The sequence below is a fragment of the Ramlibacter sp. AN1133 genome, from assembly GCF_037890035.1.
GTDB lineage: Bacteria > Pseudomonadota > Gammaproteobacteria > Burkholderiales > Burkholderiaceae_C > Ramlibacter.
Map to the genome: position 1 here is coordinate 53,112 of NZ_JBBKTQ010000005.1, position 54,363 is coordinate 107,474.

Sequence of the window (54,363 nt, forward strand, 5' to 3'; positions counted from 1 at the left end):
AGGATGTTGTGCGGATCCAGCGCCCGCTTGATCGTGCGCATCATGTCCACCGCCCCCGGCCCCGCCTCGGCTTCCAGGAACTGCATCTTGTGCAGGCCGATCCCGTGCTCGCCGGTGCAGGTGCCGCCCATGGCCAGCGCGCGGGCGATCAGGCGCTCGTTGAGACCCTCGGCGCGATCGCGCTCCTCCTCGTCGGCCGGGTCGACCAGGTAGCCGAAGTGGAAGTTGCCGTCGCCCACGTGGCCGACGAGGAAGTAGGGGATGCCGCTCGCATCGGCCTCGGCAATCGATTCGAGCAGGCAATCGGCCAGCCGCGAGATCGGCACGCAGGTGTCGGTGGTGATGGAGCGGCAGCCGGGACGCGACTGGATGGCGGCGAAATAGGCGTTGTGCCGCGCCGTCCACAGCCGCGTGCGCTCCTCCGGCGTGGTCGCCCATTCGAAGGCCTTGCCGCCGTGGCCGGCGGCGATCTCCTGCACCGTCTCGGCCTGTTCCTTCACGCCGGCGGGCGAGCCGTGGAATTCCATCAGCAGCATGGGCTCCTCGCGCAGCGCCAACTTGCTGTGGATGTTGACCACCCGCACGCTGTTGGCGTCGATCAGCTCCACCCGCGCGATGGGCACGCCCAGCTGGATCGTCTCGATCGTGGTCTGCACCGCGTCGGCGATGGTGGGGAAGGAGCACACGGCCGCCGAGATCGCCTCGGGCAGCGGGTACACGCGCAGCGTGACCTCCGTGATCAGCCCCAGCGTGCCTTCGCTGCCCACGAACAGGCGCGTGAGGTCGTAGCCGGCGGAGGACTTCTTCGCCCGCGTGCCGGTGCGGATCACCTCGCCGCTGGCCGTCACCACTTCCAGGGCCAGGACGTTCTCGCGCATCGTCCCGTAGCGCACCGCGTTCGTGCCGGAGGCGCGCGTGGCGCTCATGCCGCCGATGGACGCGTCCGCGCCGGGATCGATGGGGAAGAACAGGCCGGTGTCCTTGATCGCCTCGTTCAGCTGCTTGCGCGTGACGCCCGGCTGGACGGTCACCGTGAGATCGTCCGCGTCGACGGCGAGCACGCGGTTCATCCGGTTCACGTCGATGCTGAGGCCGCCGCGCACGGCCAGCAGGTGGCCCTCGATCGAGGAGCCCGCGCCGTAGGGGATCAGCGGCGTCAGGTACTGGCTGCACAGGCGCACCGCCTCGGCGACCTCCTGCGTGCTCTCGGCGAACAGCACGGCCCCGGGCGGGGGCACGGCAAAGGGCGATTCGTCGCGGCCATGCTGCTCGCGCACGGCCAGCGCCGTCGACAGCCGCGCGCCGAAGCGCTCCTTGAGCGCCTGCAGCAGCGCGGGCGGGATTTCCTGCTGGTGGACGTCGGGCAGCAGCCGGGCATGCGAGGTGGGCGCGTTCATGCCGCAAGACTAGCAGCGCGGCGCGCCAGCGACTACATTGATTCTCCCCCTCATGAGCGAGGCATCCCCATGCTGCACGAACAGGTCCAGGTCGGCCCCGGCGGGCTGCCGGGCGAACTGGTGGCGCCCGAAGGGGCGACGGGGCTGGTGCTGTTCGCGCACGGCAGCGGCAGCAGCCGGCTGAGCCCGCGCAACATCTTCGTGGCCCGGGCGCTGCAGGCGCGCGGCCTGGCCACGCTGCTGTTCGACCTGCTCACGCCGCATGAGGCACGCAATCGTGTCAACGTGTTCGAGATCGCGCTGCTGGGCGAGCGGCTGGAGCAGGCGATCGCCTGGGTGCGCGGGCGTCCCGGCGTGGGCGGGCTGCCGCTGGGCCTGTTCGGCGCCAGCACCGGCGCGGCCGGCGCCCTGCTCGCCGCGGCCGAGCGGCCCCGCGACGTGGCGGCCGTGGTGTCGCGCGGCGGCCGGCCCGACCTGGCGCTGGCGGCCCTGCCGCGCGTGCGCGCGCCCACGCTGCTGGTGGTGGGCGGCGGCGACACCGAGGTGCTGGGCTTCAACCGCGTCGCATTCGCGCACCTGGCCTGCGAAAAGCGGCTGGAGGTCGTGCCCGGCGCGACGCACCTGTTCGAGGAACCGGGCACGCTGGAGGAAGTGGCCGCACTGGCGGGAGATTGGTTCCTGTCACATCTGCGTCGCGGGGAATAGCCCGGCCGTCGGGGATACTCGTGCTCATGAACAGTTGCCGCGAGTTCCCCCCATGTCCCGTTGCCTGCAGGTGATCGCCGACGACCTCTCGGGTGCCGCCGAGTGTGCGGCGGCGCTCGCGCAGGCGTCGGTCAGCCCCGCGCCCCTGGTGGTGAAGGGGCCCTTGCCGATCGGCGGCAACTGGGTCGTGGACAGCGACAGCCGCGCGCAGGACGCCGCCGTCGCCGTCGCGCGGGTGGCCGCCATCGTGCGCGACGCGAGCACGCACCGCGCCAGCGGCGACCTGCTGTTCAAGAAGATCGATTCCACCCTGCGCGGCCACGTGGCCGAGGAACTGCGGGCGGTGCTGGAGGTGCCGGACGCCGTGCACGCCGCGATCGTCTGCCCGGCGCTGCCCACGCAGGGGCGCACGTTGAAGGAGGGCGTGCTGCACGTGCACGGCCAGCCCCGCCTGGGCGCGGGCGGCCTGCCGGTGAACCTGATGAACCTGCTCGCGCCGGTGGACGACGGCGCCCTGCTGCTGCGCCCGCCGCACGGGCAGACCGCCGCCAGCCTCGCCCGCGAACTGCTGTCGGTGCTGGAACGCGGCACCCGCGTGATCGCCGTGGACGCCTCGGATGCCGAGGACCTGCGGCGGCTCGCCCTCGCGATCGTGATCGTGTCGCGTACCGTGCGCCTGCTGGCCGTGGGGGCGGCCGGCCTGTGCAAGGCGCTCGCCACCGAGCTGCTGCAGGCCGGCGGGCCCGAGCACCCGATGCTGGCGCCCAGCCGCGACCATCCGCCCATCGTGGCGGTGGTCGGCAGCTTCTCGCCGGTGACCACGCAGCAGGTGGACGAACTGGCCGGCCAGCCGGACGTGCACGTGGCGCGCCTCGATCCCTCCACCTGGCTGGAGAGCCCCGTGGTCGTGGAGCAGACCGTCGCCACGGCGCAGGCCTGCGCCGAACGCGGCGATCCGGTGGTGCTGGCGGTCACGGGCAACGCGCCGGCCGCTTCCTCGCGCGCGCTGGTGCAGCGCATGGCCGAAGCGGCCGAGCCGCTGTTGCGCCGCGCATCCACCCTCGTGCTGACCGGCGGCGACACCGCGCGCTCGGTGCTGGACCGCCTCGGCGTCGAGCGCCTGCAGGTGCTGGGCGAGCTCGAGCCGGGCATCTGCCTCAGCCGCGACGGCGCGCGCTTCGTCGTGACGAAGGCGGGCGGTTTCGGCGACAGCCAGTCGCTGGTGCGCGTGCTGCGCCACCTGCGCAACGTGAGCGGCGGCAAGCCGTCCCCCGAAGGCAAGGAATGACACGGCCCCTCATCGGCATCACCATGGGCGACCCGTGCGGCGTCGGCCCCGAGATCATCGTCAAGGCCCTGGCGCGCGGCGACGTGCAGGAACGCATCGCGGCGCTCGTGCTGGGCGACCCCCACCGGCTGCAGCAGGCGGCGCGCCTGACCGCCAGCCCGGTGCAGGTGCGCGAAGTGCAGCGCTGCGCCGACGTGCGCACGGCGCCGGGCGTCGTGCACTGCCTGCGGGTGGGCGAGCCCACCAGCGCCCTGCCCTTCGGGCGCCTCGATCCCGCGGGCGGTGCCGCGGCGTATGCGTACATCGAGCGGGCCGTGCAGCTGGCGATGGCGGGCGAGCTCGCCGCGATCTGCACGGCGCCCCTGAACAAGGAGGCGCTGCACGCGGCCGGCCACCACTACCCCGGCCACACCGAGATGCTGGCAAGGCTCACCGGCACGCCCGAGGTGTCGATGCTGCTGATCGCGCCCAGCCTGCGCGTCATCCACGTCACCACGCACATCGGCCTGCTCGACGCCGTGGAGCGCATCGAGCCCGGACTGGTCGAGCGGACCATCGCGCGCGGCTACACGCTGCTGCAGCGCGCCGGCATCGCGGCGCCGCGCGTGTGCGTGTGCGGGATCAATCCGCATGCCGGCGAGAACGGCCTGTTCGGCCGCGGCGAGGAAGCCTCCAAGATCGAACCGGCCGTGGCGGCCTGCCGCGCGCGCGGCTGGGACGTGCAGGGGCCGCTGCCCGCCGACACGCTGTTCTACCGCGCCACGCGCGGCGACTTCGACCTGGTCGTCGCGATGTACCACGACCAGGGCCACGGCCCGGTGAAGGTGCTGGGGCTGGACGCCGGGGTGAACGTCACCGTGGGCCTGCCCTTCGTGCGCACCTCGGTCGACCACGGCACCGCCTTCGACATCGCCGGCCAGGGCGTGGCGGACGAGCGCAGCCTGGTCGAGGCGCTGCGGCAGGCGGTGGAACTCGCGCCGACCATCGGCTAGCCAGAGGGCGGTAGGCTGGCGGTGACGCGCGAAAGCGCAGGAACCCCAGCGCTTCGCGCACCGCTGGGGTTCGCGCGCTTCGCGGCTCACCGCCAGCCTACGGAAGCTCGATCCCGAGCGTCAGCAGCAGGCTGGACAGCGTCTTGCCGTGCGCATCGAGGTTCAGCGCGCCGTTGACGCCGCCATCGAGCACGTCGTCCAGCACGAAGTTCATCGCGTGCAGCCTGGGCAGCAGGTAGCGCTTCACCGCCGTGGGCCGGCGCGCGGCGAAGAGCTGCGCGACGCGTTCTTCCGTCACCTGCGCCACCAGCACGTCCCAGTGCGCGGCGTCGAAGGCGATCACGCTGATGTTGGAGCGGTTGCCCTTGTCGCCGGTGCGCCCGTGGGCCAGCGTGTGCAGGGGCACGGTACGCGTCATTGGAAATCCTCCCCCGGGCGTCGCACGGCGTGCTCCGCCTCCCCCCGGCGCAAGCGGAGGGGGCGAGCGCCTTCGGGCGGCCGTGCGGCGCTCATGGCGCCCACCTCCAGCCGGTGCGCAGCCACTCGCGCGGCACGTAGCACGAGTCGCTGTGCAGGCGCGGCGTGATCGCGCTGCGCACGCCGCCGCCCGCCGCGGGCCCGCAGGTGTACAGGGCGGTGAGTTCGCGCGTGACCTGCTCGGCCTCCGCCCGCACCGCGGTGGCGGCGGCGACCCGCAGGCGCACGTCTTCGCAAGCCGCCGGCCCGCGGCCCTCCCACCAGCGGCCCGCGTCGTCGGCGAACACGCTCGCCACGCCGATGAGGTCGCAGCGCAGCTTCAGGTGCTGCAGGCCCGGCACGCGCAGGCGCTCGCGCACGATCTCGCCCGCCAGCCGCGCGCGCGCCGCCGCATTCGCCCCGGCATAGGAGATCTCGCCTTCGGCCAGCCAGCCGCCCTCGTAGCAGACGGTGGCCTTCAGCGTAGTCGGCCGCGGGTGGCCGCGCACCCCGCGCACCTCGATGCGGTCCGTTCCGTCCTCGTGCAGTTCGGCCTGCGAGATGTCTGCCACCACGTCGGGGGTGAGGTAGGCGGCGGGGTCGTGCACTTCGTAGAGGATCTGCTCGGTCACCGTGCGCCGGTCGACGCAGCCGCCCGTGCCCTGCGCCTTCGTCACGACGAAGCGGCCGTCGGCGTGCATCTCCACGATGGGGAAGCCCACGTGCGCCACGTCGGGCACGTCCTTGAAGCCCGGGTCGGCGAAGTAGCCGCCCGTGACCTGGGCGCCGCATTCCAGCAGGTGGCCGGCCATCGTGCCGCAGGCGAGGCGGTCCCAGTCGTCCTCGCGCCAGCCGAAGTGGGCGAGCATGGGCCCGAGCGCGAGCGCCGGATCGGCCACGCGTCCGGTCACCACCACCTGCGCGCCGGCACGCAGCGCGCCGGCGATTTCCTGCGCCCCCAGGTAGGCGTTGGCGCTCACCAGGGTCTGGCCGGCCACGGCCGGCGGCAGCACCTCGCGCAGCCGCTCGGGCGAAAGGCCGCCCAGCAGGTCGTCGCCTTCGACGATCGCGATGCGCAGGCTCCCGAGGCCCAGTTCGCCGCCCAGCCGCTGGAGGCAGGCGGCGGCGCCGGCGGGATTCGCCGCGCCGAAGTTGCCGACGATGGGGATGCCGGCGGCCAAGCAGTCCGCGAGGACCGGCCGCACGAAGCGTTCCAGCGACGGCTCGAAGCCGGCGTCGGGCTGCTGGCGCCGCTGCAGCTGGGCCAGCGCGAGGGTGCGCTCGGCCAGCGTCTCGTACATCAGCACCGCCGGCCCGCCCGCGGCGGCCAGCGTGCGCACCACGGGGACGGCGGCGTCCCAGCGGTCGCCGGAAAAGCCGGCGCCGCAGCCGATGCGCAGCAGCGGGGGCGCTTGGGAGGCCTTCATGGGCGCGGAGTGTATGCGGCCTGCCGACCGGGCGCGCATCCTGGCCAGTCCGCCCGGCTGAGCTTGCGAGGGCTAAGGAACTGGCCAGTACCCCCTAGGTGAAGGGCGTCTGGCGCTGCTGGACCGTCGCGTGCAGACTTCGGTCTTGCAGTAAAGGAAGAAACCAGATGTATTGGCGCGGAAAGAGGCCACTTCCGGCGGAAGAAGCGTTCGATGGGAGTCACGCGTACCGGCTGAAAACATGGCCGCAGATTCCGGATCGGTTCCGGACGGCCCGGGTGCTGGGCGCCTGCAGCCGGATGACCGTGGGCCCCGTCACCGCGAACTGGTTCCTGACCCACACCGGGCTGGACTCCGCCGATGCCTCGCAACTGATCGCCACCCTGGACAAGCAGGGCTCGCTGGAGCGGATCGACCTCGGCCGGCGCCTCACCGGCCAGCCGGCGCTGACCCGCGTGCCCGCTTCCCGCGTGGCGAAGCTGCGCGAGCGCATCACCCAGCGGTTCGCCTGGAAGCAGGCGGCCGTGGCCGCCATCGTCTGCCTCGGTGTTTCCGCGGCGCTGGACAACAGGTTCCCCATCGGCTGGGGCACCATCGCCCTGCCGGACCTGCCCGCCATTTCGGGCTGAATCGGCTCACGCAAGCCGCAGCGCCTGCAATTCCCGGATCCGCGTCTCGGTCGCGTGGCCGATGTCGCCGGTCGTGACCAGGTGGTGCACCGCCTCGATGTCGCGCGCCAGGCTGCGGTCCGCCATCATCGCCGGCGAAATGCTGCGCACCAGGCGCAGCACGCTTTCCAGCGCCGGCGCGCTCGCCAGCGGCCGCAGGAACTCGATGCCCTGCGCCGCCGCGAGCAGCTCGATGGCGACGATGCGCGCGGTGTTGGCCAGCATGGGCTGCAGCCGGCGGGCGGCGAAGGTGGCCATGCTCACGTGATCCTCCTGGTTCGCCGAGGTGGGCAGGCTGTCCACGCTGGCCGGATGCGCCAGCGACTTGTTCTCCGAGGCGAGCGCCGCGGCCGTCACGTGCACGATCATGAAACCGGAGTTCAGGCCCGGCTCCGGCGTGAGGAAGGGCGGCAGGCGCGACACCACCGTGTCCACCAGCATCGCCACGCGCCGCTCGGCGATCGCGCCGATCTCCGCGATGGCGACGGCCAGCGCGTCGCAGGCCAGCGCCACCGGCTCGGCGTGGAAGTTGCCACCGGACAGCATCACCCCACCGTCGGCGAACACGAGCGGGTTGTCGGTCACCGCATTGGCCTCGCGCAGCAGCACCTGCGCCGCGCCGCGCATCTGGTCGAGGCAGGCGCCCATCACCTGCGGCTGGCAGCGCAGGCAGTACGGGTCCTGCACGCGGTCGTCCTGCTCCAGGTGCGAGCGGCGGATCTCGCTGCCGACCAGCAGCGCGCGGTAGGCCGCGGCGCAGGCGATCTGCCCCGGCTGGCCGCGCAGGGCGTGGATGCGCGGATCGAAGGGTGCGTCGCTGCCGCGCGCGGCATCCAGCGTGAGCGCGCCCGTGATCACCGCCGCCTCGAACAGGCGGTCGGCCGCCAGCAGCGCGTCGAGCGCCAGCGCGGTGGAAACCTGCGTGCCGTTGATCAGCGCGAGGCCTTCCTTGGGGCCGAGTTGCAGCGGCGCGAGTCCGGCGCGCGCCAGCGCCTGCGCGCCGGGCATGCGCTCGCCGCCGAAGAAGGCCTCGCCCTCGCCGATCAGGGGCAGGCCCAGGTGCGCCAGGGGCGCCAGGTCCCCCGAGGCGCCGACCGATCCCTGCGCCGGAATCACCGGCACGACGCCGCGGTAGTGCATCGCGAGCAGGCCGTCCACCACCTCCTCGCGCACGCCGGAGTAGCCGCGCGCCAGGCTCGCCGCCTTCAGCAGCAGGACCAGGCGGACGACGCGCGCGGACAGCGGCTCGCCGACACCGACGGCATGCGATCGCAGCAGCCGCAATTGCAGCAGCGCGAGGTCGTCGCGCGCGATGCGCGTGCTGGCGAGCTTGCCGAAGCCGGTGTTGACGCCGTAGACCGGCGCCTCGCCCGCGGCCGCGCGGCGCACCAGCTCGGCGCCGGCGCGGATCGCGCTTCGGCAGGACGGATCCAGCACCACGCGAGGCACTTCCGGCGCCTCCCACAGCCTGCGGATCTGCGCGAGCGCCAGCTCGCCGGGCAGCAGCACTTCGCTCGGCGTCATCCGAGCATCGGCAGCTTCAGGCCGTGTTCGCGCGCGCAGGCCTGCGCGCTCTCGTAGCCGGCATCGGCATGGCGCATCACGCCGGTGGCGGGGTCGTTCCACAGCACGCGGCGGATCTTCTGCGCGGCTTCGTCGGTGCCGTCGCACACCATCACCACGCCGGCGTGCTGCGAGTAGCCCATGCCGACGCCGCCGCCATGGTGGAAGCTGACCCAGGTCGCGCCGCTGGCCGTATTGAGCAGCGCGTTGAGCAGCGGCCAGTCGCTCACCGCGTCGCTGCCGTCGGCCATCGCCTCGGTCTCGCGGTTGGGCGAGGCCACCGAGCCGCTATCGAGGTGGTCGCGGCCGATCACGATGGGCGCCTTCAGCTCGCCGCTCCTGACCATCTCGTTGAAGGCCAGGCCCGCCAGGTGCCGCTCGCCCAGGCCGATCCAGCAGATGCGCGCGGGCAGGCCCTGGAAGCGGATGCGCTCAGCGGCCATGTCCAGCCAGCGGTGCAGCGACGCATTGCGCGGGAACAGCTCCTTCATCTTCGCGTCGGTGCGGCGGATGTCCTGCGGATCGCCGGAAAGAGCGACCCAGCGGAACGGCCCCACGCCGCGGCAGAACAGCGGCCGGATGTAGGCCGGCACGAAGCCGGGATAGGCGAAGGCGTCGGCGACGCCGAAATCCTGCGCCACCTGCCGCAGGTTGTTGCCGTAGTCCACGGTGGGGACGCCCATCGCATGGAAGGCGAGCATCGCGCGCACGTGCTGCGCGCAGGACTCGCCCGCCGCCTGCTTCAGCCTGTCGTGCTGCGAAGGATCCTTCTGCGCGGCCTGCCACTGCTCCACGCTCCAGCCGACCGGCAGGTAACCGTTGATGATGTCGTGCGCCGAGGTCTGGTCGGTCACGATGTCCGGCCGCGGGCCGCCGGCCTGCGCGCGCCGCGCCAGCTCCGGCACGAGCTCGCCGGCGTTGCCGCACAGGCCGATCGAGACCGCTTCCTTGCGCGCCGTGTGGTGCGCGATCAGCGCCAGCGCCTCGTCGAGGTCTTTCGCCTGCCGGTCCAGGTACTGCGTGCGCAGGCGGAACTCGATGCGGGACGGCTGGCACTCGATCGTGAGCGAACAGGCCCCGGCAAAGGACGCGGCGAGCGGCTGCGCGCCGCCCATGCCGCCCAGGCCCGCCGTCAGGATCCAGCGGCCGGCGAGGTCGCCGCCGTAGTGCTGCCGGCCCGCCTCCGCGAAGGTCTCGTAGGTGCCTTGCACGATGCCCTGGCTGCCGATGTAGATCCAGCTGCCGGCCGTCATCTGGCCGTACATCATCAGGCCCTTGCGATCGAGGTCATTGAAGTGCTCCCACGTAGCCCACTTCGGCACCAGGTTGGAGTTGGCGATCAGCACGCGCGGCGCGCCCTCGTGGGTGCGGAAGACGCCGACGGGCTTGCCGGACTGGATGAGCAAGGTCTCGTCGGGCCGCAGCTTGCGCAGCGTGTCCAGGATCGCCTCGAAGGCCGGCCAGTTGCGCGCCGCCTTGCCGATGCCGCCGTACACCACGAGCTCGTCGGGCTTCTCGGCCACCGCGGGATCGAGGTTGTTCTGGAGCATGCGGAAGGCCGCTTCGATCTGCCAGTTGGCGCAACTCAGCTGCGTACCCTGCGGTGCGCGCACGGGGCGCGGCCCGGCGGCGAGGAAGGAGGCTTGCGAGAGATCGGACATGGTCGGGCTCCCTGCGGCGCGACGAAGCGCCCCGTGCGCGAGGATACGATGGGATGCATGCGCATGGAGACCCGACCATGAGCCTACAGCTCTGGACCAACGCCCGCGTCGCCACCCAGGCGGCGGGCGCCGGCGCGCCCTACGGCCTGATCGAGGACGGGGCCGTGGCGGTGGAGGACGGCCGCATCGCCTGGGTGGGAGCGCGCCGGGACCTTCCGCTGGCGCTGGACGATGCGGCGGTCGAGCACGATGCGCAGGGGGGCCTCCTCACGCCCGGGCTCATCGATTGCCACACGCACCTTGTCTACGCCGGCGACCGCGCGGCCGAATTCGAGGCGCGCCTGAACGGCGCGAGCTACGAGGAGATCGCGCGCGCCGGCGGCGGCATCGTGGCCACGGTGCGCGCCACGCGGGCCGCCGATGAAGAGAGCCTGTTCGCGCAGTCGCGCCGCCGCCTGCGCTCGCTGCTGGCCGAAGGCGTCACCACCGTGGAAATCAAGTCGGGCTACGGCCTGTCGCAGGAGCAGGAAGCCAAGTGCCTGCGGGTGGCGCGCCGCCTCGGCGCCAGCGAGGGCGTGACGGTGCGCACCACCTTCCTCGGCGCACACGCCCTGCCGCCGGAATTCAGCGGCCGCCCCGACGACTACATCGACGAGGTCTGCCGCATGCTGCCGGCGCTGCACGCGCAGGGCCTCGTCGATGCGGTGGACGCCTTTTGCGAGCGCATCGGCTTTTCCCCCGCCCAGACGCGGCGCGTGTTCGAAGCGGCCCGCGCGCTCGGCCTGCCCGTGAAGCTGCACGCCGAACAACTGAGCGACAGCGAAGGCGCCGCGCTGGCCGCGTCCTTCGGTGCGCTGAGCTGCGACCACCTGGAGTGGCTCAGCGAGGCCGGCGCCCGCGCGATGGCGCGCTCGGGCAGCGTCGCCGTGCTGCTGCCCGGCGCCTTCTACTTCCTGCGCGAAACCCGCGTGCCGCCCATCGCGCTGCTGCGGCAGCACGGCGTGCCCCTGGCCGTGGCCACCGACTGCAACCCGGGCACCTCGCCCTGCACCTCGCTGCTGCTGATGCTGAACATGGCCTGCACGCTGTTTCGCCTCACGCCCGAGGAAGCATGGGCCGGCGTCACCCGCCACGCCGCGCGCGCGCTGGGCCTGCACGACCGCGGCGCGCTGGCCCCGGGCCTGCGCGCCGACTTCGTGCTGTGGGATGCGCAGCATCCCGCCGAACTTTGCCAGGCGCTGGGCTCGAACCCCCGGCGCACCACCGTGATCGAAGGACGCATTGCATGACTTTCCGCCTGCACCAGGGCAGCGCACCGCTGCTGGTGAGCATCCCCCACATGGGGACCGACATTCCGGCCGGCCTGCGCGGCTCCTACGTGGAGCGCGCCCTGGCCGTCGAGGACACCGACTGGCATCTCGATCGCCTCTATGCCTTTGCCAGGGAGCTGGGCGCCAGCGTGCTGCAGCCGCTGCACTCGCGCTACGTGATCGACCTGAACCGGCCGCCGGATGACCAGCCGATGTACCCGGGCGCCTCCAACACCGAGCTGTGCCCGACGCGCTTCTTCTCCGGCGAGCCGCTGTACCGCGAAGGGGGCGCACCCACCGAAGCGCAGCGGCGCGAACGGCTGCGGCAGTACTGGCAGCCGTACCACGACGCGTTGCAGGCCACGCTGGAGCGGCTGCGGCGCCAGCACGGCTTCGTGCTGCTGTGGGATGCGCACAGCATCCGCTCGGAGATCCCGTGGCTGTTCGAAGGCCGCCTGCCGGACCTCAACATCGGCACCGCGGGCGGCCAGAGTGCGGCGCCTTCGATCGCCGCCGCCGTGGTGCAGGCCGCCGCGGGCTATTCGCGCTACACGCACGTGCTCGATGGCCGCTTCAAGGGCGGCTACATCACGCGCCGCTACGGGCGCCCGGCGGAGCACGTCCACGCCGTGCAGCTGGAGATGTGCCAGTGCACGTACATGCGCGAGGCGCCTCCCTACGACTGGAGCGAGGAACGCGCGACGCAGGTGCAGCCGGTGGTGCGCGCGATGGTGAAAGCGGCGCTCGCGGCCTGCCGCAAGCTCTATGGCTGAAGCGCGCCGCTTCTTCGCGCCGCGGGCATGGGTGGCCGGCGCCTGGGCGCGCGACGTGCTGCTGGCGAGCGACGGAGGGGGCTCCTGGTCCGAGGTGCGCACCGGCTGCGAGGCACCGACCGACGCCGAAGTGCTGCCCGGTGCCGTGCTGCCGGGGCTGGTGAACGGCCACAGCCATGCGTTCCAGCGCGCGATCGCCGGCCTGGCCGAACGCGGCACCGCGGGCCACGACGACTTCTGGAGCTGGCGCGAGCGCATGTACGCGGTGGCGCTGCGCATCACGCCGCCGCAGCTCGAAGCCATCGCCGCCTTCCTGTATGCGGAGCTGCTGCAGGCCGGCTACACCCACGTCTGCGAGTTCCACTACCTGCACAACGACGCGGACGGCAGACCCTATGCCGATCCGCTGGAGATGTCGCTGGCGCTGGTGCGCGCCGCGCAGCGCGCCGGCATCGGGCTGACGCTGCTGCCCGCGCTGTACATGCGCTCGGGCTTCGCGGCGAGTGGGCTCAGCGAGCACCAGCGGCGCTTCGCCTCCACGCCGGAGTCCGTCCTGGGCATCGCGCAGGCGCTGCGGCGCCAGGCCAGCCCGCTGCTCGCAGCCGGCATCGCGCTGCATTCGCTGCGTGCCGTCGACGACGGCGCCCTGCGCGAAACGGCGGCGGCCGCGCGCCAGGCCGGCATGCCGGTGCACATGCACGTCGCCGAACAGCAGGCGGAGGTCGACGACTGCCTTGCCCGGCACTGGCAGCGGCCGATCGAATGGCTGCTCGCCAACGCGCCGGTGGATTCGCACTGGAACCTGGTGCACGCGACCCGCAGCACCGAGGCGGAACTGGAGGGCGTGCGCGACGCCGGCGCCGGCATCGTGCTGTGCCCCACGACCGAGGCCAACCTCGGCGACGGCGTGTTCGACCTGGGCGGCTGGCTCGCGCTGCAGGGCCGCTGCTGCATCGGCTCCGACAGCCACGTCACGCGCGACTGGTGCGAGGAGCTGCGGCTGCTCGAATACACGCAGCGCGTCGTGCTGCGACGGCGCAACGTGGCAGGGCATGCGGCAGGGCAGGAGAGTTCCGCAGGCGTGCTGTTCGGCGCCGCGCTGGCCGGCGGCAGCGGCGCGGCAGGCCTGCGCCTGGGCGGCTTCGCGGTCGGCGAACGCGCCGATTTCTGCCTGCCGGATCCGCAAGCCCTTGCGCTGGCCGGCGTGCCACCGGAGCACCTGCTCGACGCGCTCGTCTTCTCCTCGCCGCGCACGCCCATGGCGCGCGTGTGCGTCGCCGGCCGCGACGTGCCGCTGGCGCCGCCGCGCGAAGGCTTCCTCGCCGCCATGCGGTCGCTGTGGTGAACCCCGCCCAGCGCGCCGTGCTCCTGGACGACACCCTGCGTGCGCGCATCCACGCGGCGCTGGCCGGCTTCGTGCGCCTGCAGGCCAGCGCCGGGCCGCAGCGCCCGGCCGCCGTGGCGCTCACGCTCGTCGAGGAAGGCGGCGGCGCCCGGCTCGCCCACGTGCCGGCACCGGACGGCTGGAGCCGCCACGCGGCCATCCTGCTGACGCGACGCGCGGCGGACCTGCGCGCGCACGCGGGGCAGTGGGCGCTGCCGGGTGGGCGCATCGACACCGGCGAGACGCCCGAGGAAGCCGCGCTGCGCGAACTGCACGAGGAAGTCGGCCTGCAGCTCGCGCCGGATGCGATCCTGGGCCGGCTGGACGATTACGTGACGCGCTCCGGCTTCGCGATCGCGCCGGTGGTGGTGTGGGGCGGCGAGGCGCGCGCGCTGGTGCCCAACGCCGGCGAGGTGGCGAGCATCCACCGCATCCCGCTGGCCGAATTCCTGCGCACCGACGCGCCGCTGCTGGATCCCTGCGCCGACAGCGTGCATCCGGTGCTGCGCATGCCGGTGGGCACCGGCTGGATCGCCGCGCCCACGGCAGCCTTCCTCTACCAGTTCCGCGAGGTGTGCCTGCTGGGGCGGCCCACGCGCGTCGCGCACTTCGAGCAGCCGGAATTCGCGCGGCGCTGAAGGCGCCTCAGGCGACCGCCGCGTCGATGAGAAACGGCCCGCCGCTCGCGAAGGCCTCGCGCAGCACGCGGTCCAGCGCATCGCCCTGCGTCACCCGCTGTCCCGGCACGCCCATGCCGCGCGCCAGCGCCACGAAGTCCAGCGGCGGATCGGCGAACTCCATGCCGATGAAGGAATCGCTGCCGCGCGAGGAGACCATGCGCTCCTTCAGGATGCGGTAGGAGCGGTTGTTGACGATCACGTAGGTGATGGGCAGCCGGTGGTGCGCCGCGGTCCACAGCGCCTGGATCGCGTACATCGCGCTGCCGTCGCCGATCAGCGCCACCACCGGCGTGCCCGGGCGCGCCAGCGCGGCGCCCACCGCGCCGCCCATGCCGAAGCCGAGGCCGCCACTCGCCAGCCCGAGGAAATCGCGCGCCCCCTCCATCGGCAGCAGCGAGGCCAGCAGGGGGGCGGTGGTCGGCGCTTCCTCGACGCACACCGCTCCCGCCGGCAGCGCATCCACCAGCCGGCGCAGCAGCGTGAGCGGCTGCATCGCGTCGGCGGGATCGGCGGCCGGAGCGGCGGCCAGCAGCGCTTCGCGCCGCGACGACCAGTTGGCCCCGGCGATGCGCGCCAGCCGCTCGCGGGCCGACTGGCGCAGGGGCTCGTCCTGCGCCGCACGCAGCCGCGGCAGCAAGGCCGCGAGCGTCTCCGCCACGCCCGCGCGCACCGCCAGCTCCGTGGCGTAGTTCTTCCCCAGTTCCGCATCGCGCTCCGAGATGTGCACCACGCGCAGCCCGGGCGGCAGCGGGTCCACCGGGCTGTACACGGACATGCGCAGCAGGTCGGCACCCAGCACGACGAGGAGGTCGTGCCCCGCGAGGTGCTCGCGCACCTTGCGCTGGTTGCGCGAGAGGTCGCCCATTGCGCAGGGGTGGCGCACCGGGAACCGCGTGTTGTAGGGGATCGGCTCCTGCCACACCGGCGCGCCGAGCAGCTGCGCCAGCTCGCCGGCGCTCTCCATGCCGCCCTGCTCCGCCAGTTCGCGCCCGGCGATGATCACGGGCGAGGCGCTGGCCAGCAGCATCCGCAAGAGCGCTTCCTGCACGCGCGGTGCGGGCAAGCCGTGCGCTTCGACGCGGGTGGGCGCACCGAGGTCCAGGTCGGCCTCGGCATCGAGGATGCTCCCCGGCAGGCTGAGGAACACCGGCCCGCACGGCGGCGTGGTGGCGATCTTGGCGGCGCGGCGCACGATGCGCGGCAGGTCCTCCAGGCGCTGCGGCTCGGCGGCCCACTTCACCAGCGGCTGCGCGACGGGCACCAGGGGCTCGTAGAGCATCGGCTCCTGCAGCCCGTGGCCGATCTCGTACTGGCCCGCGGTGACGATCAGCGGCGAGCCGGCGAAGCGCGCGTTGTACAGCGCTCCCATCGCGTGCCCCAGCCCCGGCATGCAGTGCAGGTTGCAGGCGGCCAGCCGCCCGGATGCGCGGGCGAAGCCGTCCGCCATCGCCACCACCACCGATTCCTGCAGCCCCAGCACGTACTGCAGGCCGGGCGCGGCGGGCAGCGCCTCCATCAGCGCGAGTTCGGTGGTCCCGGGGTTGCCGAACAGGTGGGTGACACCCTCGTCCTGCAGCAGCGCGAGCAAGGCATTGCGGCCGTTCATGGGGCCCGACAGTGACACAGGCGGCGCCCTTCTGGCAAGCCGCTGCCTCGCCGCCCTAGCGCACCAGCACCGTCTTCTGGTACAGGCCGCCGAACCAGGTGCTCTTGTCCACCGACGCCGGCTGCACGCCGGCGGGCAGGAATTCCAGCACGTCGTGGTCCCACAGGTCCATGGCGAAGGGTTCCAGGTGCCTGAACACCTGCCGCATCAGGGGCCGCAGCGGATGCGCCCCGCCCGGGCGGTGGTAGTCCACGATCACGACCTTGCCACCCGGCTTCACCACGCGCATGGCCTCGGCCAGCGTGCCGCGGCGCACGTGTTCGGGCTGTTCGTGCAGCAGGAAGAAGAGCAGCACCTGGTCGTAGCTCGCATCGGGCGCCGCCAGCGCGGACGAATCGCCGTGCAGCAGCGCCACGCGCTCGTCGCGCGGCATCTTGGCGGCCAGGTTGCGCAGCTGGATCGTCAGCACGTCGACGACGTCCAGGCGCGCATCGGGCGCGAGGCGCTCGCGCAGCCGCGGCGTGAGGTCGCCGTAGACGCAGGCGAGCTGCAGGGTGTGGCCCTGCACGGGCTCGCCCAGTTCGGCCAGCGCCGCGTCGCACAGGCGCTTGTAGTTGCCGAACAGGATCAGGTTGACCAGCCACTCGCGTTCGAAGAAGTGGACGGCCTTGGGGTGCACATAGGCCCACCAGTAGGTCTGGTCGAGGTAGCCGGGCACGCGCGGCACGGCCACGGGGCCGGGGAGGACCGGCGCGGCGGCCTCGACGCTGGAAGGAGGGACCATGGACAAGCTCCCGCTGGGTGGACTGGGACCCCACTCTAGGGAGGGGGTCGGACGCGCCATTTGCGCGAGATCAAGCGTGCGGGACCGTTGCGTCGCGGCCTCCACAGGGGAAAACCCGGCCCCGGAAAGTGCCCGCTGCGCGAGCGCCGGTACACTTGCCGCGGTGGAAACCGGGGAGATTCTGGCGCGTGCGCACTACTGGGCCTATCGGCTCGGGGCCTTCTTCATCCTCAACGTCCTCGACGATCCGGCCTGGCTGGCCCTGATCTTCTGCTGAGCCCCCGGCTGGCGGCCGACCCGCGTGTCGTCGCCCGACTACAAGGATCCGCAGCCTCGGCCTGCTGATCAGGCTGCCCGCGCGGGCCACCATGCCCCCATGTTTCAAGCGAGGAAGAAGCACCTGATCGTGATCGCCCTGGTGCTGGGCGTGGGTGCGGGGGGCGGCGTGGTGTACAGCGCCGAGACCGCCATGAACAAGGACGCCTTCAAGGCGGCGAAGCAGCGCATCGCGGTGCAGGCCAAGGCGCAGCGCAAGGCCTGCGACCGCTTCAAGGGCAACGCGAAGGACGTGTGCGACGTGCAGGCCAAGGGCTGGGAGAAGATCGCCAAGGCCCAGCTCGCCCTGCGCTACAAGCCGGGGCCGGAGTCGGAGAAGATGGCCAAGTTCGCCCGTGCCGACGTCGATTACGAGGTCGCCAAGCAGCGCTGCGAAGCCTTGAAGGACCGCGCCCACGACACCTGCATCGCGAAGGCGAAGCACGATCGCGAAGCCGCGGTCCGGCTGGCCAAGGTGGAGAAGGTGGAGGAGCTCAACGCGCTCAGGCGCGAGGATCGCGCGCAGCGCGAAGCGCAGCAGAAGGCCGCGCCGCCCGCCCGCAAGTCCTGAGCCCGGGGCTCCTCCATTGGAGGGAGCGGCGCAGGAAACTTGCGCGCCGTCAACAACCCCTGCGCGCCAGCGCTCCACGATGCTGTCGAGAACACGTTCAGGAGCAGCAGGTGAGGGACACGGGCGCGCGCATCGCGGCGGCCGGCGCGCTGGCATTGCTGGCGGGCGGCTGCGCCATCGATCCGCGCTGGGCCATCGCCCCCGAGCCGCCGCGGGCGAGCCGCGCGGTGCGCGAACGCGACATCAACGGCACCTGGCAGAACCACACGCTGCGCGAGCTGATCGACGAGTGGGGCCCGCCGCGCCTGCTGCTGGACATCCCGGGCGGCGGCAACCCGCCGGGCTTCGTGCTGGTGTATCCGCGCGACGCGGCAACCGGCTGCATCGACGCCTTCGCGGTGACATACGGGCCCGTCACGCGCGTGCGCACCTACCAGTGCCGCTGAAGCGGCGGCACCTACCCGTGCCACTGAAGCGGCGATAGGATGGCGGGCCAACCACGGAGCCTGCCATGAGCGACCAGACGATCCTCGCGCACATCTCGGCCCTGATCGACGAAGAGCACAAGCTGCGCTCTGCCGGCGCCCCGCAGGACGGCGCCCCGCGCCTGAAGCAGCTGGAAGTCGAGCTCGACCAGTGCTGGGACCTGCTGCGGCAGCGGCGCGCCAAGCGCGAGTTCGGCGAAGACCCCGAGACGGCCACCCCGCGCGACCCCGGCACGGTGGAGGGTTACATCGGCTGAACCGCATGCACCATTCCCCCGACCAGCTCGACATCCTCTGGGCTGCGCTCCAGAGCCCGGACGCCGCGCAGCGCAGCAAGGTGCTGCAGCGCTATTCGAATCCCGCCATGGCCGGGGCGCTCCCGCAGATCGTCTGCGACGACGAGCACGCGCAGGTGCTCAGCATCCCGACGCCGGACCATCCCGGGCGGCACGTGTACGTGCGGCGGCCGGGCGGGGCCTGGTCGGAGCAGCATTAGGCGGCGCGTGGCGCGATTCCTGGTCGATGCGCCCGCGGGTGCGCGGACGGCACTGGTGCTCGCCCACGGCGCGGGCGCCGGCATGCGGCACGCGTTCATGGCGGCGCTGGCCCAGGCGCTGGCGCGCCAGGGCGTGGCCGTGCTGCGCTTCGACTTCCCCTTCATGGAGCAGGGCTCCAGGCGCCCGGATCCGCCCGCGGTCGCGCAAGCCAGCGTGCGCGCGGCGGTGGACGAAGCCGCGCGGCGCTGGCCGGGGCTGCCGCTGTTCGCCGGCGGCAAGTCCTTCGGCGGCCGCATGACGTCGCAGGCGCAGGCGGGCGAGCCCCTGGCCAGCGTGCGCGGACTCGTGTTCTTCGGCTTTCCGCTGCATCCGGCGGGCAAGCCCTCCGTGGCGCGGGCGGAGCATCTCGCGCAGGTGCACCTGCCGATGCTGTTCCTGCAGGGAACGCGCGATGCGCTGGCCGACCTGGAGTTGATCCGCACCACGACGACGGCGCTCGGCGAGCGCGCGACGCTCCACGTCGTGGAGGGCGCGGATCACGGCTTCGAGGTCCTCAAGCGCTCCGGCCGCACGAACGAGGAGGTGATCGAGGAACTCGCGACCACCGCCAAGGAATGGATGCATCGTAGGCTGGCGGTGGAGCGAAGCGAAACCCCAGCGATGCGCGAGCCCCGTTGAACGCTGGGGTTCGCAAAGCTCACCACCAGCCTACCAACCCCCCACGCGCCGGAACCTAGACATGCAGCGCATGCCCCAGCGCCCGCAACGCCGTCTCCTGCACCGCCTCGCCCAGCGTCGGATGCGCATGGATGATGCCGGCCACGTCTTCCAGCCGCGCGCCCATCTCCAGCGAATGGCAGAACGCGGCGCTCAGTTCCGATACGCCGTGCCCCACCGCCTGCCAGCCCAGGATCTGGTGGTTGTCCTTGCGCGCGACCACGCGCACGAAGCCCTCGGCGGCATCCATGCTGAGCGCGCGGCCGTTCGCCATGAAGGGAAAGTGCGCCACCAGGGGCTCCTGCCCCGAGGCCGCCGCTTCGGCCGGGGACAGGCCCGCCACCACCAGCTCGGGGTCGGTGAAGCACACCGCGGGGATCGCCACCGGCTCGAAGCGCCGCTTCGCGCCCGCGATGATCTCCGCCACCATCTCGCCCTGGGCCATGCCGCGGTGCGCCAGCATCGGCTCGCCGGTCAGGTCGCCGACCGCCCACACGTTGCGCATCGAGGTGCGGCACTGCGCATCGACCTTGACGGCGCGGCCGTTCATGTCCAGCGCCAGCGACTCCAGGTTGAAGCCCGCCGTGCGCGGACGCCGCCCCGCCGCCACGAGCACGTGGTCCGCCGGCAGCACGTACTCGTCGGCCTTGCTGCTGCGGATGCGCAGTCCGTTGCTCTGCTCCGTGAGGCCCTCGGCCGTGCAGTTCAGGTGCAGCGTCACGCCCAGGCGCTGCAGGCTGGCGAGCACGGGCCTGCTCAATTCCTCGTCGTACGCCGGCAGGATGCGCGCGGTGGCCTCGACCACCGCCACCTCCGCACCGAGCTTGCGCAAGGCCATGCCCAGCTCCAGCCCGATGTAGCCGGCGCCCACCACGACGAGATGTCTGGGCACCTTGGCGAGCGCCAGCGCCTCGGTCGACCCGATCACCGGGCCGCCGTAGCGCAGGTTGGGCAGTTCGACCGGCTCGGACCCCGTGGCCAGCACCAGGTGCTCGCACTGGATGCGCACCGGCTCGTCCGCCACCGCGATGTCGACCGTCTTGCCGTCGACGATCGTCGCGCGGCCCTTGAACACCTGCACGCCCGCCCGGCGCAGCAGTGCGGCGACACCGGTCGTGAGCTTGCCGACGATGCCCTCCTTCCAGCGCTGCGTCTGCACGAGGTCGATGCTGGCCGAGGACACGCGGATGCCCAGCGGCGACTCGCCCGCGTACGACTGCGCGTGGGCGTAGGCATCGGCCGCGTGGATCAGCGCCTTCGAGGGGATGCAGCCGATGTTGAGGCAGGTGCCGCCGAGGCGGTCCGCCTCCACCAGCATGGTGGGCACGCCGAGCTGGCCGGCGCGGATCGCGGCGACGTAGCCGGCGGGCCCGCCGCCGATCACGAGCAGCGTGGTGGTCTTGTTCTTCATCGTCCTACTCCACGAACAGCAGTGCCGGCGACTCCAGCAGGGCCCGCACGGCCTGGATGAAGCGCGCCGCGTCCATGCCGTCGATCACGCGGTGGTCGAACGACGACGACAGGTTCATCAGCTGGCGCGCAACGACCGCGCCGTTGCGGAACACGGGGCGCTCCACGATGCGGTTCACGCCCACGATCGCGACTTCGGGGTGGTTGATCACCGGCGTGGTGACGATGCCGCCCAGCGGCCCGAGGCTGGTGATCGTGATGGTGGATCCGGCCAGTTCCTCGCGCGTGGCCTTGCCCGCGCGCGTGGCGTCGGCCAGGCGCGCGATCTCGCGCGAGAGGCCCCACACGTCCTGCGCCTCGGCATGGCGCAGCACCGGCACGGCCAGGCCCGCATCGGTCTGCGTGGCGATGCCCAGGTGCACGGGGTTCGAGCGAGCGATCACGCCCGCGTCGTCGTCGAAGCGCGCGTTGACCTGCGGGAAGTCGTCGAGCGCCAGCACCACGGCCCGCGCGATGAAGGGCAGCACCGTGAGCTTGCCGCGCGCGGCGCCGAACTTCGCATTGAGCTGCGCGCGCAGCGCCTCCAGGTCGGTGACGTCGACCTCCTCCACGTAGCTGAAGTGCGGGATGCGGCGCTTGGCCTCCTGCATCTTCTGCGCGATGCGGCGGCGCAGGCCGATCACCGGGATGGCCTCCTCGCCCTGGCGCTGGCGCAGCGCGGTGGCGCGGGCGGCGGGGCCCTGCCCGCGGGCGGCGAGATAGACCTCGAGGTCCTCGTGCGTGATGCGGCCGGCGGGGCCGCTGCCGTGGACGAACTGGAGTTCGATGCCGAGCTCCCAGGCGCGGCGGCGGACGGCGGGGGAGGCGATGGGTTTTTCGCCGGGCGGGCGCATGGGCGCGGGCGTGGCACTCGGAGGCCGCACCGGGCTTTCCTCCCTCCCCTTCCGGGGGAGGGCCGGGGTGGGGGCACTGGATTCGCGCGCGGCCACATCCTCGTTGGAATGCGTAACGTCGTCCTTCCTGTCGGGCGGAACAGGCGCCGCGCCGGCGCCAGCGCCCACCCCTGCCCTCCCCCGGAGGGGGAGGGAGCCGGACGCGGCAGCATCCTTCGAGCCTTCCTTGACGTTGCCCGCGCCCTCCACCTCGAGCCGGATCAACTCCGAGCCCACGGCCATGAGCTGGCCCGGTTCTCCTCCGAGCGACTCCACCTTGCCGGCCACCGGCGAGGGAATCTCCACGGTGGCCTTGTCGGTCATCACGTCGGCGAGGATCTGGTCCTCCTTCACCGTGTCGCCGGGCTGCACGCGCCAGGCGACCAGTTCCACTTCGGCGATGCCTTCGCCGATGTCGGGCATCTTGATGGCATAGAGTCCCATGGCTCAGCCCCCAACCGCGCGCTGGAACGCGGCGCCGACGCGCCCCGGCCCCGGGAAGTACGCCCACTCGGTGGCGTGCGGATACGGCGTGTCCCAGCCGGCCACGCGCTCGATCGGCGCTTCGAGGTGGTAGAAGCAGTGCTCCTGCACCGTGGCGGTGAGTTCGGCGCCGAAGCCGCTGGTCTTGGTCGCCTCGTGCACCACCACGCAGCGGCCGGTCTTCTTCACCGACTCCAGCACCGTGTCCAGGTCCAGGGGCCACAGCGAACGCAGGTCGATGATCTCGGCGTCGATGCCGGTCTCTTCCGCCGCCGCCTGCGACACCCACACCATCGTGCCGTAGGTGATCACGGTCAGTTGCTTGCCGGGGCGGACCACCGCGGCCGACTCCAGCGGCACCTTGTAGTAGCCCTCGGGCACGTTGCCCATCGGATGCTTGGACCACGGCGTGACGGGCCGGTCGTGGTGGCCGTCGAAGGGGCCGTTGTACAGGCGCTTGGGCTCCAGGAACATCACCGGGTCGTCGCTCTCGATGCAGGCGATCAGCAGGCCCTTGGCGTCGTACGGGTTGCTCGGGATCACGGTGCGCAGGCCGCACACGTGCGTGAACAGCGCCTCCGGGCTCTGGCTGTGGGTCTGTCCGCCGTAGATGCCGCCGCCGCAGGGCATGCGCACGGTGAGCGGGCAGGTGAAGTCGCCCGCCGACCGGTGCCGCAGCCGCGCGGCTTCCGACACGATCTGGTCGTAGGCCGGATAGAAGTAGTCGGCGAACTGGATCTCGGCCACCGGCCGCAGGCCGTAGGCGCCCATGCCCACCGCCACGCCGACGATGCCGCCTTCGTTGATCGGCGTGTCGAAGCAGCGCGCCTTGCCGTATTTCTGCTGCAGGCCTTCGGTCACGCGGAACACGCCGCCGAAATAGCCGACGTCCTCGCCGAACACGACGACGTTGTCGTCGCGCTCCATCATCACGTCCAGCGCGCTACGCAGCGCCTGGATCATGGTCATGGGCTTGCCTTCGCCCGCCGCGCCCGCGACCCGGGTTTCCTTCGTCTTGGTCAGCATCGTCAAACCCCCAGCTCCTGGCGTTGGCGGCGCAGGTGCGCCGGCATCTCTGCGTAGACGTCGTCGAACATCGTCGACGCGCTCGGGATGTGGCCATCGAGCAGCGTGCCGTGGCTTTCGGCCTCCTTCTGCGCGGCGGCCACTTCGGCTTCGAGTTCGAGCTGCACCTGCTGGTGCTCCTGCTCGGACCACGCGCCCAGCGTGATCAGGTGCTGCTTGAGGCGCTGCACCGGATCGCCCAGGGGGAAGCGCTCCCAGTCGTCGGCGGGGCGGTACTTCGACGGATCGTCCGAAGTGGAATGCGGGCCGGCGCGGTAGGTCACCCACTCGATCAGCGTCGGGCCGAGGTTGGAACGCGCCCGCTCCGCGGCCCAGCGCGAGGCCGCCAGCACGGCGAGGAAGTCGTTGCCGTCCACGCGCAGCGAGGCGATGCCGCCGCCGACGCCGCGCGCGGCGAAGCTGGTCGACTCGCCGCCCGCCACCGCCTGGAAGGTGGAGATCGCCCACTGGTTGTTGACCACGTTGAGGATCACCGGTGCGCGGTACACGTGGGCGAAGATCAGCGCGTTGTGGAAGTCGGATTCGGCGGTGGCGCCGTCGCCGATCCAGCCCGAGGCGATGCGCGTGTCGCCCTTGATCGCGGAGGCCATCGCCCAGCCCACCGCCTGGATGAACTGCGTGCCGAGGTTGCCGGAGATCGAGAAGAACCCGGCCCGCTTGTACGAGTACATCACCGGCAGCTGCCGGCCCTTGAGCGGGTCGCCCTCGTTGGACAGCAGCTGGCACATCAGCTCCGTCATCGGGACGTCGTCGCGCGAGAGCAGCAGGCCCTGCTGGCGGTAGGTCGGGAAGCACATGTCCCCGGGCTCCAGCGCCTGCGCGTGGGCGACGGCGATCGCCTCCTCGCCCAGGCACTGCATGTAGAAGGAGATCTTCTTCTGCCGCTGGGCGATCAGCATGCGGGCGTCGAAGATGCGCGTCTTCATCATGGCGCGCAGGCCGCGGCGCAGTTGCGCGGGGCTGACCTCGGGGGCCCAGGGGCCGACCGCATGCCCTTGCGCGTCGAGCACGCGGATCAACGCGTACGCGAGGTCCTGGGTGTCGAAATGCGAGGTGTCGACCGGGGGCCTGCGGACGGCGCCGGCCTCGGAGATATGCAGGTAGGAAAAGTCGGTAGGACTGCCGGGGCGCCCGGAAGGCTCCGGCACGTGCAAGCGCAATGGCTCGTGCTGGCTCATCGTTGTCGTCTCCGCGCGATCGTGTCGCGCCTCATTGTGGTGGGCGGAACGCGATGGCGGGTGACCGTCGCGCGCCACGGGGCCGCGTGGGTAACGCGGCGGCTCCAACTATAGCCAAGGTCGGGCTCGCCGTGCACGTTTGTCCGAATGGACGAGCCCGGCGCGCCAGACAAAGCTGCGCCCTTTGCGACAGCCGGAGATGAAAGCATGCGCTTCCTTGCATTCGCGGCCGCATCCGCCAGCATCCTGCTGGCCGCCTGCAGCTCGGCACCGCGCGTGCCGGAGGGCCTGGTCGGCGCCGAGCACCGGGTGCGCGTGGTGTCCACCGCGCCGGCCCTGTCCGGCCAGGAGGCGCAGCTGTACCTGCGCGAGCTCGCGCCCGCGGTGGCGGCCCCCCGCGGCACCCGGCCGGTGGTCCTGTTCGTGCACGGCGCCGGCACGCCGGCGGAGGTGTCCTTCGACTCGCGCCGCAGCGACTACAGCTGGCTCGCGCACGTGGCGCAGGCGGGCTTCGACGTGTTCGCGGTCGACATGACGGGCTACGGCCGCTCGACCCGTCCGCCCGCGATGAACGACCCGTGCAACGTCGCGAAGGCGCAGCAGGCGCGCTTCGTGCCGATGCTGATCCCGGCCACCTGCGATCCCTCGCATCCGACGCCGATCACCACCATGGCGTCGGACTGGCGCGACATCGACGCCGTGGTCGACTTCCTGCGCGCCCTGCGCGGCGTCGAACGCGTGTCCATGGTGGGCTGGTCGCAGGGCGGGCCGCGCATCGCCGGCTATGCGGCGCTGCATCCCGGGAAGGTGGAACGGATCGTGGTGCTGGCGCCCGCCTACTCACGCAACGGGCCGTTGCAGGCGCCCGACCCGCTGCCGCGCCTGGCGGCCTCGATGACGGTGCAGTCGCGCGCCGACTTCATCGCCAACTGGGATCGGCAGGTCGGCTGCCCGGCGCAATACGAGGCGCAGGCCGCCGCCGCGATCTTCGACGAGATGCTGGAGTCGGACCCGACAGGCGCGAAGTGGGGCGAAGGGGTGCGGCGCGCACCGTCCGTGCCGACCTGGGGCTTCAACCAGGCGGCGGTCGCGCGCCTTCAGACGCCGTTCCTCATGGTGGCCGGCGAGCACGACAAGCAGGTGGATCCGAAGCGCGTGCGCGAGCTGTACGAGGACTGGGGCGGAGCCGACAAGGTCTTCGTGGACCTGGGCTGCTCGTCGCACAACGCGATGTGGGAGAAGAACCGCCGGCTGCTCTACCAGGCGACGGTGGATTGGCTGCGCGAGGGGAAGGTGGATGGCATGCGGCAGGGGGTGCTGCGCATGGGGTACTGAGCGGCGGCGGACCAGCCGCCGCGCCCGGGGAGGGTCGTGCGGGCGGGCGGGCTGGCCGGGATCGCCATCGAAGGCTTATTGCGCGTTGGCGGGCTGGCCGGCCAGGATGGGCGCGCCGACGCTCGGCGTGCGGGCCGACAGGTAGGCCGAGCCGCTGTCTTCGCCGGTCAGAGCGGCGGTCTCGTCGCGCGACTGCACGTATTCGGCGCTCACTTGCGCGCGGGTCTTGCTGCTCTGGAAGCCGCGCAGCTGGTTGTAGCTCTGGGCCCAGGGGTTCACGCCGGCAGCCTTGAACTGCTGCAGTTCGGCCTGGACTTCGGCGCGGCTCCTGCTGCCGGCGAAGGGCGTCGTATTGGCCAGCGGGCTCTCGGCGAAGGCGGAGGAAGCGGCGACGAGGGCGAGGGCGGCGATGAGGGTGCGGGTCATGATGGGTCCTTTGGGTTGGGGGATGGACTTCGTGTCCACAGCCCGAATTCTGGAGATCCATCGCCTTCCCGCATGTGCGTTCACGCACCGGGATTCGAAGCTGCCGAAACCGTCAGGCCTCGCGGTGCAGGAACAGCTCCATGGTTCGCACGAAGATGAACCCGAAGATGCCGAGGGCCCAGGTCAGGACGACGGCGTAAGGGCCGGCGTTCGATGCGAAGGGGAATCCCGCCACGTTGAACCAGAGGCTCGCAACGGCGACCGCCGACACCGCATAGACGATCACGACCCAGGGCGGAAACCGTCCCGGCTCGATGGCGCGGCGACGGCGGAATTGAACGAGCAGCAGGCCGGTGAAGATCGCGGCCGCGACCGCACTGCACGAGGGCCACATGACGGTGTCGGGGAGGTGCAGGAGGTTCAGGAGCGTGGGAACCACGGCCAGGGCGGTGACCAGCAGGCCTCCTTCGATGTAGAGGCGCACGAGACGCAGGTGCCGGTCGGAGAGCTCGCCTCCAAGTGCACCGCGAAGCGTGACCACCACTGCGGAGAAACCGACGAATGACAACGACAGGCTGGCGAGGCGAAAGAGGTAGTCGGATTCGGCCGATGTCACGATGGCGGCCATCTTGCCAGCGGGGTGGATGGTCTGCAAGGCAGTGCCGAAAAGACTCGATGGGGGCCGCCCGGCTACAGGCGCGCGGCGGCGAGACTCCACACGATCGCCGCGAGCTGGCCGATGTTGATCGCGATGGCCGTCACGTGCGTCCTGCGGAAGCCGGGAATCGCCTCGATGGCGTTCGACTGGATCTGGGCTCCGAGCGCGTCCATCTTGGGAATGATCATCCTGCGCAGCACGACGGCCAGCAGGGCGAGACCGGCAGCCCCGGTTGCAAGCCCGAGGCGCCCCGCGAATGCATAGCTGATCGCCGTCGCGCTGGCCGTGGTGATGGCTGCCACGTAGTAGATGTTGAAGAAGGCCCGCACGAAGCGGGAGTCCATGGGCGTGTCGTGCTTCAGCACCAGCAGCGGGATGGAGCCCAGGATGAAGTAGGTCGTCGTGACCAGCAAGGCCACGGTGAAGAACAGGGCAGCGATCATGGCGGCAGGCATCGACTGTCGACCCCATGCGGAAGAGGACCCGCGAGGCCGACATCATACGAGTCTCACGATCCGGCTGCGCCGTCGGGGCGGTGGGATCCGGGAGAGAAACTGGCTGCGCGAAGGGAAAAGTGCCCGGCATGGGGCAGGCATGCTGCGCGGGGGCTAACGACGTTCCAGGCGGACCAGCCGCCGCGCCCGCCGCAAGGGCATGAGGGCGCGCGTGCTGGTCATGTCCGCCATGGACGAACTCACTGGGCGTTGACGGGCTGGCCGGCCAGGATGGCCGCGGCGACGCTCGGTGTGCGGGCCGACAGGTAGGCCGAGCCGCTGTCTTCGCCGGTCAGGGCGGCGGTCTCGTCGCGCGACTGCACGTATTCGGCCGACACTTGCGCGCGGGTCTTGCTGCTCTGGAAGCCGCGCAGCTGGTTGTAGCTCTGGGCCCAGGGGTTCACGCCGGCAGCCTTGAACTGCTGCAGTTCGGCCTGGACTTCGGCGCGGCTCCTGCTGCCGGCGAAGGGCGTGGTGTCGGCCAGCGGGCTCTCGGCGAAGGCGGAGGAAGCGGCGACGAGGGCGAGGGCGGCGATGAGGGTGCGGGTCATGATGGGTCCTTTGGGTTGGTGGGGTGGACATCGTGTCCACAACCCAGACTCTAGGGATCCACCCCTCGCGTGCATGTGCGTTTGCGCACCGGGTTTCGAACGTGGCAGCATGCGCTGCGATGCCCCCGCGCGGTGAAGACGGCGCATGCGCGCATCGCTGGGGTTCGGCGCTTCGCGCGCCCGCCACCCGCCTGCGCCCAGGCGCCTCACGCTTCCGATCGGACCTCTTCCACCATCCGTTCCAGCTTCGGCACATCGAGCAGGACGAGCGCATTGCCGTCCTTCGCGAGCAGGCCCTGCTTCGTGAGCAGCGAGAGTTCGCGCGTCACCTGCTCGCGGTACGTGCTCACCTGGCTCGCGATGTCCGCATGCTTGGGCGCGGGGTCGAGGCGCGCCTGCGGGCCCGCGGCACCGCTGGCGCGCGCCAGCCGCAGCAGCTCCGCGTGGATGCGGTTCTGCACGCCCAGCGTGCTCAGCTCGATCACGCGTTCCGACAGCAGCCGCACGAGGCCGGCGAGCCGCTGCAGCACGCGTTCGCGCACCAGGGACTCCTCGGCGATCAGCGCGCGGAAATGCTCGGGCGACAGCGAGGCGACGAGCACGCTGTCGAGCGCCAGCACGTCGGCCGAGCGCGGCTGGCCGTCGATGGCGGCGAGGTCGCCGAACATCTCGCCCGGCTCCTCGTCGCGGAAGGTCACCTGCCGGCCGCCGGCCGAGAAGGAGGTCACGCGCACGTGCCCGCTCACCACGAAGTGCACGTCGCGGTCGTGGCTGTTGCGCGCCACAATCACCTGGCCGGCTTCCACCGTGCGCCAGGCACACTGACCGGCGAGAATCGCCAGGCGCTCCTGCGAGAGCCCCTGCAGCATCTTCACGTTGCGCAGCCCGAAAGTCGACGCCTGAACCGTTGCCATTGAACCCCCTGCACCCCCGACCGCGCACCTTGCGCCTGGCCTCCGGGCTGATCCTGCTGACGTACGTCGCGACCCACCTGTTGAACCACGCGGCGGGCCTGGTCTCGCTCGCCGCCGCCGAGGCGGGCCGCGAGGTGTTCGTGGCCTTCTGGCGCAGCCTGCCGGCGACGGTGGCATTCTATGGGGCGCTGCTGCTGCACTTCGGCCTCGCGCTCGCCGCGCTGTACGAGCGCCACACGCTGCGCATGCCGCCGCTGGAGCTGGCGCGCATCACGCTCGGCTTCACGATCCCGCTGCTGCTGGCCTTCCACATGGTGCAGACGCGCCTGTCCTGGGAGCTCATTGGCTGGGACGACACGTACCGGCGCGTCACCGCCTCGATGTGGGCCAGCGACTTCACCCTGCGCCAGCTCACCATGATCGTCGTCGTGTGGCTGCACGCCTGCTTCGGCCTGCAGCTGGCGTTCCGCCACCGGGCCGGCTGGCGCCGCTGGCAGCTGTCCCTGGTGATCGTCGCCACCCTGCTGCCCGTGCTCGCCTTCACGGGCTACCTCGCCATGGCGCGCGAGGCCTCCGCGCTGCCGGTGCAGTCGCGTCCGCCGGGCCCGCTGGACGCGACGCTGCAGCTCTGGGTGGAGATCGTGTTCTACACGCCGCTGGCGCTGCTCGCGCTGACGCTCACAGCGCGCTGGGCGCAAGTCGCGTGGGCGCGCTCCAGCGGCCGCGTGCTGCGCATCACCTATCCGGCGCAGGCGGTGGACGTGCCCGCCGGCTACTCGGTGCTGGAGGCCAGCCGCGCCTTCGGCATCCCGCACATGTCGGTGTGCGGCGGGCGCGCGCGCTGTTCCACCTGCCGCATCGAGGTGATTGCGACGGCCACGCCGCTGCCGCCGCCCGGCCCCGACGAAGCCGAGACACTGGCGCGCATCGCGGCGCCACCCGCCGTGCGGCTCGCCTGCCAGTTGCGCCCCACCGGCGCGATCGAGGTGCGGCCGCTCGCCGCCATCCGTGGCAACGCACCGGCCCACGACGCCTGGGGCCCGACCTCGGAGCGCGAGATCGTGGTGCTGTTCGCGGACCTGCGCCGCTGGACGGGCCTGTCCGAACATCACCTGCCCTTCGACCTGGTCTACGTGCTGGACCAGTACTTCGAGGCCGTCGGCGACGCGGTGCGCGAAGCCGGCGGCATCCCCAACCAGTTCATCGGCGACAGCGTGATGGCCTTGTTCGGCCTCGAAAGCGACACGGTGACAGCCGCGCGCCAGGCGCTGGCCGCGGCCGAGGCGATCGAGCGTCGCATGGCCGCCGTCAACGACAGCCTCGCGGCGGAATTCCGCCGGCCGCTCGATTTCGGCATCGGCATCCATGCCGGCACGGCGGCAGTGGGCACGGTGGGCTACCGCGACACGCGCACGCTGACGGCGGTGGGCGATGCCGTCAACACCGCCAGCCGGCTGCAGGAGCTGACCAAGCTGCTGAAGGTGCGCGTCGTCGTTTCGGAGGAAGTGCTGCGGCGCGCCGGCCGCACCCCGGGCGACTGGCAGCGGCACGACCTGGAGATCCGCGGCCGGCAGGGCCGGTTGACGGTGTACGCGCTGCCGACCTTCTGCGCCGCACCGGCTGCGTAGCACCCGGGACACGTCCCGCGGCCGGGAAACCGTTCCCGAAGGCGGGAAACGAGCCGCCGCCTTTCCCGCTTCTGGCAGGCGCGAGGCACCCGCAGCGCTGGCGGAGCCCCCGATCGACGCGAAAACGGCCTCCGGGTTCCCGATCCGGCCCCGGACGCGTGAACGGACCTTGATCCATCGCAAGGGCGCGCAGGCCCCGCGGGCACGTGCGTTGCGTCATGGCCCATCCAATGAAGAACGGGGGGATGCGCATGAAGTTCAACGCGGGATGGCTGCTGGGCGGCCTGGTGGCGGTGCTGCTCTCCACGGCCTGGGTCACGGCCGGTGCGGACACCGACATCCCCACCAAGTTCAGCAACCGCGGCAGCATCGCCAACACGCGCCACAACATGACGCAGCGCCAGGCGGAAGGCGGCGGCCCGGCGGCCACCAACATGGACCCGTACCGCAACGACTACCAGGAAGTCTGCGTGTACTGCCACACCCCGCACGGCGCCAACTCCAACGTCGCCCTGCCGCTGTGGAACCGCACGATCAAGGCGACCACCTACCAGACCTACAACCAGCTCGGTACCGCCTCGCTGACGCAGCCGGTGACGCAGCCGGGCCCCAACTCCCTGGCCTGCCTGTCCTGCCACGACGGGCAGGTGGGCGTCGATTCGGTGATCAACATGCCGGGCTCCGGCGGCTACAACGCCAACCAGGCCACCACGCAGAGCGACACCTTCCTGAACGCCTGGAACAACTCGCGCGGCCCCGACGCCACCCGCCACATGGGACTGAACCAGACGGGCTGCCTGGCCTGCCATTCCGCCGGCGCGCTGCTGGGCGGCAACGCCACCGACTTCGCCGTGTTCGTGATCGGCACCGACTTGCGCAACGACCACCCGGTGGGCGTGCGCTTCCCCACGGCCGGCCCGGGCGTGGACTTCAAGCCGCCCACCGCCACCCGCGTCGGCATGGCCTGGTTCGACGACAACTCGAACCGGCGCCCGGACACGAACGAGGTGCGCCTGTACGACAGCGGCGAAGGCTTCGAGGTGGAGTGCGCCTCCTGCCACGACCCGCACGGCGTGCCCTCCAACGGCGTGGGCAGCCAGTTCAACCCGACCTTCCTGCGCGTGACCAATGCCGGCAGCGCGCTGTGCCTGACCTGCCACTCGAAATAGGGATTCAGGCCGCCGGGCGCAGCAGCTTGCGGCCTTCCTGCTCGCTCAGGCGGCGGATCACCTCCACTTTCGAGAACAGCTGGTCGGCCACGTAGATGCGGCCGGTCTCGTCCACCGCCACGCCGCTGATCAGGCCGTAGCAGCCCGGCAGGTCGCGGCGGCTGCCGCGGCCGATGGCCAGCAGCAGCTCGCCTTCGGGCGTGAAGATCTGCACGTTGCCGAACGCGCCGTCGGTCACGTACAGGCGGCCGTCGTCGTCGCAGGCCAGGTTGCGCGGACGCGCGAAATGCCCGAGCCCCGTGCCGACCTGCCCGAAGCTGCGCAGGAACTTGCCTTCCGCATCGAAGGTCTGCACGCGGAAATTGCCCGCGTCCAGCACGTGCAGGTGCCCCTCGGGGCTCACCGCGGCCTGCACCGGCAGGTTGAATTCGCCTTCACGCCGGCCGCGCCGGCCGAGCTCGCGCACGAGCTTGCCGTCGGCGCCGTAGATCATCACGCGGTGCCGCTCGCTGTCGTTGTCGGAGCGGTCGATCACGTAGATGCGGCTGCCGTCCGGGCTCGCCGCCACGCCGGTGGGCCGCTCGAGTTCGCCCGGCTGGCCCACGGTCTGCAGGTGCAGGCCGAGGCGGTCGTACACGAACACCTTGCGCAAGGTGGCGTCGGCCACGTAGAGGCGGCCGCCGCGGTCCAGCGCGATCGCCGTGGGCTTGGCCAGCGTGCCCGGCGCGCGCAGGCCGAACTGGAACAGCCTGCGCCGCGGCACGTCGAACACCAGGATGCTGCGGCGGATGGAGTCGCCCACGAAGATGCGGCCGTCGCGCGCGGCCAGGCTGGCCGGCTTCTCGATCACCTTGCCGTCGCTGCGGCGCGCGCCAGTGAGGCGGTTGCGCAGCTTTTCTTCCTCGGTTTCCTCGGTGACGTCGCCGAGGTTGCGCAGCACCGTTTCGTAGCTGAAGCGCGGCAACTCGGGCGGGGCGGGCCAGAGGCGGTCGCCCTTGTCGTCGTCGCGGCCCGTGTCGGGCGGCGCCACCGCGCAGGACGCGAGCAGGGCCGAGCCGGCCAGCCCCAGCAGCAGCATGCGCCGGTCGTCGGTCCGTACTCCCCTTGGCATCGTGGGAACGGACAGCAACGTCCGTGCCCGCTACGAGTCTTGCTGCAGGTAGACGACGCCGGCGCGCAACTGCTCCAGCAGCAGGTAGTCGGTTTCGTGCATGCCGAGCGTGCGGTAGGTCGATTGCGCGGCGCGGTTGTCGCGCTCGACGTAGAGCCGGAAGCCGCACACGTCCGGCTCCAGCGCAGCGGCGGCCGTGACATACGCGTAGAGCGCGCGGAACGCGCCGCGGCGGCGCCAGGCCGGCCGCACGTACACGCTTTGCAGCCACCAGAAGCGGCCGTTGCGCCAGTCGCTCCACTCGGTGGTGACCATCAGCGTCGCGACGACATCGCCGTGCGCTTCGGCCACCAGGTAGAAGCCCAGCGCCGGCTCCTCCAGCAGGCGCCGCACGCCGCGCGCCACCACCTGCGGCAGCAGCCGCTTGCCCTCGGTCTCCTGCGCCATCGCGATGTTGAAGCCGGCGATCACGTCGGCATCGGCCGCGCGGGCGCGGCGGATCTGCAGCGGTGCGGGAGGGGCGCTCATGGGCGCAATCTACTCCACGGCGCCAGGAACAGGGCCAGGCAGACCGTGCCCACCGCCACGCCCGCCACCACGTCGCTCAGGTAGTGCGCGCCCAGGTACACGCGGCTGAAGGTGACCAGCAACACCATCGCGGCCGCGAGGCCCACGGCCAGCGCGCGGATCGCGCGGCTGCGCCAGCGCGCGAACGCGAGGGCGCACAGCGCGCCGTAGAACACCGTCGATGCGGCCGCGTGGCCGCTCGGAAAGCTCAGCGTGAGCAGGTGCACCAGCGGATCGCCCTGCTGCGGCCGCGGGCGGTGGAACACGTTCTTGAGGCCCGCGTTGAGCAGCATGCCGGCCGGCACCACGCCCAGGCGCGCCAGTTGCGGCCAGTGGCGGCGCCAGGCCAGCCAGGCGGCGACCACGAGGGTGGCCGCGAGCAGCCACTTGGTCTGGTGGGCGGTGGTCACCGCCAGCATGAAGCCGGTCAGCCCCGCGCTGCGGTGCGCGGCCAGCCACAGCGTCACGCGCAGGTCGAGCCGCGTCACGGGCCCGTCGGTCCAGACCTGGAAGGCCAGCAGCCCGACCAGCACGATGCACGCGAGCACGAGCGCGAGCCGGCCCGCGTTCTGCAGGCGCGGCACTAGCTCCCCCGTGCGGCGGCGTCGCGCGGCAGGCTCGGATGCGGCCACTGCGGCGCATCGATGGGCGGCTGCGCCCTGCCCGCCCGCAGCGCCGCTTCGAAGGCGGGGACGGCCGCGCGCGGATCGTCGCCGAGCCCGCGCACGACGCACACGCCGTCGCAGCCGGTGCGGGCCACGTCCTGCACCTGGCGCGGCTCCAGGATGCCGCCGATCGCGGTGACCGGCGCCTGCGCCGCGCGGCACCACCAGGCGAGGTTGTCCATGCCTTGCGGCAGCCAGGGCATGTCCTTGGTCACGGTGGGCCACACGGGGCCGCAGGCGATGTAGCGCGGCGCGAGCGTGCGCGCCCGGGCCAGCTCCCACAGGCTGTGCGAGCTCACGCCCAGCGCCATGCCGCTGGCCAGCAGCCGCGCGCGGCCGGGCTCGCCGAGGGCGAGCAGGTCCTCCTGGCCCAGGTGCACGCCGCCAGCGCCGAGTTCCTGCGCGAGCTGCCAGTGGTCGTTGACGAACAGTTCGGCCTTGGTCGCGGTGCAGGCGGCGATGGAGTGCTCGATTTCGCTGCGCAGCATCGCGTGCCAGGCTTCGTCGGGGGACGGCGGCTTCTTGATGCGCAGTTGCACCGTGCGCACGCCGGCGGCGAGGACTTCGCGCAGGCGGGAGGCGGAGTCGACGATGGCGTAGAGGTCGAGGCGGCGGGGATGCGGGGAGGACCCGGTGGGCCCCCACCCCGGTCCTCCCCCGGAGGGGGAGGGAGGAAGAGATTCGCCCCAGGAGAGGAGGGGCAAAACGAAGGGAGCGGTCATCTTCGCGACGATCGCCGCGTCGGCGGCGACGAAGCCCTGGGCCAGGGCCTGCCGCATCGCGCTGGCGAAGGCAGCGGCGGAGCGCGGCGCGCCCGCGAGCCAGCCGCGCGCCTGGCGCGTGTCGATCCAGTCCAGGCCCTCGCCCGCGCCCACGATGCACACGGCGCGCGCACCGCGATCGCGCAGGCGCTGCGCCAGCACGGGCGCCTCCGCCGCGACGCCCGCACGCTCGCGCGCTTCGGCCAGCGTGCAGACCACCAGATCCTTGTCGTTCATTGCATCACCCGTCCACCATCGACGAAAAGCACCTGCCCCGTGACGAAACCGCTCCAGGGCGAGGCCAGGAACAGCACCGGCCCGGCCACGTCCTCGGGCCGCGCGAGCCGCCGCAGCGGCGTGGCGGCCATCAGCGCCTCGCGGAAGGATGCGCGCGTGCCGCTGCTGCCCTCGGTGGGATACACCAGGCCCGGCGCCACGCAGTTCACGCGCACCCCCAGCGGCCCGAGCTCGCTCGCGAGGTTGCGGCTGAAGCCGACCAGGGCCGACTTGGCCGTCGTGTAGTCGTGGTACGGAACCACCGGGTCCGCCACCAGATCGGTCACGAGATTCACGATGCTGCCCTGCGCCCGCCGGCGGAAGTGCGGCAGCACCGCCTGGCACAGGTGGAAGGCTGCGCCGACCGAGCCCTCGAACTGCGACTGGTAGTCGGCCCAGGCCAGTTCGGAGAACGCCTTGCGCTGCTCCGGATCGAAGGCATAGGAGCGGAAGGCGTTGTTCACCAGCACGTCGATGCGCCCTGCTTCGTCCACCACGCGGTCGACCAGCTGCGCGGCTTGCGCGGGCACCGTCACGTCCGCCTGCAGCGCGAAGGCATCGCCGCCCGCCGCCTGGCATTGCGCCACCACCTGCGCCGCCGCGTCCGCGTTGCGCAGGTAGTTGACGGCCACCGTCGCCTGCTCCGCCGCGAACGCGCGCGCGATCGCCGCGCCGATGCCGCGGCTGGCGCCCGTCACCAGCACGACCTGCCCCGCGAAGTTCATTGGGCAACCTCCCCCAGGCTCCGCACTGCGTGCTCCGCCTCCCCCCTCCGCAAGCGGAGGGGGCGAGCGCCTTCGGGCGGCCGTGCGGCGCTCATCCCGGCTCTCCGCGGCGGCCGGGCAACAAGTCCTGGCTCACCACCTTCGCCACGTCGATCGGTTTCTGCAGCAGCCCCAGCTTGCGATAGGCGTCCGCGGCGGCCTGCAGCGATGCGACATCGAGCGCGCCGAGACCCTTCTGCTTCGTCAGCGCCGACACGCTGGCCGCGTTGCGCAGCTTGATGATCTCGAGGTTGAGCGCAGGATCGGTGCCGTCGATGGCGCGCTTCGCGGCGAGCTGCGCCGCCTCTTCCGGTTTCGCGATCATCCACGCGGCAGCGTCGGCGTAACCGCGCAGGAAGCGCTGCAGCGCCGCGCGCCTGGCCTGGTAGACGTCCTCGCGCACGACGAACAGGTCGCTGGACATCGGCAGGAACTTGCCGACCTCCATCACGTTCACTTCCGGCAGGCCGCGGCGGCGGCCGATCAGCAGGCCCGTGTCGGTGGCGGCCGTCGCATCGACCTGCCCCTGCATCAGCGGCGCGAAATTCAGCAGGCCCGTGACGACCACGGTGACGTCCGACTCGCTCAGGCCCGCCGAGTGCAGCAGCACCTGCAGGCCCTGGCGCGTGCCGCTCGCAAGGCTGTACACCCCGATCTTCTTGCCCTTGAGGTCCGAGGGCTTCGTGATGCCGCTGCCCTGGAGCGACACGACGTTGAACACGTTCTGCGGGTAGATGTCGTAGATGGCGCGCAGCTTCTCGCCCTTGTCGAGCGCGGCGAAGAAGGTCAGCGGATCGCTGAAGGCGACGTCGGCCTGGCCGCTGAGGATGTTGCGGATCGCGTCCGCGCTGCCCGCGCCCGGCACGTATTCCAGCGCGACACCCTGGGCGCGGTAGAAGCCCTTGTCCTCGTCGACCAGCAGCGGCGTGACCTCCGTGATGGGCTTGTTCCAGCCGGCCACGACGATGCGGTCCAGGCGCGGCGGGGTGTTCTGCGCCAGGGCCGCGAGCGGCGCGGCCGCCACTGCGGCAAGAAGGTGGCGGCGGGCGATGCGGTGCATGGTTTCTCCTCAGTTCGATCGGGTGAAGGGCAGCAGCAGCCAGCGCTCCAGCAGCAGCGTGGCCTGGTAGGCGAACATGCCGAGCGCGGCGATCAGCACCAGCACGGCGAACATCAGGGACGTGTCCATCGTCCCCTGCGAGGCGATCACCAGCGCGCCGAGCCCGCGGCTCGCGCCAATGAACTCGCCCACGACGGCGCCGACGAGCGCCAGCACCACCGCCACGCGCACGCCGGCCAGGATGCCGGGCAGGCCGGAGGGGAGCTTGAGCCGCCACAGCGTCTGCGCGCGCGTGGCGCCCAGCATGCGGAACAGCTCCAGGCGCTCGGGCGCGACCTGCTGCAATGCCGTCAGCGTGTTTTCCAGCAGGGGGAAGAAGCAGATCAGCGCGGTGATCACGACGGTGGACGTGATGCCGAAGCCGAACCAGAGCACGAACAGCGGCGCCAGCGCCAGTTTGGGGATCACCTGGCTCGCGACCACGTACGGCATCAGCAACTGCCGCAGCTTGGCCGACTCGCCCAGGGCGATGCCGACGGCGAAGCCGACGACGCAGCCGCTCACCACGCCCAGCACCAGTTCGAGCGCGGTGGTGCGCAGGTGCGGCCAGAAATAGCCGCTGGCCAGCCCCTGCCAGAGCGACAGCGCCACGGCGGAAGGCGGCGGCAGCACCAGTTTCGACAGGCCCAGCAGGCGGCACGCGGCTTCCCACGCGAGCAGCAAGGCCGCGAGCAGCAGCAGCGAGCCGAGGCGCATGCGGTTCATGCTTCCACCGCCTCCAGGTGCAGCGCGGCACGCACGCGGGCACAGGCCTGCGCGAACCCCGCGCTGGTGCGGGTGGCGGCCGTGCGCGGCGGCAGGTCGACCGGGATCTCCTGCACGATGCGGCCGCCTTCGACCACGTCGATGCGGTCGGCCAGGTACACCGCCTCGGCGATGTCGTGCGTGACGAACAGCACCGTGGTGCCGAAGCTCGCGCACATCTGCAGGAGGTCGCGCTGCAGCTCCTCGCGCGTGATCGCGTCCAGCGCCGCGAACGGTTCGTCCAGCAGCAGCAGCGCCGGCTGCAGGATCAGGGCGCGCGCCAGCGCGACACGGCTTTGCTGGCCGCCGGAGAGCTGGCGCGGGTACTTGCGGGCGTGCGCGGCGAGGCCGAGCTGCTCCAGCAATCGCATCGCCTGGGCGGTTTCGTCCGCCGTGGGCCGATGGTGCAGCGACACGGGCAGCAGCACGTTGTCGACCACGCGCTGCCATTCGAGCAGGTTGGGCGCCTGGAACACGAAGCCCATGTCGGTGCCGATCGCGTCGTGCCGCCGGCCGCGGAACACCACCTCGCCCGCGTCGGGCCGCAGCAGGCCGGCCGCCAGCTTCAGCAGCGTCGTCTTGCCGCAGCCGCTGCGGCCGACGAGGCAATGGAAGGCGCCCTGCGCCACTTCCAGGTCCGCGCCTTCCACCGTCGGCGGCCAGCCCGGGAACGCGAAGCGCACGCCACGCAGCGAAAGAAGGCTCACGGCAGGTGCTCCTGCGCATAGGGCGCGAGGCGGTCGGCAGCACGTTCGGCCGAGGCCTCGATCTCCACCATGCGCACCAGGTCCGCGAGGTTGAAGCGGCCGTCGTGGTGCCAGCCCGCCTCGGGCGCGGTCATCGCGCCGAGCGCGCACAGGCGCGTGACGCCCACCTGCCCCAGCGCCGCCGCGAGGCGATGCAGCTGCTGCGGCTCGCAGGCGATGCCCACCGTCTGCAGGAAGCGCGCGTGCGGCGCGGCAAGCGCCACGACCTCGTCCAGCGCGTCGACCGCGCTGACGTGGATGCTCCGACTGCCGCCAGTGGGCGCGAGCGGCTGCGCGCTGTCGCTGTACACCACGCTCCACGCCGCCTGCGCGTCGCCCACCAGTTCGCAGCCCTGGTCGGCCAGCGCGCGCAGTTCGGCCGCTTGCCGCCAGCCGGCCAGGGCCGCGGCCTCTTCCAGTGCGAGTGCACGCCGCGGAAAGCGTTGCTGCAAGTTGGCGAGTTCGGCGGCGAGGTATTGCGCGAAACCGCGCGGATCGACCTTGCCGCCCCGCTCCACGTAGAAGTGGTGCGGCGAATAACAGCCCTGCTGCTCGTAGCGCACGATGTCGTGCGCCGCCAGCCGCGCCGTCGCCGGTGCGCGCTGCGTGTCCAGCGCCGTCCTGCCGACGAGGCCGAAGCCCAGCTTGTGGCCGTAGCCGAGGAAGCGCGTGGTGACCGGCACCTGCGCGCGCACCTGCGCGATGGCGTCGTTGCCGCCATAGGCCAGCACGGTGTCGGCCTCGGCGAAGACGGCCGCGGCGCTGTCGGCGTCGCCGCCTTTCCACCACGCGATGGCAATGCAGTCTCCCAGCGGCGGATGGACTTGCGCCAGCAGGCGCGCGAACAGCGTGGCGAACACCGGCTCGGCGCTGGGCAGCTTGCCGAGCGTGCCGGCCTTCACCAGCAGGCCGCAGGCCAGGCTCCACAAGGGCAGCGCGGGGACGTTGCCCGCCCAGCTGTGCACCAGCAGGTCGGGGCCGAAGGCGCGCACCATGCCGCCCTTGAGGGCCGGCTGGAATTCGTCCAGCACCTTGGGATTGGCGAAGTCCTCGGCCACGAAGCGATGCAGCTGCGCGGCGCGGAACGTCTGCAGGTAGCCGTTGAGACCCAGGCGCACCATCTCGGCGTCGTAGCCGCTCACGACCGGCAGCAGCCGCTCGGCCTCGCGGCGGAAGGAATCGGCGGGGTCGAGCAGCCGGGCCACCGCCGCATCGACGATCTGCACGATGCGCGAGACGGGCAAGGTCTTGAGGTGCTGCGCACTGGCCGCCTTCACGCGCCGCGCAAGATCCGTCAGCTGCGCCGGCTGCAGCATGGGAACGCGAACCTCCAGCCGCTCACCCGCTGCGCCGAAGGGCAGCGTGTGCCACGCCACCGCGTCGTCGCGCAGTCCGGGCAGGTGGCCCGCGGTCCACGCCTGCATCGTCACGCCCGGCTCGCCTGCAGGAATTCCTGCACCGCCAGCGAACAGCCCTTGGCCTGCGCGCCCTCGGCGCGCCCGAGCAGCAGGAAGCCGTCGCCGCTGGCCACGCCGACGTCCTCGGTCAGGATCGTGGTGACCGAATTGAAGTTCGCGAGGTCACAGTGCACGAGCACGCCGCGCTCGCCGGCCGGCACGTCGCGGCCCGTCAGCGGGTCCACGATGCGCGAGCGGATCCAGTGCGGGCCGGACTTCACGGACGGCACGACCGCGTTGCCGTCGTCATAGAGCTGCGTGCTCAGCTCCGTCATGCCGTACATGTTGATGCAGCGCTCGCGCGGCACGCCGAAGCCAGCCGAGAGCGTGGCATAGAACGCATCCAGCGGCAGCTCGCGCGACTGGCTCTTGTAGCCGCCGGTGTCGAGGAGGCGGCTGCCCTCGGGCAGGCGGAAGCGCTCGCCGGTGGCGGCCAGCGCATCGATGAAATGCACGAAGCTGTAGCTCGCGCCCAGCACGGCGCAGGCTTCGCCGCGCTCCTGCGCGGCGCGCAGGAAGGCACGCAGCCCTTCGACGTCCATGCCCTGCAGCCCGACGAACCACGCGCTGTCGGCCGTGCCGAATTCCTTGGCCGCCAGCGCGAGGTAATGCGCCAGCGAGGAGTTGGGCATCTCCTGCTCGTTCGGGAACAGGATGGCCATGCGCAGGCGCGGCGTGCCCTGCATGAAGCGGCGCGCGAAGTTGCCGCGGAAGGACGCATCCCACACGGCGATCGTCGGGTGGTAGTGGCGGCCCTTCACGTCGCCGCGCGTCGTGCCGCTGGTCATGAAGACCCGCTCGGCGCTGTCGGCGGGCGCGCAGCTCAGGGTGACCTCCTTGAAGGCGCTGATCGGCACGGCGGGGATGTCGCGCCAGCTCTTCACCGTGCGCGGCGTCGCACCGCGGCCCTGGCAGAAGCGGCGGAAGGCGGCGTTGCCGGCGTGCTGCTGCGCGAACAGGCGCAGCGCCAGCGCGTCGAATTCGGCGTCGCTGCAGCCGTCTTGCGCGATGAAGGCCAGCAGCGTGGCCACGGTCTCGCGGTTCATGGCAGCGGCCGTTTCTGCATGGGCTGCGGCGCGAATGCGTGGTTCAGCGGCCCGCTGCCGGCGCCGGTGCGCACGTCGGCGCCGGCCGCGAGCGCGCCGCGCACGAAGGCGCGAGCGCCCTCCACCGCCTGCACGAGGTCCGCGCCCAGGGCGAGGTGGCTGGCGATGGCGCTGGAGAGCGTGCAGCCCGTGCCGTGCGTGTTGCCGCTCGCGATGCGCGGCGCGCGCATCCACAGCGGCTGCGCGTCGCGCAGGAGCAGCAGGTCGCTCACCGTGTCGCCTTCCAGGTGCCCGCCCTTGACCAGCACCGCGTTGGCCCCGCGCTCGATCAGCTGCCGCGCCGCCGTGTGCATGTCGGCTTCGGAGCGCAGCGGGTGGCCGACCAGCAGCGCCGCCTCGTCGAGGTTGGGCGTGACGACGGTGGCCAGCGGGAACAGCTCGCGCACCAGCACCTCGATGGCCTGGTCGTCGATCAGCTTGGCGCCGCTGGTGGCGATCATCACCGGGTCGAGCACCACCTTGTGCAGGGCGTGGCGCTGCAGGGCCGCGGCGACGGTGCGAACGGTGTCGGCCGAGTGCAGCATTCCGATCTTGACCGCGTCGACGCCGATGTCCTCGACCACCGCGTCGATCTGGTCGGCGAGGACCTGCAGCGGCACGGCGTGGATGGAGCGCACGCCGAGGGTGTTCTGCGCGGTCAGGGCGGTGATGGCCGTCATGCCGAAGCAGCCGAGCGCGGCGAAGGTCTTGAGGTCGGCCTGGATGCCGGCGCCGCCGCCGCTGTCGGAGCCTGCGATGGACAGGACCCGCGGGTACCGGAAGGCTGGGACGGTGGTGTGCAAGGGGGCTCCTTCGCGAGCGAAAAAACGTGTGCTCCGAAGGGATCGCCCCTCACCCGTGGAGGGTCAGGCTTGCAGCTCTCCTTCCGCCGGTCTGAACCGGTTCAAGTTCACGGGTCTGGATCTCAGCACGCGTCGCGTACACCCCGGAGCTGGCGGGATTGTGACACAGGGCGCATTCGGGTGCCACGGCAGCAGAATGGCGGGATGCCACCGGTGCCTGTCCATCGCATCGTCGCCGCGGATGCGTATCGCGTGCCCCATCCCTTTCGCGCCTTCGCGGTTCGCAGCGAGGAGCCTTGCCACGCCTTCGATGCCCGCGCGCCCTACGGCCGCCTCCACGTCATTCGCACCGGATTTCTCGATCCCGGCGCGCTGGCGAGCCTGGCGGCGCAGGGCCGTGCGCGAACCAGGACCGAGGCGTTTTCGGACATCGACTATGCGACCACGACCCCCACGGAGCTGGCGGCCGCAGCGCCGGGCGTGGCCGACCTGGTCGGAAGCATCGCCGGCGCACTGCGACTGACCGGTGTCCTGGGGGACGGACTGCCCGCGTACCGCAGCAGCGTTGCCACCCGGATCGACTATCTCGCCTCCCGCGGGGCGGGCTTCCACAACGACGTCAGGGGTCGCTGGTCCCGCTGCCTGTTCTGGCTTCTTGCGCTCGATCTCTCCGAGGTCGATTTCGTGATGCCGCACGCGGGCCTCCAACTGGCGCTGGCACCGGGAGACCTGGTCGTCTTCGACCAGACCCTGGCGCACGGGCTGGCACGAGCCGGGGATGGCGGCCAGGCGCTGGAGGCAGCCTTCCTCACGGGCGACGATTGCCGCCAGGTCTTCCTCACGGGCGAGTTGCCGCTGACGGACGCCCAGTGGGCCGCGCTCGGTGCGCCGTGGCTGCCCGTCGAGGAGCATGAGCGCCGGGGCGCGCTCGATCTGGCGGTGGCGGAGTTCGACGAGCGCAGCGGCGCCATCAAGCGCCCGAGGGCGCTGCGGGACTGCATGAAACGCAGCACCTGCCACGTCGATGAGCGATAGGGCTGCGCCCGGCCGCCGGTGAGTCCCTCCTTGGAAGGCCGACGCTCAGGTCTTCTTGCGGCCGATTTCCCGCCAGCTGGTTTCGTGCAGCTCGACGTTGAATTTCCTGGCTGCGCCCTGGATGCGCTTCCACGCGGCATCGCGCTCTTCGTCGGTGACGCCCTCCACCTGGTTGAACCGGGCCACGGCGTTGCGGACGTGGCTCGCGTTTTCCAGCGGTTCCTTGCGCTGCTTCTCGAAGGCGAACTGGGCGTCGGCAAGGCCGTCGCGCTGCTGCTCGTTCAGCTTGGTCATCGATCTCTCCTGCGTGTCGGGCGAAGAAATGCCCTCGAGAACGCAGATGGAGGCGGCCCGGGCCAAGGCACGACGGTGAACTTCCAATCCTGGGAGGCGCCTGTCCTACGCCGCAGGCACGCCAGCCCCGCTGCGCCGGCCAGCGTTGGCGGCCGCTGCCAAACGGCGTATCGTTCGCGCAGTGTTGCCGTCACCGCCTGCCAGGGAGGCAGTCAAGGAGGAGAAGAGCATGGCCCCTGCAACCCCGTTCCTGCGCGCCCGCGACTTCCTGCTGGCGCACCGCACGGATTACGAAACCGCCTATCGCGATTTCCGCTGGCCGGTGCTGGACGAATTCAACTGGGCGCTCGACTACTTCGACGTCCTGGCTGCCGGCAACGACGCACCGGCCCTCTGGATCGTCGAGGAGGACGGGCAGGAGAGCAAGCTGTCGTTCCGGGAGCTGGCGGCGCGATCCGACCGCACCGCGAACTTCCTGCGGGCCGAAGGCGTGCGTCGCGGCGATCGCATCCTGCTGATGCTCGGCAACGAAGTGGCGCTGTGGGAGATCATGCTGGCCGCCATGAAGCTCGGGGCGGTGGTCATTCCCGCCACCACGCTGCTGACCGCGCAGGACCTGCTCGATCGCGTGGAGCGCGGCCACGTGAAGTTCGCGATCGCCGGGGCGGCGAACGCGGAGAAGTTCGCGGACCTGCCCGCCGGCTGCGGGCGCATCAGCGTCGGCGGCGCTGCCCCCGGATGCCATGAGTACGCTCCCGAGGCGCATGCCGACGTGTTCGAGCCCGATGGCATCACCAGGGCGACGGACCCGCTCCTGCTGTACTTCACCTCGGGCACCACGGCCAAGCCGAAGCTGGTGCTGCACTCGCACCAGAGCTACCCGGTGGGACATCTGTCCACCATGTACTGGATCGGGCTGCAGCCCGGGGACGTGCACCTGAACATCTCCTCGCCGGGATGGGCGAAGCATGCGTGGAGCTGCTTCTTCGCCCCCTGGAATGCGGGCGCCTGCATCTTCATTTCCAACTATCGCCGCTTCCAGCCCAGGGCCCTGCTCGATGTGCTGTGCGCGCACGGCGTGACCTCGCTGTGCGCGCCGCCGACGGTCTGGCGCATGCTGATCCAGGAGGACCTGGGCGCCTACGCGGGCCGGCTGCGGCTGCGCGAGGTGATCGGCGCCGGCGAGCCGCTCAATCCCGAGATCATCGAGCGCGTGCGGGCGGCCTGGCATCTCGAGCTGCGCGACGGCTTCGGCCAGACGGAGACGACGGCGCAGGTGGGCAACCCTCCCGGCCGGGCCGTCAAGCCTGGGTCCATGGGCCGGCCGCTGCCCGGGTACAAGGTGATCCTGCTGGACGTGGAGGGCAAGGAGAGCGACCAGGGCGAACTGTGCCTGCCGCTCGACGCGCGCCCCCTGGGCCTGATGGACGGCTACATCGACAGCGAGGAGCGCACCGCGGACGCGATGCGCGACAACGCCTACCACACCGGCGACATCGCGACGCGCGACGCCGAGGGCTACATCACGTACGTGGGCCGCACCGACGACGTGTTCAAGGCGTCCGATTACCGCATCAGCCCCTTCGAACTCGAAAGCGTGCTGATCACGCATCCGGCCGTGGCCGAAGCGGCCGTCGTTCCCAGCCCCGACCCCGTGCGCCTGGCCGTGCCGAAGGCGTTCATCGTGCTCGTCCCCGGCCGCGAGCCGGGGCGCGAGATGGCGCGCGAGCTGTTCGCCTTCCTGCGCGAACAGCTGCCGGCCTACAAGCGCATCCGGCGGCTCGAGTTCGCGGAACTGCCGAAGACCATTTCCGGGAAGATCCGGCGGGTGGAACTGCGAGGCAACGAGGCGCAGCGCCGCGCCAGCGGCGCGACGGCGGCGATGGAGTTCTTCGAGGAGGATTTTCCCGCCGCGTGAGGGACGCGGCGTTCGACGGGAGGAGCGACATGATTCCTGTGAAGACGCAGGCCGGCCAGCAGGTCCTGAAGGACCGGTCCGTGCCCCTGACGCCGCGCCAGCGTGCGGCACTGATCGTCGTCGACGGCAAGCGCAGCCTCACCGAGGTGGTGCAGTGCTCCGGCGTCGCAACCGAGGATGTCGAGCGCCTGCTGGAGCTGGCCCTGATCGCCGACGCGGCCCGGGGTGCGCAGGCGCAGGCAGCGGCCGAGGCCGAGGCGCGCCCCGCCCCCTCGCGACGGGAACGCTACGCGGCGGCCTACCCCATTGCGACGAAACTCACCGCCAGCCTCGGCTTGCGCGGCCTGCGCCTGAACCTCGCCGTCGAAGGGGCCACCAGCTACGAGGACCTGCTCGCGCTCTCCCCGAAGATCCGCGATGCCGTGGGCAACGAGCAGTTCGCGCCGCTGGAGTCCGCGCTGCGGGGCCGGTAGCCGGGCACGCCCTGCCGCGCCGCCCCCGGCCGGCGGCGGAACCTCAGAACTTCGTATACCCGCCGTCGATGAGGAACTGCTCCCCGGTCGCGTACGAGGACGCCTCGCTCGCGAGATACACCGCGATCCCGCCGAAGTCGTCGACCGTCCCCCAGCGACGCGCGGGAACGCGCGGCAACACGGCATCCGCGAAGCGCGCATTCGAGAACGACTTCTTCGTCATCTCGGTTTCGATCCACCCCGGCAGGATCGAATTCACGCGGATGCGATGCCGCGCCAGCTCCACCGCCAGCGCCCGCACCATGGAAGTCACGGCGCCCTTCGATGCCCCGTAGTGCGCATTGCGCGCCGCGCCCTCGACCGCCGCAGTGCTGGCGGTCGCCACCAGCGACCCGCCCTGCCCGTGCTGCGCCATGTGCCGCGCCGCGGCCCGCAAGGTGAGGAACACGCCCTCCACGTTCACGCGCTGCACGCGCCGGAACTCCTCGAGCGTCATGTCGGTGAGCAGCACGCCCTTGCTCGACACGCCCGCATTCGCGAAGCAGGCATCCACGCGGCCCAGGGCCGAAACGGAATCCGCGAACGCTCGCTCCACCTGCGCTTCATCGCCCACGTCGCACACGAACGCATGCGCTCGCGCGGGGTCGCCGCATTCCCCGGCGAGCGAGGCGCGCGCGGCCTGCGTCTTTTCCGCGTTGCTGCCCCAGATCGCCACCTTCGCGCCCGCCGCGAGCAGCGCCTTGGCCATCCCGTAGCCGATGCCGCCGTTGCCGCCGGTGACCACCACGCCGCGGCCGGCCAGGTCGAAGGGCTGGTACACGGCTCAGGCCCGCTGCGCGGCCAGCACCTTCTGCACCTGCGGCTGCGCATCCATGCGGCGCAGGTGGTCGGCCACCTTGGGGAAGCGCTGCACGTCGACCTGGTCGCCCTGCAGCCAGCGCGTGAGCGTGTACAGGTACACGTCGCTGGTGCTGAACCGCTCGCCCAGCACCCAGGGCCCGTGGAACATCTGCGCTTCGATCAGCTCGAAGCAGTCCCCCATCGTCTGGGGCACCTTCTTCTTCATGGCCTCGATCGCCTGCGGGTCGTCCGTCCAGCGGTAGCCGCGCGCGCCATGCGCATGCGCGACGTGCACCGTCGAACACAGGTAGGTGTTGAACTCGTTCATCTTCGCGAGCTGGAAGATGTCGTCCAGCGGCGCGAGCTTCGCCTCGGGATGCGCCTGCGCGATGTACTGCAGCAGCGCGGGCGTCTCGGTCAGCACGCCCTGCGGCGTGACGAGCGCCGGCACGCGCCCCTTGGGGTTCACGCGCAGGTACTCGGGGGAGCGCTGCTGCTGCTCCTTGAAGTTCAAGCGCACCGCTTCGTAGGGAATGCCGGCGTATTCGAGCGCCAGGTGCGTGGCGAGGGCGCAGGTGCCGGGGGCGTAGTAGAGGGTCAGCATGCGCGCGATTGTGGTGGCTTCGCGCGCGTGCACCATCGGGGAAGCCCCGCCCCCGGAAAATCGCCTACGAGTTGATCGACAGGAGTTCGATGTCGAAGATCAGCGTCGCGTTGGGCGGCACGGCACTGCCCGCGCCGCGCTCGCCGTAGGCCGTCTTCGGCGGGCAGGTCACGCGGGCCTTGCCGCCGGGGCGCATCAGCTGCACCGCCTCGGTCCAGCAGGGGATCACGCGATTGAGCGGGAACGAGGCCGGCTGGCCGCGCTTGTACGAGCTGTCGAATTCCTTGCCGTCGGTGAGCGTGCCGCGGTAGTGCACCTTCACCGTGTCCGTCGCCTTGGGCGAGGCGCCGCTGCCCGCCGTCAGCGATTCGAAGATCACGCCGCTGGGCAGCGTCGTCCTGGCGACGCCGGTCAGACTCGGGCTGGGCGCGGCGCTCGCGGCGGCCTTCGCCGGCGCGGTGCCGGTCTGGGCGCAGGCGCCGAGCGCGGCCAGGGCGAACGCCGAAACGGCGAGGGACAGGAAACGCATGATGTCGTTCTCGAAGTGGTGGATGCCGGGCATTATGGATTAGGAGCCCGGACGGCCGGCAGCAGGCCGCGGCGCTCCAGTTCGGCCCGCGTGGCCGCGACCGCTGCGCGCAACTGCACGATGAGCTCGCGCTGCGGCGGGCCCTCCAGCGCCGACTCCTCCAGGCGGATGGCCAGCGCGCTGATCGCCGCCAGCCCCAGCGTGCCGGCCGAGCCCTTGAGCTTGTGCGCCTGCCGCGCCACCGTGTCGGCGCTCGCGCCCTCCTGCTCGATCTGCGCGCAGGCGTCCTCGTAGCCTTGCATGCCCACGCGCAGCAGTTCGGCGAGTTCCTCGTCGTTGGCCATGCGCCGCAGCATGGCGAGGGTGTGTTCGTCCAGCAGCACGGCTTCCACGGCCGCAGTATCCATCACCGGGTCGGGCGCCGGCGCCGCGCCGGCAATGCGGGCGAGCGCGCCATGCAGCTGGTCCCAGTCGATCGGCTTGGGCAGGCAGTCGTCCATGCCGGCCCCCAGGTACTGCTCGCGCTCGCGCGCCATCACGTTGGCGGTGAGCCCGATGATCGGCACCTGCCCCACCGGCGGCGGCAGGCGGCGGATGCGGCGCGTCGCCTCCACGCCGTCCATCACGGGCATCTGCACGTCCATCAGCACGACGTCGAAAGGCTCGCGCTGCACGGCCTCGAGCGCCTCGGCGCCGGTGGTGGCGAAGGTGAGCCGGTGGCCGGCGCGATCGAGGACCGCGCGCAGGATCTCGCGGTTGATCTCCACGTCCTCGGCCACGAGGATGCGCTGCACCGCCAGGGGCTGGACGGGGTCCTGCCGCTGCGTCCGCAGCCCCCGCGCATCGCCGGCCTTCAGCGGCACCGCGAAGCGGAACACGCTGCCTTGCCGCGGCGCGCTTTCCACGCCGATCTCGCCGCCCATGGCCTCCACCAGGCGCTTGCTGATCGCGAGCCCCAGGCCGCTGCCCCCGTAGCGGCGCGAGATGGAGCGGTCCGCCTGCGTGAACGCGCCGAAGAGGCCTTCGATCTTCTCCGGCGGGATGCCCACGCCCGTGTCGCGCACCTCGAAGGCGACGCGCTGCCGGCCATCCTCCTGGGCGCTGCGCGTGACGGCCACCGACACGCTGCCCTGGTCGGTGAACTTGATCGCGTTGCTCACGAGGTTCAGCAGCACCTGGCGCAGCCGCAGCGGATCGCCCCGCAGCAACTGCTCGGGGCGGTGGTCCTCCTCGACCTGCAGCGCCAGCCCGCGCTCCACGGCCAGCGGGTGCGCCAGCGAACGCACGCGCTCCAGCACGTCGCCGAGGGGAAAGTCGACCTCCTCCAGCTCGAGGCGCCCGGTCTCGATGCGGGTGAAGTCCAGGATGTCGTTGATCACGCTCAGGAGGTGGCGCCCGGAGGAGCGCAGCGCCTCCACGTAGCGCTGCTGCCGCGGCGTGAGCGGCTCGGTGGCGAGCAGGTCCACGATGCCCAGCACGCCGGTCATGGGCGTGCGGATCTCGTGGCTCATGGCGGCGAGGAATTCGGTGCGGGCCTCGCCCGCGCGGCGCAGGCGCTCTTCGAGCTGGGCCTGCTGCAGCCGCAGCACCGCCAGCGGAAGGCTGGAGAGCAGCAGCGCCGCCAGGAACACCTGCGCGGCCTCGATCTGCACCAGCAGCGTCTCGCCTGCCAGCATGTGAGCGATGCCGCCGTGCCCCTGCGGCGTGGCCCAGAGCAGCGCGATGCCGATGGCGGACATGCCCAGGGTCGCCCCCGCCAGCCCATGGAACCAGGTGAGCACGAACAGCACGGGGAAGGCGAGCAGGAACAGCGCCTCGTGCAGGTCGGTCTGCGCCAGCCAGCCCACCAGCAGCACGCCGGCCGCGAGCACCGCCGCGCGGCGGGACGTGGCGCGCGCGTAGAGCTGCGCACGCAGGCCCGGATCCAGCCAGCAAAGCAGGAAGGGCGTGACGATCAGCAGGCCGAGCGCCGTGGCGGAATACCAGGCGCGCCAGCCGGTGGCGAAGGGTACGCCCACGGTGGCCTGCAGGGCCCAGGCCGCGCAGGACGCGCTCACCACGGGCACCAGCAGCGCGGTGACGACCACGCGCGCGACCTGCGCGCCCTCGAAGACGGGGAAGCGGATGCCGCCGGTGGCGCGGATCACGAGCGCCGCCAGCAGGATCTCCAGCAGGTCCACCCCGGCCAGCAGCAGCGCCGGGCCGTGGCCGAAGAAGTGCAGGCATGCCGCATCGCCGGCCACCATCGGCACGAGGAACCAGGGCCAGGTCCGCGGTGGGTGCACCAGCAGCGCGACGACGGCGATCGCGTTGGAGAACCAGATCGGCGTGAGCGTGCCGAACGCGAGCGTGGACACCGCGGCGATCAGCACGAAGCCGCCCACCGCGGCGACCAGGTGCTGCGCGGGTGGCCCGCTCCACTGCCGCATGGCTCGCTAGGCCTCCGCGGCGGGGCGCCGGCTGCGGGTGATGGCCTCCACCAGCTTGTGCGGCTTCAGCGGCTTGGACAGGTGCAGGTCGAAGCCCGCGTCCAGGGTCTTGCGCAGGTCCTGCGGGCGCGCGAAGGCGGTGAGCGCGATGATCGGCAGATGCCCGCCCGCGCGGGCGCGTTCCAGCTCGCGCACGCGCCGCACCAGCTCGTAGCCGTCGCGCCCGGGCAGGCCGATGTCGCTGACCAGCACGTCGGGCCAGGCCTGCTGCACGGCGCGCACCGCGCTGTCGTAGTCGCGCGCGCTGCGCACTCGCGCGCCTCGGTCGGCCAGCACCACGCCCAGGATCTCGCTGGCCTCGGCGTCGTCCTCCACCAGCAGCACGTCCAGGCCCTGCAGCGGCGTGCCGTCGATTTCCTCGGTGAGTTCGCCGGCGGTGGTGGTGTCGGAAAAATCGGCCGCATCCGTCACGGGCACGGCCGGCATGTCCACGCGCATGCAGGTGCCGTGGCCTTCGCCCGCGCTTTCCGCCTGGACCCGGCCGCCGTGCAGGTCGACCAGGTGCTTGACGATCGAGAGCCCGAGGCCCAGCCCGCCGTGGCGCCGGTTGCCGGGCGAATCGCTCTGCGTGAAGCGGTCGAACAGGTGCGGCAGGAATTCCGCCTTGATGCCCTGGCCGAAGTCCTGCACGGACAGCTGCAGCCGGTCGTCCTCGCGCTGCAGCCGCACGAGGATGCGGCCGTCCTCGGGCGAGAACTTGATGGCATTGGTCATCAGGTTCCACACGATCTGCTGGAAGCGGGCCGGATCCAGGAAGGCCGGCGCGTGGGCGCCTTCCGCCTGCGTCTCCACCTGCAGCCGCCGTTCCGCGATGCTGCCCGAGAGCGCGGAGATGGAGTTGATCACCAGGTCGGCCGGGTCGGTCCACTCGCGGTCCAGCCGCAGCTTGCCCGAGTTGATGCGGGCGACGTCGAGGATGTCGGAGATGATGCGCGCCTGCGTCTTCACGTTGCGCTCGATCGCGTCCAGCCCCTTCGTGCCTTCGGGCGTGGTGCCGCGGCGCTTGAGGATGTGCACCCAGCCGATGATCGCGTTCAGCGGCGTGCGCAGCTCGTGCGACAGCACCGCGATGAAATCGTCCTTGGTGCGGCTCAGGTGTTCGGCCACCTGCCGCGCGGCCTGCTCGCGCTCGAGCAGCTCGCGCCGGCGCTGCTCCAGCTCGTGGCGCGCCGACACGTCGATCGCGATCGCGATGCGCACGCCCGGCTCCACGTGCGAGGAGACGCTCCATTCCAGGTGCACGGGCTCGCCATGGGCCCCCGTCAACGGGAATTCGCCGCGCCAGGGCGGCCGCTCCGGCGTCTCCGCGACGAGCTGTGCCTGCACCCGTTCGCGCCAGTCGATGGGCACGAGATCGCTGAGGGCCACGCCCAGCAGCGAGTCGCGCGAGCGCCCCAGCATCCGCAGCATGGCGGGATTGGCGTCGGCGAAGCGCGCCTGTTCGTCGAGCAGCGCGATGCCGCTCTGCGCCTGGTCGTAGATGGCGCGGAAGCGCTGTTCGCTGCGCCGCAGCTGGTCTTCGGCCAGCCGCGCGCGGATCAGCGCCTGCAGCGTGGCGACCAGCACGGCCGGTTCCACCGGGTGCACGAGGTAGGCGTCGGCGCCGGCGTTGAGGCCGGTCACGCGGTCCTCGTCGCGCACGTAGGCCGCCGAGAGGTGCACCACGGGCAGCAGCGCGGTGGCCGGCTGCGCGCGGATCATGCGGCACACCTCGAAGCCGTCGATGTCGGGCAGGTGCACGTCGAGCACCACGGCGGACACGCCTTGCGGGACCATCGCGAGCGCCTCGGCACCGCTGCCCGCCTCGGTGGTGCGGAAGCCGGCGGCGCGGATCACGCGCCCCGTGGAATACCGCGTGGCCGGGTTGTCATCGACCACCAGGACCGTGTGGGCACCGCGGTCGATGGTGACGTTGATCGCCTCGGCGGAGATCATGGTGGCGGCGCGCCTTCCATCCGCACGGGGATCGTGACGGAAAAGGTCGACCCCTTGCCCGGCTCGCTGTGCAGGGTGACGCTGCCGCCCAGCAGTTGCGCGAGCTTCCTGCTCAGGGACAGGCCCAGCCCGGTGCCGCGCAGGCGCTTCTGCAGCGGCGACTGCACCTGCGAGAAGTCCTCGAAGATGGACTGGTGGAACTCCGGGGCGATGCCGATGCCCGAATCCGACACCGAGAAGGTCACGCGTTCGTCGCCCTCGAACCTCGCCGCCACGCGCACCTCGCCGCGCGGCGTGAACTTGAGCGCGTTGGAGATGAAGTTGCGCAGGATCTGCGACAGCTTGCGGTCGTCGGTGTACAGCGTGGGCACGTCGTGCGGCTCCTCGAACACGAGGTGCACGTCGGGGTTGGTCAGCACCGGCTTGAACATGCCGCGCAGGGCGGAGAACAGGTCCACCATCTCGAACCACGCCGGCGAGATCTCCACGCGGCCGGCCTCCACCTTCGCCAGGTCCAGCAGGTCGTCCACCATCTCCGCGAATTCGGTGGCGTTCTGCTGGATGAACGAGACCTGCTTTTCCTGTTCCGGCGTCAGCGGCCCGTCGACGCGATCGAGCAGCAGGCGGGTGATGCTGCGGATCGAGTTGATCGGCGTGCGGAACTCGTGGCTCATGTACGCCAGGAAGCGGCTCTTGAGTTCGGTGGCCTCGCGCAGCTGGTCCGCCTGCGAATCCAGCTCCGCGTAGAGCGCGAGTACGCCGCGGTTGGTTTCCTCCAGTTCCGCGCGCAGCTCTTCGGACTCGTGCCGGCTGTGCGCAAGCGCCGCCTGCAGCTCCTCCGGGGTGACCGGTTGCTTGTCGCTTGCCATCTCAATCCTTGCGCCGGAGCACGGCGACGGTGGCGTCGTCGCGCCCACGGCAATGATCGCGCACCAGGACGGCCGCGGCGAGCGCCGGGTCCCGGCCGAGCAACGGGCCCAGCAGCGTGGCCGGCCAGCGCGTCTCGATCCCGTCGGTGCAGACGACCAGCAGCGCGTGCTCCGGCCAGGCGATGCTCTGCTCCTCCGGCGAGCGGATGGTGACGCCGGCGGTGCCGTGCTGGCACAGGATGGCGCGGTCGCTCACGCCCGACACCAGCCGCGCCATGACGTTGCCCGCCCCGGCACTGCGCACGGTGCCGGTCGCGGCATCCGCGTGCAGCATCATCACGGCCGCGCCGCGGGTGCTGCGCAGCCGCCGGTGCGCGCGCTCCAGCAGGATGCGGGGGCTGGCCATCGGATCCTCGGCAAAGGCCTCGAGCGCCGCCGCGGCCGCCTCGGCCGCATCGGGCCCGTGCCCGAGGCCGTCGGCCACGACGATCGCGCCGATATCCCCGTGCAGCGCGAAGCCCCAGCCATCGCCGCAGACGCGCTCGCCCGGTGCCGCGACGGAGACGGCGCCGGTGCAGGCCGCCCGCACGCGGTGGCTGTCCGCGCGGGAGCCGACCCGGGCGAGGACGATCGTGCCACCCGGTACGCTGGTGTGGATGTCGAAGTCGCGGGCCAGCCGCCGCACCGCGCCGAGGCCCGTGCCCGGCGTGCCGCCGGTGGAAAAGCCGTCGCCCATCGAACGCTCGACATCGGCGATGCCCGGGCCTTCGTCGATCGCGATGACTTCCACCTCGCGGCTGCCGGGCCGCGGCGAAAGAAGCATCCGGCCCCTCACCGCATGGCGGGCGAGGTTGGTCCCGAGCTCGGTCACCACGATGGCCAGCCGGCCGGCGTCGGTTTCGTCGAGTCCGCATTCCTGTGCCAGCTGGGCCGCATGGCGGCGGGCCTCCCCCACGCGGCTGCCGTCCTCCATGGGGAAGACTGCGTGGAAGCCGGCGGAGATCATTTCCACCGCGTGATGCTCACTCGGGTGCCCTCGCCGGGCGAGGACTTCAACTCGAATTCGTGCACCAGGCGCTTGCTGCCCGGCAGGCCCAGGCCCATGCCGCTGCCGGAGGTCCAGCCGTCGGTCATGGCCATCTTCAAGTCCTTGATGCCGGGGCCGGTGTCCTCGAAGTGCAGGCGCAGGCCGCGGCGCACGCCGTCGTCCACCAGTTCCCAGCGCATGTCGCCGCCGCCGCCGTGGACCAGCGTGTTGCGCGAGAGCTCGCTGGCGGCCGTGATCATCTTGGTCTGGTCGACCAGCGAGAACTTCAGCAGCTGCGTGAGCACGCGCACCTTCTGGCGGCTGGCCACGATGTCCTCCTCGGAGTGCAGCGGCACGCTGCCGGAGCTGTCGTCAGCGGGCAAGCGCGCTCTCCCTGCGGCCCTGCGCCAGCAACTCCATCCCGCGCTCCACGTTCAGGGCCGTGCGCACGCCGGCGAGCGACAGGCCCAGTTCCACCAGGGTGATCGCCACGGCCGGCTGCATGCCGACCACCACCGTGGTGGCGTCGAGGATGCGCGAGATACCGGAGATGCTGGCCAGCATGCGGCCGACGAAGGAGTCGACGATCTCCAGCGCGGAGATGTCGATCAGGACGCCCTTGGCGCCCGTCGACGAGATCTTGTTGGCCAGGTCGTCCTGCAGCGCGAGCGCCATCTGGTCCTGCATGTCCACCTGGATCGTGACCAG

At 71.7% G+C, this 54,363-nt stretch carries 57 protein-coding genes and 1 riboswitch (2 of these 58 running past the window's edge); of the genes, 20 read left to right on the forward strand and 37 right to left on the reverse strand.

Annotated features, from left to right (window positions below; all coding sequences use genetic code 11):
* A protein-coding gene (locus WG923_RS08185; RefSeq protein WP_340350462.1) for an FAD-binding oxidoreductase crosses the window boundary here: on the reverse strand, window positions 1-1,397 show its 5' portion. Its footprint begins 28 nt before the window's first position; the window shows 1,397 of its 1,425 coding nt (coding positions 1-1,397); its start codon is at window positions 1,395-1,397; the stop codon falls past the left edge of the window.
* 69 nt (window positions 1,398-1,466) lie between these two features.
* On the opposite strand from WG923_RS08185, the gene WG923_RS08190 reads away from it, so the two are divergent.
* From WG923_RS08190 to pdxA, 3 genes are read left to right on the forward strand one after another with little or no spacing between them, the layout of a single operon-like run.
* Window positions 1,467-2,102: a dienelactone hydrolase family protein gene (locus WG923_RS08190; protein ID WP_340350463.1), complete on the forward strand. Its 636-nt coding sequence runs from the start codon at window positions 1,467-1,469 to the stop codon at window positions 2,100-2,102.
* Between the two features lie 52 nt (window positions 2,103-2,154).
* Window positions 2,155-3,390, forward strand: coding sequence for a four-carbon acid sugar kinase family protein (locus tag WG923_RS08195; RefSeq protein ID WP_340350464.1), 1,236 nt, complete (start codon window positions 2,155-2,157; stop codon window positions 3,388-3,390).
* Window positions 3,387-4,382 carry a 4-hydroxythreonine-4-phosphate dehydrogenase PdxA gene (gene pdxA / locus WG923_RS08200; protein WP_340350465.1) on the forward strand — a complete coding sequence of 332 codons (996 nt, stop codon included), beginning with the start codon at window positions 3,387-3,389 and terminating at the stop codon, window positions 4,380-4,382. Before WG923_RS08195 ends, pdxA begins: the two co-directional genes overlap by 4 nt.
* 97 nt (window positions 4,383-4,479) lie before the next feature.
* Here the strand turns inward: pdxA and WG923_RS08205 are convergent, their stop codons facing one another.
* Together WG923_RS08205 and WG923_RS08210 are read right to left on the reverse strand one after the other, a co-directional pair.
* The gene (locus tag WG923_RS08205) at window positions 4,480-4,800 is read right to left on the reverse strand and encodes an AtuA-related protein (protein WP_340350466.1); all 321 of its coding nucleotides are present in this window, start codon (window positions 4,798-4,800) and stop codon (window positions 4,480-4,482) included.
* 91 nt (window positions 4,801-4,891) lie between these two features.
* Window positions 4,892-6,265 (reverse strand): acyclic terpene utilization AtuA family protein, encoded by a 1,374-nt coding sequence (locus WG923_RS08210; RefSeq protein WP_340350467.1) that lies wholly within the window; start codon window positions 6,263-6,265, stop codon window positions 4,892-4,894.
* A gap of 299 nt (window positions 6,266-6,564) precedes the next feature.
* Between WG923_RS08210 and WG923_RS08215 the strand changes: the two genes are divergently transcribed.
* Complete coding sequence (locus tag WG923_RS08215) at window positions 6,565-6,894, forward strand: hypothetical protein (protein ID WP_340350468.1); 330 nt, start codon at window positions 6,565-6,567, stop codon at window positions 6,892-6,894.
* Window positions 6,895-6,900: 6 nt separating this feature from the next.
* Here WG923_RS08215 and hutH read toward each other — a convergent pair whose 3' ends face one another.
* Window positions 6,901-8,457 carry a histidine ammonia-lyase gene (gene hutH, locus WG923_RS08220; RefSeq protein WP_340350469.1) on the reverse strand — a complete coding sequence of 519 codons (1,557 nt, stop codon included), beginning with the start codon at window positions 8,455-8,457 and terminating at the stop codon, window positions 6,901-6,903.
* Window positions 8,454-10,157 (reverse strand): urocanate hydratase, encoded by a 1,704-nt coding sequence (gene hutU, locus WG923_RS08225; protein ID WP_340350470.1) that lies wholly within the window; start codon window positions 10,155-10,157, stop codon window positions 8,454-8,456. Before hutU ends, hutH begins: the two co-directional genes overlap by 4 nt.
* Before the next feature lie 77 nt (window positions 10,158-10,234).
* On the opposite strand from hutU, the gene hutI reads away from it, so the two are divergent.
* From hutI to WG923_RS08245, 4 genes are read left to right on the forward strand one after another with little or no spacing between them, the layout of a single operon-like run.
* Window positions 10,235-11,446: an imidazolonepropionase gene (hutI, locus tag WG923_RS08230; RefSeq protein WP_340350471.1), complete on the forward strand. Its 1,212-nt coding sequence runs from the start codon at window positions 10,235-10,237 to the stop codon at window positions 11,444-11,446.
* Window positions 11,443-12,240 (forward strand): N-formylglutamate deformylase, encoded by a 798-nt coding sequence (gene hutG, locus WG923_RS08235; protein WP_340350472.1) that lies wholly within the window; start codon window positions 11,443-11,445, stop codon window positions 12,238-12,240. The genes hutI and hutG overlap by 4 nt, the downstream gene beginning before the upstream one ends.
* Window positions 12,233-13,585 (forward strand): formimidoylglutamate deiminase, encoded by a 1,353-nt coding sequence (locus WG923_RS08240; protein ID WP_340350473.1) that lies wholly within the window; start codon window positions 12,233-12,235, stop codon window positions 13,583-13,585. Before hutG ends, WG923_RS08240 begins: the two co-directional genes overlap by 8 nt.
* Complete coding sequence (locus WG923_RS08245; protein WP_340350474.1) at window positions 13,582-14,262, forward strand: NUDIX hydrolase; 681 nt, start codon at window positions 13,582-13,584, stop codon at window positions 14,260-14,262. The genes WG923_RS08240 and WG923_RS08245 overlap by 4 nt, the downstream gene beginning before the upstream one ends.
* 7 nt (window positions 14,263-14,269) lie before the next feature.
* On the opposite strand, the gene WG923_RS08250 is transcribed toward WG923_RS08245, so the two are convergent.
* Window positions 14,270-15,928, reverse strand: a complete 1,659-nt coding sequence (locus tag WG923_RS08250; RefSeq protein WP_340350475.1) for a thiamine pyrophosphate-binding protein — start codon at window positions 15,926-15,928, stop codon at window positions 14,270-14,272.
* A gap of 37 nt (window positions 15,929-15,965) precedes the next feature.
* Window positions 15,966-16,694 carry a rhodoquinone biosynthesis methyltransferase RquA gene (gene rquA, locus WG923_RS08255; protein ID WP_340350476.1) on the reverse strand — a complete coding sequence of 243 codons (729 nt, stop codon included), beginning with the start codon at window positions 16,692-16,694 and terminating at the stop codon, window positions 15,966-15,968.
* Between rquA and WG923_RS08260 the strand changes: the two genes are divergently transcribed.
* From WG923_RS08260 to WG923_RS08285, 6 genes are all read left to right on the forward strand, one after another.
* Window positions 16,693-16,971 carry a hypothetical protein gene (locus WG923_RS08260; RefSeq protein ID WP_340350477.1) on the forward strand — a complete coding sequence of 93 codons (279 nt, stop codon included), beginning with the start codon at window positions 16,693-16,695 and terminating at the stop codon, window positions 16,969-16,971. The two genes, rquA and WG923_RS08260, sit on opposite strands and share 2 nt — an antisense overlap.
* A gap of 99 nt (window positions 16,972-17,070) precedes the next feature.
* The gene (locus tag WG923_RS08265; protein ID WP_340350478.1) at window positions 17,071-17,580 is read left to right on the forward strand and encodes a hypothetical protein; all 510 of its coding nucleotides are present in this window, start codon (window positions 17,071-17,073) and stop codon (window positions 17,578-17,580) included.
* A 110-nt stretch (window positions 17,581-17,690) separates the two neighbouring features.
* Window positions 17,691-18,026, forward strand: a complete 336-nt coding sequence (locus tag WG923_RS08270; protein WP_340350479.1) for a hypothetical protein — start codon at window positions 17,691-17,693, stop codon at window positions 18,024-18,026.
* Window positions 18,027-18,091: 65 nt separating this feature from the next.
* A complete protein-coding gene (locus WG923_RS08275) occupies window positions 18,092-18,322 on the forward strand; it encodes a DUF2630 family protein (RefSeq protein ID WP_340350480.1) in 231 nt (76 codons plus the stop codon).
* 5 nt (window positions 18,323-18,327) lie between these two features.
* Window positions 18,328-18,561 (forward strand): hypothetical protein, encoded by a 234-nt coding sequence (locus WG923_RS08280; protein ID WP_340350481.1) that lies wholly within the window; start codon window positions 18,328-18,330, stop codon window positions 18,559-18,561.
* A gap of 7 nt (window positions 18,562-18,568) precedes the next feature.
* Entirely contained in the window at window positions 18,569-19,240 is a 672-nt protein-coding gene (locus WG923_RS08285) for an alpha/beta hydrolase family protein (RefSeq protein WP_340350482.1), read from the forward strand.
* 55 nt (window positions 19,241-19,295) lie between these two features.
* Here WG923_RS08285 and lpdA read toward each other — a convergent pair whose 3' ends face one another.
* The 4 genes from lpdA to WG923_RS08305 are packed head-to-tail and all read right to left on the reverse strand — an operon-like array spanning window position 19,296 to window position 24,368.
* On the reverse strand, window positions 19,296-20,690 hold the full coding sequence (gene lpdA / locus WG923_RS08290) for a dihydrolipoyl dehydrogenase (RefSeq protein WP_340350483.1): 1,395 nt from the start codon (window positions 20,688-20,690) through the stop codon (window positions 19,296-19,298).
* 4 nt (window positions 20,691-20,694) lie between these two features.
* Window positions 20,695-22,065 carry a dihydrolipoamide acetyltransferase family protein gene (locus WG923_RS08295; RefSeq protein ID WP_340350484.1) on the reverse strand — a complete coding sequence of 457 codons (1,371 nt, stop codon included), beginning with the start codon at window positions 22,063-22,065 and terminating at the stop codon, window positions 20,695-20,697.
* 3 nt (window positions 22,066-22,068) lie between these two features.
* Window positions 22,069-23,130: an alpha-ketoacid dehydrogenase subunit beta gene (locus tag WG923_RS08300; RefSeq protein WP_340350740.1), complete on the reverse strand. Its 1,062-nt coding sequence runs from the start codon at window positions 23,128-23,130 to the stop codon at window positions 22,069-22,071.
* Between the two features lie 2 nt (window positions 23,131-23,132).
* Entirely contained in the window at window positions 23,133-24,368 is a 1,236-nt protein-coding gene (locus WG923_RS08305; RefSeq protein ID WP_340350485.1) for a 3-methyl-2-oxobutanoate dehydrogenase (2-methylpropanoyl-transferring) subunit alpha, read from the reverse strand.
* A 207-nt stretch (window positions 24,369-24,575) separates the two neighbouring features.
* Between WG923_RS08305 and WG923_RS08310 the strand changes: the two genes are divergently transcribed.
* On the forward strand, window positions 24,576-25,703 hold the full coding sequence (locus WG923_RS08310) for an alpha/beta hydrolase (RefSeq protein WP_340350486.1): 1,128 nt from the start codon (window positions 24,576-24,578) through the stop codon (window positions 25,701-25,703).
* Window positions 25,704-25,778: 75 nt separating this feature from the next.
* Here WG923_RS08310 and WG923_RS08315 read toward each other — a convergent pair whose 3' ends face one another.
* The 5 genes from WG923_RS08315 to WG923_RS08335 form a co-directional block, all read right to left on the reverse strand.
* Window positions 25,779-26,129, reverse strand: a complete 351-nt coding sequence (locus WG923_RS08315; RefSeq protein ID WP_340350487.1) for a DUF4148 domain-containing protein — start codon at window positions 26,127-26,129, stop codon at window positions 25,779-25,781.
* 112 nt (window positions 26,130-26,241) lie between these two features.
* The gene (locus WG923_RS08320) at window positions 26,242-26,784 is read right to left on the reverse strand and encodes a hypothetical protein (protein ID WP_340350488.1); all 543 of its coding nucleotides are present in this window, start codon (window positions 26,782-26,784) and stop codon (window positions 26,242-26,244) included.
* A 35-nt stretch (window positions 26,785-26,819) separates the two neighbouring features.
* Window positions 26,820-27,230 carry a hypothetical protein gene (locus WG923_RS08325; RefSeq protein WP_340350489.1) on the reverse strand — a complete coding sequence of 137 codons (411 nt, stop codon included), beginning with the start codon at window positions 27,228-27,230 and terminating at the stop codon, window positions 26,820-26,822.
* Between the two features lie 251 nt (window positions 27,231-27,481).
* Window positions 27,482-27,832 carry a DUF4148 domain-containing protein gene (locus WG923_RS08330; RefSeq protein ID WP_340350490.1) on the reverse strand — a complete coding sequence of 117 codons (351 nt, stop codon included), beginning with the start codon at window positions 27,830-27,832 and terminating at the stop codon, window positions 27,482-27,484.
* 206 nt (window positions 27,833-28,038) lie between these two features.
* Entirely contained in the window at window positions 28,039-28,746 is a 708-nt protein-coding gene (locus WG923_RS08335) for a Crp/Fnr family transcriptional regulator (protein ID WP_340350491.1), read from the reverse strand.
* On the opposite strand from WG923_RS08335, the gene WG923_RS08340 reads away from it, so the two are divergent.
* Window positions 28,746-30,374: an adenylate/guanylate cyclase domain-containing protein gene (locus WG923_RS08340; RefSeq protein ID WP_340350492.1), complete on the forward strand. Its 1,629-nt coding sequence runs from the start codon at window positions 28,746-28,748 to the stop codon at window positions 30,372-30,374. The two genes, WG923_RS08335 and WG923_RS08340, sit on opposite strands and share 1 nt — an antisense overlap.
* Before the next feature lie 251 nt (window positions 30,375-30,625).
* Window positions 30,626-31,543, forward strand: coding sequence for a cytochrome c3 family protein (locus WG923_RS08345; protein ID WP_340350493.1), 918 nt, complete (start codon window positions 30,626-30,628; stop codon window positions 31,541-31,543).
* Between the two features lie 4 nt (window positions 31,544-31,547).
* Here WG923_RS08345 and WG923_RS08350 read toward each other — a convergent pair whose 3' ends face one another.
* The 11 genes from WG923_RS08350 to thiD all read right to left on the reverse strand — a co-directional run bounded on the left by WG923_RS08350 (window position 31,548) and on the right by thiD (window position 41,642).
* Window positions 31,548-32,621: a 6-bladed beta-propeller gene (locus tag WG923_RS08350; protein WP_340350494.1), complete on the reverse strand. Its 1,074-nt coding sequence runs from the start codon at window positions 32,619-32,621 to the stop codon at window positions 31,548-31,550.
* Window positions 32,622-32,684: 63 nt separating this feature from the next.
* Window positions 32,685-33,182: a GNAT family N-acetyltransferase gene (locus tag WG923_RS08355; RefSeq protein WP_340350495.1), complete on the reverse strand. Its 498-nt coding sequence runs from the start codon at window positions 33,180-33,182 to the stop codon at window positions 32,685-32,687.
* The gene (locus WG923_RS08360; protein WP_340350496.1) at window positions 33,179-33,805 is read right to left on the reverse strand and encodes a phosphatase PAP2 family protein; all 627 of its coding nucleotides are present in this window, start codon (window positions 33,803-33,805) and stop codon (window positions 33,179-33,181) included. The genes WG923_RS08355 and WG923_RS08360 overlap by 4 nt, the downstream gene beginning before the upstream one ends.
* Window positions 33,805-34,884: a thiamine phosphate synthase gene (locus WG923_RS08365; protein ID WP_340350497.1), complete on the reverse strand. Its 1,080-nt coding sequence runs from the start codon at window positions 34,882-34,884 to the stop codon at window positions 33,805-33,807. Before WG923_RS08365 ends, WG923_RS08360 begins: the two co-directional genes overlap by 1 nt.
* The gene (locus WG923_RS08370; RefSeq protein ID WP_340350498.1) at window positions 34,881-35,648 is read right to left on the reverse strand and encodes an SDR family oxidoreductase; all 768 of its coding nucleotides are present in this window, start codon (window positions 35,646-35,648) and stop codon (window positions 34,881-34,883) included. The genes WG923_RS08365 and WG923_RS08370 overlap by 4 nt, the downstream gene beginning before the upstream one ends.
* Before the next feature lie 91 nt (window positions 35,649-35,739).
* Complete coding sequence (locus tag WG923_RS08375) at window positions 35,740-36,747, reverse strand: ABC transporter substrate-binding protein (RefSeq protein WP_340350499.1); 1,008 nt, start codon at window positions 36,745-36,747, stop codon at window positions 35,740-35,742.
* A 9-nt stretch (window positions 36,748-36,756) separates the two neighbouring features.
* Window positions 36,757-37,512, reverse strand: coding sequence for an ABC transporter permease (locus tag WG923_RS08380; protein WP_340350500.1), 756 nt, complete (start codon window positions 37,510-37,512; stop codon window positions 36,757-36,759).
* Window positions 37,509-38,258: an ABC transporter ATP-binding protein gene (locus tag WG923_RS08385; protein WP_340350501.1), complete on the reverse strand. Its 750-nt coding sequence runs from the start codon at window positions 38,256-38,258 to the stop codon at window positions 37,509-37,511. The genes WG923_RS08380 and WG923_RS08385 overlap by 4 nt, the downstream gene beginning before the upstream one ends.
* Window positions 38,255-39,727 carry an acyl-CoA reductase gene (locus tag WG923_RS08390; protein WP_340350502.1) on the reverse strand — a complete coding sequence of 491 codons (1,473 nt, stop codon included), beginning with the start codon at window positions 39,725-39,727 and terminating at the stop codon, window positions 38,255-38,257. The genes WG923_RS08385 and WG923_RS08390 overlap by 4 nt, the downstream gene beginning before the upstream one ends.
* Complete coding sequence (locus tag WG923_RS08395; protein WP_340350503.1) at window positions 39,724-40,800, reverse strand: LuxE/PaaK family acyltransferase; 1,077 nt, start codon at window positions 40,798-40,800, stop codon at window positions 39,724-39,726. The genes WG923_RS08390 and WG923_RS08395 overlap by 4 nt, the downstream gene beginning before the upstream one ends.
* Window positions 40,797-41,642, reverse strand: coding sequence for a bifunctional hydroxymethylpyrimidine kinase/phosphomethylpyrimidine kinase (thiD, locus tag WG923_RS08400; protein ID WP_340350504.1), 846 nt, complete (start codon window positions 41,640-41,642; stop codon window positions 40,797-40,799). The genes WG923_RS08395 and thiD overlap by 4 nt, the downstream gene beginning before the upstream one ends.
* Before the next feature lie 61 nt (window positions 41,643-41,703).
* A riboswitch (TPP riboswitch) is annotated at window positions 41,704-41,798 on the reverse strand.
* A gap of 48 nt (window positions 41,799-41,846) precedes the next feature.
* On the opposite strand from thiD, the gene WG923_RS08405 reads away from it, so the two are divergent.
* Window positions 41,847-42,677, forward strand: a complete 831-nt coding sequence (locus tag WG923_RS08405; RefSeq protein WP_340350505.1) for a hypothetical protein — start codon at window positions 41,847-41,849, stop codon at window positions 42,675-42,677.
* Window positions 42,678-42,722: 45 nt separating this feature from the next.
* Here the strand turns inward: WG923_RS08405 and WG923_RS08410 are convergent, their stop codons facing one another.
* Window positions 42,723-42,971 (reverse strand): DUF6582 domain-containing protein, encoded by a 249-nt coding sequence (locus tag WG923_RS08410; RefSeq protein WP_340350506.1) that lies wholly within the window; start codon window positions 42,969-42,971, stop codon window positions 42,723-42,725.
* Between the two features lie 229 nt (window positions 42,972-43,200).
* On the opposite strand from WG923_RS08410, the gene WG923_RS08415 reads away from it, so the two are divergent.
* The gene (locus tag WG923_RS08415) at window positions 43,201-44,889 is read left to right on the forward strand and encodes an AMP-binding protein (RefSeq protein ID WP_340350507.1); all 1,689 of its coding nucleotides are present in this window, start codon (window positions 43,201-43,203) and stop codon (window positions 44,887-44,889) included.
* A 29-nt stretch (window positions 44,890-44,918) separates the two neighbouring features.
* Window positions 44,919-45,362 carry a hypothetical protein gene (locus WG923_RS08420; RefSeq protein ID WP_340350508.1) on the forward strand — a complete coding sequence of 148 codons (444 nt, stop codon included), beginning with the start codon at window positions 44,919-44,921 and terminating at the stop codon, window positions 45,360-45,362.
* Window positions 45,363-45,405: 43 nt separating this feature from the next.
* Here WG923_RS08420 and WG923_RS08425 read toward each other — a convergent pair whose 3' ends face one another.
* From WG923_RS08425 to WG923_RS08465, 9 genes are all read right to left on the reverse strand, one after another.
* The gene (locus tag WG923_RS08425; RefSeq protein WP_340350509.1) at window positions 45,406-46,182 is read right to left on the reverse strand and encodes an SDR family NAD(P)-dependent oxidoreductase; all 777 of its coding nucleotides are present in this window, start codon (window positions 46,180-46,182) and stop codon (window positions 45,406-45,408) included.
* Between the two features lie 3 nt (window positions 46,183-46,185).
* Window positions 46,186-46,806, reverse strand: coding sequence for a glutathione S-transferase family protein (locus tag WG923_RS08430; protein ID WP_340350510.1), 621 nt, complete (start codon window positions 46,804-46,806; stop codon window positions 46,186-46,188).
* Between the two features lie 64 nt (window positions 46,807-46,870).
* Window positions 46,871-47,335: an FKBP-type peptidyl-prolyl cis-trans isomerase gene (locus WG923_RS08435; protein ID WP_340350741.1), complete on the reverse strand. Its 465-nt coding sequence runs from the start codon at window positions 47,333-47,335 to the stop codon at window positions 46,871-46,873.
* 32 nt (window positions 47,336-47,367) lie between these two features.
* The gene (locus WG923_RS08440; RefSeq protein WP_340350511.1) at window positions 47,368-49,764 is read right to left on the reverse strand and encodes an ATP-binding protein; all 2,397 of its coding nucleotides are present in this window, start codon (window positions 49,762-49,764) and stop codon (window positions 47,368-47,370) included.
* Between the two features lie 6 nt (window positions 49,765-49,770).
* Entirely contained in the window at window positions 49,771-51,759 is a 1,989-nt protein-coding gene (locus WG923_RS08445; protein ID WP_340350512.1) for a hybrid sensor histidine kinase/response regulator, read from the reverse strand.
* The gene (locus WG923_RS08450) at window positions 51,756-52,628 is read right to left on the reverse strand and encodes a sensor histidine kinase (RefSeq protein ID WP_340350513.1); all 873 of its coding nucleotides are present in this window, start codon (window positions 52,626-52,628) and stop codon (window positions 51,756-51,758) included. Before WG923_RS08450 ends, WG923_RS08445 begins: the two co-directional genes overlap by 4 nt.
* 1 nt (window position 52,629) lies before the next feature.
* Window positions 52,630-53,634 carry an ATP-binding protein gene (locus tag WG923_RS08455; RefSeq protein ID WP_340350742.1) on the reverse strand — a complete coding sequence of 335 codons (1,005 nt, stop codon included), beginning with the start codon at window positions 53,632-53,634 and terminating at the stop codon, window positions 52,630-52,632.
* On the reverse strand, window positions 53,631-54,038 hold the full coding sequence (locus WG923_RS08460) for an anti-sigma regulatory factor (RefSeq protein WP_340350514.1): 408 nt from the start codon (window positions 54,036-54,038) through the stop codon (window positions 53,631-53,633). Before WG923_RS08460 ends, WG923_RS08455 begins: the two co-directional genes overlap by 4 nt.
* Window positions 54,028-54,363: the 3' portion of an STAS domain-containing protein gene (locus WG923_RS08465; RefSeq protein WP_340350515.1), read on the reverse strand. It continues 39 nt past the right edge of the window; only the last 336 of its 375 coding nucleotides appear in the window; its start codon lies off the right edge, out of view; its stop codon occupies window positions 54,028-54,030. Before WG923_RS08465 ends, WG923_RS08460 begins: the two co-directional genes overlap by 11 nt.

Bases quoted from the DNA above. Each gene is read 5' to 3' on its own strand.
- WG923_RS08190 (WP_340350463.1), top strand. From the start codon at position 1,467: ATGCTGCACGAACAGGTCCAGGTCGGCCCCGGCGGGCTGCCGGGCGAA.
- WG923_RS08195 (WP_340350464.1), top strand. From the start codon at position 2,155: ATGTCCCGTTGCCTGCAGGTGATCGCCGACGACCTCTCGGGTGCCGCC.
- pdxA (WP_340350465.1), top strand. From the start codon at position 3,387: ATGACACGGCCCCTCATCGGCATCACCATGGGCGACCCGTGCGGCGTC.
- WG923_RS08205 (WP_340350466.1), bottom strand. From the start codon at position 4,800: ATGACGCGTACCGTGCCCCTGCACACGCTGGCCCACGGGCGCACCGGC.
- WG923_RS08210 (WP_340350467.1), bottom strand. From the start codon at position 6,265: ATGAAGGCCTCCCAAGCGCCCCCGCTGCTGCGCATCGGCTGCGGCGCC.
- WG923_RS08215 (WP_340350468.1), top strand. From the start codon at position 6,565: ATGACCGTGGGCCCCGTCACCGCGAACTGGTTCCTGACCCACACCGGG.
- hutH (WP_340350469.1), bottom strand. From the start codon at position 8,457: ATGACGCCGAGCGAAGTGCTGCTGCCCGGCGAGCTGGCGCTCGCGCAG.
- hutU (WP_340350470.1), bottom strand. From the start codon at position 10,157: ATGTCCGATCTCTCGCAAGCCTCCTTCCTCGCCGCCGGGCCGCGCCCC.
- hutI (WP_340350471.1), top strand. From the start codon at position 10,235: ATGAGCCTACAGCTCTGGACCAACGCCCGCGTCGCCACCCAGGCGGCG.
- hutG (WP_340350472.1), top strand. From the start codon at position 11,443: ATGACTTTCCGCCTGCACCAGGGCAGCGCACCGCTGCTGGTGAGCATC.
- WG923_RS08240 (WP_340350473.1), top strand. From the start codon at position 12,233: ATGGCTGAAGCGCGCCGCTTCTTCGCGCCGCGGGCATGGGTGGCCGGC.
- WG923_RS08260 (WP_340350477.1), top strand. From the start codon at position 16,693: ATGGACAAGCTCCCGCTGGGTGGACTGGGACCCCACTCTAGGGAGGGG.
- rquA (WP_340350476.1), bottom strand. From the start codon at position 16,694: ATGGTCCCTCCTTCCAGCGTCGAGGCCGCCGCGCCGGTCCTCCCCGGC.
- WG923_RS08265 (WP_340350478.1), top strand. From the start codon at position 17,071: ATGTTTCAAGCGAGGAAGAAGCACCTGATCGTGATCGCCCTGGTGCTG.
- WG923_RS08275 (WP_340350480.1), top strand. From the start codon at position 18,092: ATGAGCGACCAGACGATCCTCGCGCACATCTCGGCCCTGATCGACGAA.
- WG923_RS08280 (WP_340350481.1), top strand. From the start codon at position 18,328: ATGCACCATTCCCCCGACCAGCTCGACATCCTCTGGGCTGCGCTCCAG.
- lpdA (WP_340350483.1), bottom strand. From the start codon at position 20,690: ATGAAGAACAAGACCACCACGCTGCTCGTGATCGGCGGCGGGCCCGCC.
- WG923_RS08295 (WP_340350484.1), bottom strand. From the start codon at position 22,065: ATGGGACTCTATGCCATCAAGATGCCCGACATCGGCGAAGGCATCGCC.
- WG923_RS08300 (WP_340350740.1), bottom strand. From the start codon at position 23,130: ATGCTGACCAAGACGAAGGAAACCCGGGTCGCGGGCGCGGCGGGCGAA.
- WG923_RS08305 (WP_340350485.1), bottom strand. From the start codon at position 24,368: ATGAGCCAGCACGAGCCATTGCGCTTGCACGTGCCGGAGCCTTCCGGG.
- WG923_RS08310 (WP_340350486.1), top strand. From the start codon at position 24,576: ATGCGCTTCCTTGCATTCGCGGCCGCATCCGCCAGCATCCTGCTGGCC.
- WG923_RS08315 (WP_340350487.1), bottom strand. From the start codon at position 26,129: ATGACCCGCACCCTCATCGCCGCCCTCGCCCTCGTCGCCGCTTCCTCC.
- WG923_RS08325 (WP_340350489.1), bottom strand. From the start codon at position 27,230: ATGATCGCTGCCCTGTTCTTCACCGTGGCCTTGCTGGTCACGACGACC.
- WG923_RS08330 (WP_340350490.1), bottom strand. From the start codon at position 27,832: ATGACCCGCACCCTCATCGCCGCCCTCGCCCTCGTCGCCGCTTCCTCC.
- WG923_RS08335 (WP_340350491.1), bottom strand. From the start codon at position 28,746: ATGGCAACGGTTCAGGCGTCGACTTTCGGGCTGCGCAACGTGAAGATG.
- WG923_RS08345 (WP_340350493.1), top strand. From the start codon at position 30,626: ATGAAGTTCAACGCGGGATGGCTGCTGGGCGGCCTGGTGGCGGTGCTG.
- WG923_RS08350 (WP_340350494.1), bottom strand. From the start codon at position 32,621: ATGCTGCTGCTGGGGCTGGCCGGCTCGGCCCTGCTCGCGTCCTGCGCG.
- WG923_RS08355 (WP_340350495.1), bottom strand. From the start codon at position 33,182: ATGAGCGCCCCTCCCGCACCGCTGCAGATCCGCCGCGCCCGCGCGGCC.
- WG923_RS08365 (WP_340350497.1), bottom strand. From the start codon at position 34,884: ATGAACGACAAGGATCTGGTGGTCTGCACGCTGGCCGAAGCGCGCGAG.
- WG923_RS08370 (WP_340350498.1), bottom strand. From the start codon at position 35,648: ATGAACTTCGCGGGGCAGGTCGTGCTGGTGACGGGCGCCAGCCGCGGC.
- WG923_RS08375 (WP_340350499.1), bottom strand. From the start codon at position 36,747: ATGCACCGCATCGCCCGCCGCCACCTTCTTGCCGCAGTGGCGGCCGCG.
- WG923_RS08380 (WP_340350500.1), bottom strand. From the start codon at position 37,512: ATGAACCGCATGCGCCTCGGCTCGCTGCTGCTGCTCGCGGCCTTGCTG.
- WG923_RS08395 (WP_340350503.1), bottom strand. From the start codon at position 40,800: ATGAACCGCGAGACCGTGGCCACGCTGCTGGCCTTCATCGCGCAAGAC.
- WG923_RS08405 (WP_340350505.1), top strand. From the start codon at position 41,847: ATGCCACCGGTGCCTGTCCATCGCATCGTCGCCGCGGATGCGTATCGC.
- WG923_RS08410 (WP_340350506.1), bottom strand. From the start codon at position 42,971: ATGACCAAGCTGAACGAGCAGCAGCGCGACGGCCTTGCCGACGCCCAG.
- WG923_RS08415 (WP_340350507.1), top strand. From the start codon at position 43,201: ATGGCCCCTGCAACCCCGTTCCTGCGCGCCCGCGACTTCCTGCTGGCG.
- WG923_RS08420 (WP_340350508.1), top strand. From the start codon at position 44,919: ATGATTCCTGTGAAGACGCAGGCCGGCCAGCAGGTCCTGAAGGACCGG.
- WG923_RS08430 (WP_340350510.1), bottom strand. From the start codon at position 46,806: ATGCTGACCCTCTACTACGCCCCCGGCACCTGCGCCCTCGCCACGCAC.
- WG923_RS08435 (WP_340350741.1), bottom strand. From the start codon at position 47,335: ATGCGTTTCCTGTCCCTCGCCGTTTCGGCGTTCGCCCTGGCCGCGCTC.
- WG923_RS08440 (WP_340350511.1), bottom strand. From the start codon at position 49,764: ATGCGGCAGTGGAGCGGGCCACCCGCGCAGCACCTGGTCGCCGCGGTG.
- WG923_RS08445 (WP_340350512.1), bottom strand. From the start codon at position 51,759: ATGATCTCCGCCGAGGCGATCAACGTCACCATCGACCGCGGTGCCCAC.
- WG923_RS08450 (WP_340350513.1), bottom strand. From the start codon at position 52,628: ATGGCAAGCGACAAGCAACCGGTCACCCCGGAGGAGCTGCAGGCGGCG.
- WG923_RS08455 (WP_340350742.1), bottom strand. From the start codon at position 53,634: ATGATCTCCGCCGGCTTCCACGCAGTCTTCCCCATGGAGGACGGCAGC.